The following is a 57,671-nucleotide window of genomic DNA, read 5'->3' on the forward strand; positions in this document are numbered from 1 at the left end:
ACATCGGCGTCGCGATGAGCGACGACACCAGCGCCGGGCTGCTCGGCGCGGACGTGGTCATCGACTTCTCGCGGCCCGAGGCGCTCCCCCGTCTCCTGCACCTCGCGATGCGGGCCAAGGTCGCCGTGGTCAGCGGCACGACGCGCCTCGACGGCACGTGCGAGCGGTTGCTCGACGAGACGGCGCAGCACGTCCCGGTCCTCTGGTCGCCGAACACGAGCATCGGCATCCACGTGCTCGCGGAGATCGCGGCGAGCGCGGCGCGGCGGCTCGGGCCCGGCTACGACGTCGAGATCGTGGAGGTGCACCACCGCGCCAAGGTGGACGCGCCGAGCGGCACGGCCGTGCGGCTCGCCGACGCCGTGCGCGCGGCCCGCGAGCCGACCGCGAAGCTCACCGACGTGCACGGCCGCGAGGGCAACGTCGGCCCGCGAAAGGCGGACGAGCTCGGGATCTTCGCCGTGCGCGGCGGCGACGTCATCGGCGACCACACGGTCCACCTGCTCGGCCCCGGCGAGCGCATCGAGCTCACGCACCGCGCGACCAGCCGTGATCTCTTCGCGCGCGGGGCGCTGCGCGCGGCGTGGCACCTGCACGGGAAGCCGCCCGGCCGATACACGATGGCCGACGTGATCGGCGGCTGACGGCGGCGCTCCAGGGCCAGACGCGGGCGATCCGCGATCCGGCGTGCCGCGGGAGAGCCACAATGTGGTCAGCGGCGGTTCGCCGCACTACGCTGCGGCGCTCGTATGGAGACGCTCGCTGCGAGGATCGCACGCGCCGGTCCGCTGCCGGACAGGGACGCGGTCGGCTGGGTCGTCCGCCTGGCGAAGCGCGTCGAGAGCCTGCACGCGCGCGGGACGGTGCACGGCCGCCTGTCGGCCGCGTGCGTGGTCATGGAGGGCGAGCCGTGCACGTCGACGGGGTGGCTCTCGGACCCGCTCGCCACGCCCGCCTTCGTGGGTTACCGCTCGCCGGAGCGGGCCGCGGGCGAGGGGCCGTCACGCCGGGACGACACGTGGGCGCTCGCGGTCACCCTGTACACGGCGCTCTCGGGAGCGCTCCCGTTCCCTGCCGAGAGCGACCAGGAGCTCCGCCGCAAGCAAGGCGCCGGCGCCGCGCCGCGGATAACGCCGCCCGGCGCGGCGGGCGACGCGCTGTGGCGCGTGCTGGACCAGGCGCTCGCGCGCAGCGCTGAGCAGCGGATCACCGAGGTCGCGGCGCTCCGTCGCGCGCTGGAGGCGGCGCGGCCGGGCGACGGCCTGGAGGAGCTGCCGCCGCTCGATGAGCACGCGCTCGCGGCGCCGGCGAGGACCATTCCAGCGCCGCGCCCGTCGAGCAGCGGGGTGCGGGGGACGTCGAGCTCGCAGCCGCCCCGCAAGAGCGCGCCGCCGCGCGAGGGCACAGGCTCGCAGCCGCCCCGCAAGAGCGCGCCGCCGCGCGAGGGCACAGGCTCGCAGCCGCCCCGCAAGAGCGCGCCGCCGCATGGCCACTCGAGCTCGCAGCCGCCGCCCATCGCGAGCGCCTCGGCCCGCCGGACGCCGTTGCCCCTCCACGGGCTCGCGAGCCTGGGCCTCCGGTCGACGACCGGCGCGCCGACCACCCCGCCGCCGGAAGCGCCAGACCGTCCCTCGAAGGCGCAGACCGCGCTGCCTGCCGCATCGCCGCGGCTCGCCGGCGCAAGGACGGAGGACGGCGCGCGTGCGGGCGCAGTGGCTGCGCCGACCGCGCAGGTGCAGCCACCGCCTGTCGTGCCTGCGGCGACAGCGCAACCGCCCGTCGCCCCCGCTGTGACGGCGCAACCGCCCGTCGCCCCCGCTGTGACGGCGCAGCTGCCCTTTGCGCCCGTAGCGACGGCGCAACCGCCCTTCTCGCCCACCGCGGTGCCCCTCTTCGACGCGGATGCCCCGGCGAGCCCGCGAGCGATCGACGATCTCCCCTGGCTCGGCGAAGACGACAGGCACGAGCCGTCGCACCCCTTCCCGATGGCGCCCGGCGGCGCCGCAACGCGCGTCGGCGCGCCCGAGCTCGGCGCACCGACGCCCCACGTCCCGGCCGTCGATCTGCTCTGGCTCGGCGAAGACGACACGCACGAGCCGTCGCACCCCTTCCCGATGGCGCCCGGCGGCGTCGCCGCGCGCGGCGGCGCGTCCGGGCTCGGCGCGCCGCCGCGCGCGGCGATGCCGCCGCTTCGCGCGCCGGCGCCGGCGCCGGCGCCCGGGGCGAGCCGCGAGACGCCGTCCGCGGCGCGCCGGTGGGTGACGCTGGCCCTGGGGGTCGTGGCCATCGCGGGCGCGGCGGGAGCAGCCTGGTTCTGGCTTCGACACCGCGACGCCGCGCCGCCGTCCCTCCCGGCGCCGCCGTCCGGCTCGGACGCTGCGCCCGCCGCGTGCGCCGCCCCCGCAGAGCCGAGCGCCCCGGCGCCCGGTGACGCGGGCACCGAGGAAACAGGTGCGGCGGCGCCAGCGGACGCAGGCACCGCGAGCACAGCGCCGGATCCTGCGGCCACGGCGGACTTCGCCGCGTGCGCGATGCCCCTCTTTCCCGGCAAGAGCGTCGACGCCGCCACCGCGGGCCAGCTGTTGTCCGTGTGCGCCGAGATCGACCCGATGAAGGGCGTCGCGGCGCTCAAGAGCCACCTCGCCCAGGCAGCTGGGCCCAAGGGCGTCTCGGACGCCACGAAGGAATGGGCCGTTCTCGGCTGGCACGACATGGCGACCCTGGCCACCCTGCGCGCCCGCTGCTGCCACGCCCCGCCCCCCCTCCAGCTGCCCCCCACGCCCGAGGGCTGCGCCCCGCTCGACGAGGCGCTGAACGAGCTCGGCGCGGCCGTCGCGTCGGCGTCTGCTCCGGGCGATCGGACGGTCGCGAAGGCGGCACGGCGGTACATGCGCGCAGCCCAGTGCGTCGCCCGGGTCGGCGCGGCGACCCGTTACGGGCGCAAGGACAAGCCGAACGGAGGCGAGGCGAGCGCCTTCAAGAAGGTGCTCTCGCGCGCGCTCCGGAGCGCGGCACAGGCGCGCTGAGCCGCGCGAACGTCACGTCGCCCGTGGCGCACGCCGGTCGTGCGCGCCGCGCCACGGCGTGACGTGGCGGACGGCGCGGCCGGCTGAACAGCGCGGCTCGATCGCTCGACCACCTCGCCGAACGAGCGGTTCTGGGGTAGCGTCCGCGGTCCCATGTCCAACGAAGCGAGCGATCTCCTGCTCGAAATCGGCGTCGAGGAGCTCCCCTCGTCGTTTGTCGAGGCCGCGCTCCGCGCGCTCCCGGATCTCGCAACGAAGCGCCTCGCGGAGCTCAGGCTCCGCCACGGCGCGGTGCGCGCGCTCGGCACCCCGCGTCGGCTCGCGCTGCTCGTCTCCGGGGTCGCGGCGCGCCAGCCGGACCTCGAGGAGGAGGTCACCGGCCCGCCGGTCAAGGCGGCCTTCAAGGACGGCGCGCCCACGAAGGCGGCCGAGGCGTTCGCGCAGAAGCTCGGCTGTGCCGTCGCGGATCTGCGCCGCGTCGAGGGGCCGAAGGGCGAGTACCTCGCGGGGACCCGCCGCGAGGCCGGCAAGCCCGCGGCCGAGCTCCTCCCCGAGGTCCTGACGTCGCTCGTCGCGGCCATCCCCTTCCGCAAGTCGATGCGCTGGGGGCAGGGAGATTTCGCGTTCGGCCGCCCCATCCAGTGGCTGGTCGCGCTCTCCGGCGGCGAGGTCATCCCCGTCGAGATCGCCGGCATCCGCAGCGGGCGCACGAGCCGCGGCCACCGCTTCCTCGCGCCGGGCGAGATCGCGATCGGCGCCGCGAAGGACTACGTGGAGGCGATGCGCGCGGCGCACGTGCTCGTCGACCCCGAGGCGCGCGCGAAGCTCATGCGCGAGCGCCTGCTCGCCGCGGCGCGGGACGCGGGCGGGGCGCTGATCGAGGACGACTTCCTGATCGGCGAGAACCTCTCCCTCGTGGAGGAGCCGCACGTCATCGTCGGCAGCTTCGAGGAGCGGTTCCTCGAGCTGCCGGAGCGGGTGATCCTCGAGGTCGCGCGCGGTCACCAGCGCTACTTCGGCGTCCGCGACGCGAAGACCGGGGCGCTGCTCCCGAGGTACCTGGCGGTCGTGAACACCGCGGAGGCGCCCGAGAAGATCAAGCGCGGCAACGACAACACGATGCGCTCGCGCCTGTCGGACGCGCAGTTCTTCTACCGGGAGGACGTCAAGATCCCGCTCGCGAACCGCCGCGAGAAGCTCGGCGGGATCGTGTTCCAGAAGCGGCTCGGCAGCGTGCTGGCGAAGGCCGAGCGCGTCGAGCGGCTCGCCCGCGAGCTCGGCCTGCTCCTGATGCTGCCCGAGCAGACGCTGGTGGCGGCGGCCTCGGGGGCGCACCTCGCGAAGTGCGATCTCGTCGCGCTGATGGTGGGCGAGTTCCCCGAGCTCCAGGGCGAGATGGGGCGGGCGTACGCGCTCGCCCAGGGGGTCAGCCCGGAGGTGGCCGACGTCGTACGCGATCACTACCTGCCCAAGGGCGCCGCGGACGCGACGGCGCCGACGCACGCCGGCGCGCTGGTCGCGATGGCCGATCGGCTCGACACGCTGGTCGGCTGCTTCGCGATCGGGCTCGTCCCCACGAGCACCGCCGACCCGTACGGGCTGCGCCGCGCGTGCCTCGGCGTGCTGCGCACGCTCCTGGATCGCGATCTCGACCTGCGCCTCGGCGCCGCGTTCGGCGCCGCCTACGACGGCTACGCCGGGGTGGAGCTCAACGTCTCGCGCGAGGAGCTCGCGACCCGCCTCGGCGAGTTCTTCTCCGAGCGGCTGCGGGGCCTGCTCTCCGACCGGCTCCCGCAGGACGCGGTCCTCGCGTGCCTGCGCGTCGCCGCCGATCGCCCGCTCGATCTCAGGGCCCGCGTGCGCGCGATCGACGCGCTGAGCCCGGAGGTGCGCGCGCGGGTGGGCGAGGTCTTCAAGCGGGCCACGAACATCGCCGACAAGGCGCCTGCCGGCGAGCCGGTGGCGCCGTTCGGACAGGACGTGCACCCGAGCGAGACAGCGCTCTTCGCGGGGTACCTCAAGCTGCGCGAGCAGATCGCGTCGGACGTCCGGAGCGGCTCGTACGACGCCGCGTTCAGGGCGGTGGCGGACTTCGCCCCGCTCTTGCACCAGTACTTCATCGACGTGTTCGTGATGACCGACGACGCGGCCGTGCGGGACAACCGGCTGCGGCTGATGCGCGCCCTGTCGGAGACCTGCGGGAGCCTGGCCAGGCTGGAGCTCCTCGGCGAGGCGCCGCGCGCGGCGTCGTAGCGGAGCCTGTTTTCCCTTCGCGACTCCTGTTGCGCCCATTGCGAGCTTCGCTGAGCTCGCCACGGGCGCAGCCTCGAGCCTGGGGCCGGGGCGCACGTCTTGGATCGACGTCCCTGCTGGCTCGACCGCAGACGGCTCCCCCTGGTGCTGCCGTCCCCGGCGCCGGATCCCGGGAGCGCCGGCACGACGCTTCGGACGGCGCCTAGGCAGGGCGTTGTGCGGCTTCCGGGAAACCGGATCCGGTTACGGCGAGGCTGCGGGCTGCTTCCGGGAAACCGGATCCGGTTACGGCGAGGCTGCGGGCTGCTTCCGGGAAACCGGATCCGGTTGCGGCGAGGCTGCGGGCTGCTTCCGGGAAACCGGATCCGGTTACGGCGAGGCTGCGGGCTGCTTCCGGGAAACCGGATCCGGTTACGGCGAGGCTGCTCGCCGCTTCCCAGAGACCGGATCCGGTTACGGCGAGGCTGCTCGCCGCTTCCCAGAGACCGGATCCGATTGCGGCGAGACTGCTCGCCGCTTCCGAGAGACCGGATCCGGTTGCGGCGAGGCTGATCGCCGCTTCCGAGAGACCGGATCCGGTCGCGGCGAGGCAGCTGGGCCTATCACGCCATCGCGGCATGGCCCAGGCGGCAGCGGCGGCCACAATGAGCGCACCGCGCGCGTCCTGCTCGGCCAGCTTCGCCCGCTCATAGGCATCCCGCTCCTCGGGCGAGAAGGTCGCCGTCCCGGCCACCTCAAGGGCATCACGAAACGGCTTCTCCGAGAGCGCCGGTGAAACCACGTTCAGGTTCTTCGCCTCACGGAAGGAATAAGCCCACTTGTCGATGCGCATCTCTGGATGTATCGCCGGCCGCATATTTGGCAGATCGAGGAAGGCATACTGCACCTACAGCAGCCCCCTCTCTCCGCCGTGCTGCTCCTGCATGCGGTCTTCCCATAGCGGCAGCGGCAGCGACGCGTTCGGGCCCGGTTGCTCGACGCTCGGCCGTGGCCAGCGCCGCCGAGTTCATCGGGCGAGGACGGTTCAGGTGGAGGTCAGGGCTTGGTCGCTCGGAGCGCGCGGAGGATGGCAGGGAGGTCGTCGTGGTTGTGGTAAGGCACGACCTGCACGTTGAGCTCGCGCTGCCAGCGATCTCGATCGTGCGGGTCGTTCATGAGCGCATAGTGCAGGCTGGTCGCCGATCCGAAAGCGCGGATGTTGAGCTCGAAGATGAGATCCAGGTCGAGTGGATCGTTGATGCCATAGCCAACGAGCAGGAACGTGTAGGTCTGGAGCAAGTAGCTCATCGTGCGCTGGTAGGGCTCGTCCCGGGCCGCTGCGTCGTACTCGCTCCGAGTCATCACGACGGTATCCTCGTCGTCGGCGGTGCCGTGGATCTTGTACAAAACCTTGCGCCCCTCGTTGATATCGGAGAGCACACCGTCGGACTTCTTCCACGTATAAGGCTGCCGCGCCGGCTCCGCCTTTTCGACGAGCTGGTCGTAGTTCGTGGTCACGAGGACGCCGAGACCCAACTCGACGAGCGCGCGGTGGACATCGCCGGGCGTCGCGTTCGGCGGACGGAAGATGGCATTGAGCGCTGCCTGATACCGGCGCGCACCACGGAGTGCGTCCTTGGGGAGGTCGAGCAGGCGGAGCATGCCCTCCAGCGAGAGATGGCCGCCCTTCAAGACCGTACGCAAGCCGTCAAGCTGCTGCGGCGCGAGCACCCCATGATTCTGCGCCTGCTCGAAGAGCCGCTCGGGCAGCTCGTTCCACCGCGGGAACTTACCCATGACGTCGCGGGCCATGGACAGGCCCGAGCCGAAGAGCACGGCGAGCTTGTTCTGCCGGTACGCTTCGACGAGGAGGGGCGGGAACGAGAAGCTGGGCGCGGCGGCAGTGGGCGGATGGTCGGGCATGGGCGTGCAGGGGGTGGGGCGGAGATCGATGATCTCGCGCGGAGCGCGGGAGGTCCAGGTTCCCTGAGCAGCGGCTTCCTTTGCACCGTGAATGGACCAGGTGAAGTCGCGGTCGGGGAAGGTCTTCTGGAGTTGCTCGAGCGCCGCGACGGCCTCGATGGTGCCTCGCGATCTCAGCTCGCTGAGAAGCGAATTTCGCAGCTCGGCCACCATATGACGCGGAGTGATTTCATGAATCTCACCCTGTCGATCTTGCGGATCGTTGTCGCTCGGGAAATACCGCTCGATCCAGACATAGATCGCCACGGCATCCGCGATCGACAGGCATTTACTCCAGGCGCTCGAGTGCCGGTCCTCGACCTCGCGGACGAACGTGAGAAACACCTCGTTACCGAAGGCGGGATCCATCTCGATAAGCGGACGAACGATGGGCCAGCCAACCTTGGGGTCAAAGGCCATGAGCGCATGGGCTGCCGCGTGGGCGCGAAGCCGTCCAGGACCACCCTCGGGAACCGGACCCATCAGGATCGACACCGCAGCGTCCATTGCTCCCTCGATTCGATGCAGGATCAGCTCATCCAGCAGCTCACCGAGGAATCGAGGATGTAGATCCGGACGCTGTGCGTAGTCGAGCAAGAAGCGCCCGAGGTCCGCGTCCCAGCACGCTGCCATCTGGTAAAGCCGGAATGGATAACGGTGCTTGCGATGGTCCTCATCGAGCAGAACACGAAGCGTATCCCGCACGCGCGCAGGCTCGGCCCGATACGCGCGTGACACGATCCGTTGGCTCTGTGCGTCCGCGTTAAGCGCAAAGGCCACAGCGATCGCGCTCCAGTTCGCCCAGACGGCGACTGCCTGCTCGTCGAGCCATGCGGGATCGAACGCGTCGATCAGGCAGATGTATCGGTAACCAGCGGCAGCAGGGTGATACAAAACCTCTTTACCAAGCCACTTGCCGGAGTGCTCGTTGGCACGCAAGAGGTATTCGCGACCAACACCGAGAATGCGATTCCGCACCTCTTCGTCAGCGCGTTGCCAGCCGGGAAATTTCGTAATGTCCTCCTCATACAAGTCACCATGCGACTTACCCTCAGGATCTACCGCAAGCAACAACTGCAGTTTCCAGCCAGCGTCGGCATCCCCCTCTCCGAACCGTCGCAAACAATACTGGACACGCCTGCCTATACGCGAAAATTTCCGGGGCACAAGCGGCTTCACCCGAAAACGACCACGAGACTTGCGCTCCTGACGGTATTGGCGTCGCATCCACCGGGACAAGGCCGACCCGAGTTCAACCTCCTTGATGAGCCATGGCATTGCCTGGCGAAGCTCGCTGAGCTCATCCAATGCTTCGAGGATAGGGTCTGCGATCTCGAAAGTCCAATTCAAGCATGCAATTTGGCTCAAGACAGCAGCCCAATGCTCGCGTTCTGCGGATGTCGCCCCAGCGCGGAGCTGCTCGATGGCCCAGGGCACGTCCTGCGGGAGGACAAATCGGTGATGGACGAGCGAACATGTATCGTATGGCCCCCAGGGCAACAAGGCAACCATCGCGGTTGCGAGCAGGCGTCGCCGGCCATCGTCCCGCGCTGGATCGGGAGTCTCCTCGCCGCGGTGGCCGCGACTCTCGAAGATGCCGTCATGGACCGCTAGACGGCGAACCACGGCCTGAGCGAGCAAGGCTCTCACCTCGGCGTTTTCAAGCCGCTCCCATGCCATCTGCAGAATCTTGTCGAGCAAGTCGGCGAACCACAACGGTACATCACGGCGTGCGGGCAACCGGAGGGTCCAACGGAGCGCTTCCGGCAGAGCCGCAGGACGCAGTGTCTCGATCAGTCTGTCCAGGAAATGCCCGTAAGATCCGCCGTGAATCCGCGTTCGCGATGGTGTCAGGCTAGCGAACAGCTCGACGGCGGTGATGTCATCAGGCCAAAGAGCCAGCAGCACATATCCCTTCAGCTCGCCTTCCGGGTCCCTTTCACACTCGCCGCGAAGAAGTGGCAAGAGCCTTCGCTTGGTTTCCCGAGAGCCGATGCGCACAAGCGCGCTCGCGGCCGACGAACGGATCTCGTTGTCTTCACTGGCATCGAGTACCACATTCGCCACCAAGTCTTGGAGCACCACCACCTTGCATGCATCCAACAAGTCCAGAGCCGCCCGCCGAGCCATGATGTAGCGGTCGCGCCCAATGATGTAAGGACGCAACTGTTCGGCGAGCCCGGGGTGGTTGAGACGCGCCAGAAGCTCATTCCGGTGGAGCATGGTCATGACCGACACCTCTCGCCGATCGATCTTCTCCAGCAGAGCTCCAACCAACGCCTCACGCTCCGCGTTCCCCTCCATCGCGGAATCGCTTCCGAGCAGCGGTTCGGGGTCCGCGACGAGCATGTGCTGGAAGAACTCCCTATTCATGCTTGCCAGCCACGCCACCGTCTCGCGCAGCGCTGGAACCACGCGGCCCATGCCCAAATTCAATACCTCTCGCGCGAGGTGGGCCGTTGATAGCCCTCTCTCAAGCAAGAACCGGGCTGCCAGGAACTCGGCATATGTCTGGTGAGCCCACCCGATCTGGTTGCTGCCGCGCGGCGTGAATAAGCCGCTGACGTTGAGCACCTCTTCGAGTGCATCGGTGTCAACCGTCACCTGTCCGAACGCGCTCGGCTCGGTGGCGCCAGCAAGATCTCCGAGCGTGACGGCCTCTAGCGGCACCGTTCCCAGATCCATGCCCGTGTACACGATGCTGCGACGTCCCAGGACGCACACCGCCGCAATCCGGGAGGCGATCGCCAGGCGCTCCGGGCCGCGCAGCTTCCCGGTACGGCGTGCTCCGTGGCGCGATCGGCTCGACTCTTCGCAGAGGATCCTGCACCCCTCCTCATACAGGTCCAAACGCGTGCGCGGCAGCTTCCCGCAACGCCGGTACTCCTTCAGCAGGAACCCCAGCGTTACCGGCCTGCTCGCCAGCGAGCCGGCGTCCACCCGCGCGACCTCGTCGAGGAACCCGGCCGCGTCCTTCCCTGCAGCCAGCGCGATGTCGCTCTGCCGCAGCGGCGCGAGGGCACGGAAGGTCGCCTGCGGTTCCTCTCCCTTCGGCTTCCACAGGAGCCGGAGCTGCTCGTCGAGCACGGCGGGCCATTCCGCCGTGCGGCACGCGATCCGCAACCGCAAGGAGTCGACCGGCCCGCGCCGGATCCGGTCGATGAGCTGCGAAGCGACGTCATACGTCCCCTGCGGGTGCTCGTCGAGGCTGTCGAGGACAAGCGTGAGCGGCGCTCGACCGGCCAGCCACAGCTTGAACGCGTCTGTAACGAAGATCTGCTCGTTCAGGTCGGGGTTCCAGCGACAGTCGGCATCGAGCAACGTCGCAGAGCTATTCCCACGAAGGCCGGCCACGTATGCGCGAACCGCGTACGATTTCCCGCTCCCCGGTTCCCCGAGCAACGCGACGCACGGCTGGTTCTCGAGCTGCTCCAGCGTCCGTGCCTGCGGGTTGATGTCCCCCCCGTACAGCCCCTCGGGATCGGCCAGGTACCCGCGGCCATCGAGCACAGGCGCCGTATGGCGCGGGATCCAGAACCGCGTCCACGGAAGAACGTCGATTTCGCCGAGCACCCCTGCCATCACCCGCCTTCGGACGCGTTCACTCGTCCTCGCCAATGTCGACGAAGGGTTCGTCGTCGAGGAGCGTCCGACGCGCAAGCAACACACCCGAACGATACGCTGAACGTGCGACGCGTGGAAGCGAGCCGTATCGCGAGCGCTACGTCGCGCACGGCGCGGACTCGATGGCCTGAAGCGCCAAGGCCGGCAGCAGCATGCCGCCGGCGCGCGCCACATCTCCCGCCCTGTGCGCTCTACGCGGCCTGCGCCCTGGCCGGGTGCTTCGTGCCCTTCTCGCGGTTCTCGCGCTTCTTCCCCAGCCCGAGCTGCTCCGCGATCACCTTGCGCGCCTCGCGCGCGAGCTTTCGGACCTGCTTCGCCTCTTCCTGGGTGATGACGCCGTCCTTGGCTGCCTTGGCGACCGCCGCCCGCACCTTGGCCTGCACGTCGTCGAGCGCCTTCCGGACCTCGACGCGGCGCGCGGCCGGGACGCCGCGCTTCTCCATCTTGGCCTCGACCTTCGCGCGCTGGTTCGCGATCTTCTCGTCGACCCGCTTGCTGAACTTGGCGGCGTCCTGCGGGAACTGATGCCGGCCCTTGCCGCGGCGATGATGCGCCGCCTCTGTCGGGGTTCCCTCGGCAGCGGCGGCGGCCGGGGCGGCGACCGCGGCGAGGGCGGCGACCGCGGCGAACATCGATGCGATGCGAGCGAGCTTGTTCATGATCTTGCCTCTCGAGCTGACGCAATGCGGTAGCAGTGAATGGGCTACGAAGCGAGCCGCGGTGCTCCGGGGCGTGCGCTCGGCCGGTCTGACGTCGGCCGCGTTGCTGCTATTCCTTCTTCGCCGTGCGTTGCGCACGCATCCCACGCGTCACCTGGGGATCGGCGCGCGGCTCCGCACTCGCCGGGGCAGGAGCAGCGCCGGAGCACGTGTCGAGAGGGCAGCGCCCACCGTCAGGCGATCGCTCTTGCCTCCTCGTCCGACTGCCCGCCTAACATCCCGGCGAAGCTCACAGCGTGGGCCACCCACGTGCTGCCCGAGGCGAACGCCGCTGCGATCGTCGATACCAGGATGTCGCGGTTCTTGATGTGCGCGATCTCGTGCGCCAGCACGCCGCGCAGCTCACGCTCGCTCAGGAGCTGCATGATGGGCGCGTGGGTACGTTGTTGAACCAGCGTCGCTCTTCCAGGGGGATCACATCCACAATCTTCTGTCATCGGAAGCGAGCCTGGCGATTCGCCCTTGTCATTTCCAAATCGTTTCGCCTCGCCTTTTCCCTGCGGTACCGTTCGCCCCCATGCCGGGATCTCAGCCCTATCCGTTCGCGTTCTTCGGGGCAGCGCCGAGCGACTGGTTCGATCTCGAAGGGGACCTGTTCTCCTATGAGCTCTGCTTCGTGGCGCCCCCGGACGCGGCCGCGCGGCGCGCCGCCGGCGAGGCGTGGGAGCGGGCGCTCGACGCGCGCGCGGTGGAGCATTGCGAGCCCTTCCAGTGGGCCGATCGCTGGGCGCTCGTGCGGGTACGGCCGGCCGGGTGGAGCAAGGCCTGCGTCGCCGACATGGCGCGCGCGGTCCAGCGGGCCCTCACCGCGGTGCACGGCGCGCACCCGATCGAGGTGGCCTCCCTGGCCGAGGCGATCGAGGCCGACAGCGACTGGGACGCCTGGTCCGCCGAGCAACGACCCGAGCCCCCGACGGGCCCGAGGTGGCCTGTCGAGCTGCCCCGCTTCGGCGGAGGCCAGCGCTTCGAGGCCGCGTGCTCGGTGGATCCGGCGGTCGAAGCCGCGCGCGAGGCGGCGCGCGCCGCGCCTCCCGAGGAGGAGCGCGCGGCGGGCGACGACGACGACACGGACGACACAGACGAGGCGGAGACCAGCGACGGCGACGACGACGACGACGACAAGCCCAGGGTCATCTCCGGCGGGCTCCGGCTGGAGCGCGTGCCGGGCTACACGGCGCCCGAGCCCTCCGACGAGCAACTGAAGCTCTTCGGGCGGAGCAGCGAGTGGCTGATCGCGCCGAACGGCCTCGTCTTCGGTGTCTCCAAGCCGAAGCGAAAGCCGCCCGTCGCCGCGTGGATCGAGGGCGGCGAGCTCCGCACCGCTCAGGGCGATCCGCTCGCCACCACGCACGGCATATCCCTCGCCGCGCGCGACGACGGCGGCGCGGCGCTGATCGGGGAGGACTCGGAGGCCGTATGGGAGGTCGTGTTTGCGGCGGGCTCCGTGCGACGCCTCCTGGAGCACGGCGAGCCCTTCTCCGACGTCGCCTACGGCCCGGACGACCGGGTGCTGGTCGCGAGCGACACGATCGAGGTCTACCGCCGGGAGGGCTCGGGCGTCGCGCTCGAGGGGCGCTGGGACCTCGACAGCTACGGGATGCGCTCGGTCTTCGGCGGACGCCTGCTCCTCTTGAAGTGCTTCGACGACGAGGACGAGAGCGCCGACGGCGTAACCATCCTCGGCTACGACGGATCCACGGTGCGCCGGCTGGCGCGCGTGCGCATCGCGGTCGGCGAGATCGTGATCGAGGGCGCCCGCGTCGTCGTGATCGACGGCGACGACGGCTACGTGCTGCTCGGCCTGGAGGAGCTCGCCGCGCGCTTCGACGCGCAGCCGGAGTCCTTCCCCGAGCTGAAGAGGCACGAACCCGGCAACGAGGACGAAGACGAGAGCGCGTCCGGCGAGGGCGACGACGAGGGCGAGAGCTCGTCCGGCGAGGGCGACGAAGAAGAGGGCGCCCGGCCAGAGGTGCTGGAGGGCGCGCTCCGCGTGGAGCCGCGGCGGTCGCGCGAGGTGCCCCCGGAGCCCGAGATCGAGCGCGCGCAGCGCGAGCTGTTCGGGTCGACCTCCTGCATCGCGGTGGCGCCCGGCGGCCGCGTCTACGGCATCGCGAAGCTCCGGCGCAAGCCGGTGACGGCCGCCTGGATCGAGGGCGGTGAGCTGAAGCGCGCCGAGGGCGAGGCGCTGCCCAGCCCCCACGGCTACATCGCGGCGCGGGAGGACGGCGGCGCCGTGCTGTACGGGTTCGACTACAAGCTGGTCGCCGAGCTCTCCTTCGCGGACGGCAAGCTGCGCCGCCTCTTCGAGCACGAGGCGTCGATCTCCGACATCGCCTATGGCCCGGAGGACCGCGTCATCCTCTCCACGGGCGAGTCGCTCGACGTCTACCGCCGCGAGGGAGAGGGCGCCGTCCTCGAGCAGCGCTGGGGCGTGGGCGGTTACGGCCTGACCCCCGCCCTCGGCGGCCGGCTGCTCCTCGTCAAGAGCTACGAGGGCGAGGACTCCGAGGACGGGTTGACCATCGTCGGCTTCGACGGGAGCAAGCTGCGCCGCGTGAGCCGCGTGAAGGCCTCCGTGGGTGAGGTCCGGATCGCCGAGGGCCGGGCCTTCATGGATCACATCGGCGACACCTACGAGCTGCTCGGCCTCGACACGCTGCTCGAGCGGCTCGCCACGAACCCCGACGCGTTCCCCGAGGTCGCCGTGTACACGCCGTCCGAGGAGAGCGACGACGACGACGAGGCGCCCGAGTCGGGCCCGAAGAGGGCGCCCGAGGAGTACGCCATCGAGCCCGCCCCGGGCCGCGTCGGCCTGCGTTACCTGGGCAAGCAGCGCCCGCTGCCGGAGGACGAGGAGGACATCCCGAAGGACGCGCGCGCGCGTTTCGGAGCGGGCGCGCGGGAGATCGAGCGCTACCGCCCCGCCGACGTGTACATCGGGTGGAAGAAGGAAGCCCGGCGCTCCTTCGTCTTCGCCGTGCTGAAGGACGGGGAGCTCATCGAGACCGCGGTGAAGGCGAGCTCCCCCTCGTCGACGGGCCTTGTGAACGCGGATCGGAGCGCCGCGCTCGTGGCGACCGACGGCGACGCCAAGCTCTGGTGGGTCGACCTCCCGCACGGAAAGCCGGTCCTCGTGCACGATTTCGGCAAGGAGGACAGCGAGGACGAGGTCTACACGCTCGAGGCGCTCGCCTCCGGGCGGGTGGTCGTGGGCACCTCGTCGGAGACCTGGATCTTCTCGGTCAGCGGCGGCGCGTCCAGGCTGGAGGCGCGCGGCGACCTGGATCTCCGCGTCGTGGAGAGCGCCGCGGGCGGCCGTGTGGCCGTGCTGGAGGTCTCCGAAGGCAAGCCCATCCGGGTCTGGGGCGTCTACGACGACGGCGTCCGCACGCTCGCCGAGCTCGAGCCGGAGCCCCTCAGCTTCGAGCCGAGCGCTGACGGCAAGTTCTTCTTCGAGGCCGTGAATCGCCTTGGCTGGTATGAGCTCGTCAACCTCGAGGACGCCTGGGAGGCCGGGCGCCGTGACACCTCCGGCGAGCACTACCCGCGCGTGGCGCTCGCGCCGAAGCCCCCCGAGCAGGACGAGGACGACGAGGACGGCGCTGGCGACGACGAGGACGGCGAGGACAGCGACAGCGACGACGAAGACCCGCCGTCTGGCGAGTGAAGGCGGTCCCCTTGATGCGTGGGTGAGCGGTCGAGCTAGCGTCGCTCTTCCAACGGCTCCGTGATTGGCAAAGTTGGGCTAACGAGCAAACCGGTAATATGATTCACAGCCGGTGAGTTGACGCTCGGCGCTCGCTTTACTCGCGTGCAATGCCCGATGTAGCCTGCCGGAATGGGGGTCTCTCTGATCCCCGTGGGAGGGCGCCGATGCGGTTCTCGCTGTTTCCGGTCTTGCTCACGTTCTGTATGGGGGGCTGCTCGTGCGGGAGCGACACCGAGGCGGAGGGGATGCCCACGGGCAGCACAGGTGTCGTTCCAGGCAGCACAGGCGGTGCAGATGGCGGAGGTAGCGCAGGTAGCACAGGCAGCGCAGGTGGCGGACACGTAACGTGCGTCCCAGGGCTGCAGTCCATCGCTCTGTCGCCTGACGACTCCACGGTGGAGATCGATGGCCACTCCGCTGCACCGATCACGTTCACGGCCACCGGGGCGCTCTCCGACGGCACCACGAGGGCGCTCGAGCCGGGGGCGCTCCTCTGGTCAGCGACGCGCGGCGACGACACGCCTCCGGGGACGATCGCGGGCGGTGTTCTGGAGCCTTTCGCCTCAGCGGGCGGCACGGTGCGAGTCACTGCGAGCGATGGATGCGTGACGGGAGAGACGACCGTCGTGCTCCACCTGAGCACGGTCCTCGGCACGCCGAGCGATCAAGGCGCCTGGGCGGGGACCCCGGTCACGGGCGCTCCTGCGCCAAGCATCGTTTACCCGAGCGATCAAACGCGCTTTCCGCGGAACGTCTACCGCACGCTGTTCCAGTGGCGGAGCCAGGGGTTCACGGAGTTCCGGCTCGTATTCACGGGCGCGAGCTCCACGGTCACCGTCTTCACGGACGGCGCGCACGGCCTCTGCGAGCAGGCCAACCCCGCCGCCGGGTGCTGGGAGGTGGACGAGACGACATGGAACTACATCGCTGGCTCCAATGCCGGCGGGACCGCGACATGGACGGTCGACGCGCTCGATACCTCGACGACGCCAGCCACCGTGCGCCGCTCCGCCGCCATCGAGATAGGCTTCTCCAGGCAGGACGTGAAAGGCGCGATCTTCTATTGGTCGACGACCTCTGCCGGAGTGCGGCGGGGGAAGATCTCTCGCCAGACTCCGGAGGACTACATCGTGGGCAAGCCCCCGACGACGTACTCCGACGGCGACAAGGTCAAGTGCGTCGCATGCCACGTGGTCTCGCGCGACGGCAAGTACATGGCAGCCCCGGTGTCCGCCAACTCCGGGAACAGCCTGTGGATCCTCGCGGTGACGCCGGACGCGCCGCCCGACCCGCTCGTCAAGAGCGTGAAGGACACGGACGGCCACGTCTTTGCGACGATCTCGCCCGACGACGCGCGGGTCGTCGCCGCGTCGAAGGGAGCCATGTGGATGGTCGAGCGGGAGACCGGCGCCTATGTCAACGATCTCCCGACCGGCGCGCTGAAGGGGACGCATCCGGACTGGTCCCCCCTCGGGACGGAGGTCGTCTTCGCCACGGGCGACGGCGATGCTCCCGGCGGCTCATCGCTCGCGCGTATTCCGTACAGCAACGGCGTCTGGGGGCAGGCATCGGTCCTGCTCGCGCCGCCCGCCAAGAAGAGCGACCTCTTCCCGAGCTTCTCTCCGGACGCGGCATGGATCGCGTTCTCGCGGGGGAAGGGCGGCCACGGCGACGACACGGCCCAGCTCATGGTCCTCAGCGCGAGCGGCGGCCAGCCGGTGGAGCTCCTCAACGCGAACCGCGTCACATCGAACCGGATGACCGACGGGCAGTATCAGAACAGCCAGCCTACCTGGGCGCCGCCAGGCGATCTCAACTGGATCGCGTTCAACACGAAGCGGGAGTACGGCGTCGTGCGCCCCGAGGGGACCCAGCAGATCTGGGTGGCCGCCATCGACGTCCAGAAGGCTGCTGCGGGCCAGGACCCGAGCTACCCGGCGTTCCGCGTGCCGTTCCAGGGTCTCGACGAGAACAACCACCGCGCCTACTGGACCCTCGACATCAACGAGGACAGCGGCGGCGCGGGCGGGAGCGGCGGCACAGGCGGTGCGGGGACGGGGGGCGCGGGGGCGGGGGGCGCGGGGGGAAACCCGACTGAGCCCGTATGCTCGGAGATCCTTGACGTTGATGATCTCTGCGATCCCGTGAACGATTGTTGCCAGACCGGCTCTTACTGCGACACGTCCGATGATGGCGTGACGTACACCTGCATCGCAGCGATCAGGTAGTCGCGCTGCCGCGCATGGGCGCCGAGAGGGCAGCGCCCGCCGTCAGGCCATCGCGCTCGAAAAGCCGCGCGCCGCCCGGCCGCTCGACGCCATCGAGAGCAGCCGGCTCACGCGCTCCTCGGTCGTCGGGTGCGTCGAGAACCACTTCAGCACCGAGCCAGCCCCGGCGAGCGGGTTGACGATGAAGAGGCTGGCCGTCGCCGGGCGCGCCGCCTCGGGGGGCACGAGCGCCACGCCGTGCTCCAGCTTGGACAGCGCGCTGGCGAGCGCCTCCGGGTCGCCGGACAGCTTCGCGCCGAGCTCGTCCGCCATGTACTCGCGCGACCGTGAGATGCCGAGCTGCACGAGGGTCGCCGCGATCGGCGCCACGATCGCGAGGGCCAGCCCGCCGAGCGGGCTCGCGCCCTCCTCGTCATCCGACGATCCGCCGAATATCCCGGCGAAGCTCACGGCGTGGGCCACCCACGTGATGCCCGAGGCGAACGCCGCCGCGATCGTCGACACCAGGATGTCGCGGTTCTTGATGTGCGCGATCTCGTGCGCCATCACGCCGCGCAGCTCACGCTCGCTCAGGAGCTGCATGATGCCCTCGGTCACCGCCACGACGCCGTGCTCCGGGTTGCGCCCCGTGGCGAAGGCGTTCGGCTGCGCGTCCGGGATGACATAGACGCGGGGCTTCGGGATCCCCGCCCGGCTCGAGAGCTCCTCCACCATCCGGTGCAGCCCCGGGGCCTCGATGGGCGAGACCTCGGCGGCCCGGTGCACCGCGAGCACGATGCGGTCGGACATGAAATACGCACCCAGGTTCATCGCGAGCGCGAGCACGCCGAACAAGACGAGGTACCCGGGCCCCAGCGCCCCGCCGATCGACACCAGGATTGCCGACATGACGCCGAGCAACAGGATCGTCTTGATCTGGTTCTTCATGAACTTCGTATCCTCCTCGAAGCGGAGCGCTGCAAAAGCCGCTCCCCGGAGATCGATGTGTCGCGCGCGTCGCATTGCAATACCGCGCGCCCCCCGATCAGCAGGTGGCGGGTCTGCTGGATTCCCCCTTGTGGATTCGCTGCCCTGGCGGACCCGACCCATTTCGCCCCAGCGACCTATTTCGCCCCTGCGGCGGGATGCTCTCGCGGCTCGCCTCAGCCTGCCAGATCGCCAGCAGCTGCACCGCGATCCCCGCCGCGGCGCGTCGTCACGCGCGAGCGCCGCGAGGTGCTCCTGCGGGCCCGAGTTGCGCGAACAGTGGCCCAAGCGCCTGGAAACGTGTAGCATTTCCTCGTGAGCACCGAGGCCGCGCTCCACGAGATTGCAGCCAGGTACGTGTGGTGGCAGCCCCCTGAGGTCACCCTCGCTCGCCGGCATCACTTCCTCTGCCAGGTGATGGCCCTCGGAACGGAGGAAGACGTGACGACCGTGCGGCGCACGATGGGCGATCCAGCGTTGCTGGACGCGCTGGAGCACGCACCTCCGGGCGTGATGGATCCGAAATCCTGGAACTTCTGGCATCTCTTCTTTGGCCGGCGCCCGCCGCCCCTGCCCGAGCGACCGCTGCCGTGACGCACCTTCTGCCGCGACTCGACATCCTTCCTCCCGCCCAGCGAGCCCTCTGGCCAGAGCTCGCTCACGTCCCCAAGCGCTTCGTTCTTTATGGTGGTACGGCCCTGGCATTGCGCCTCGGGCATCGTGAATCGATCGACTTTGATTTCTTCTCGCACGATCCGCTGGACCATCGCATGCTCGAGCGCGAGATCCCGTGGCTACGTGACAGCGATGCATTGCAGGAGGAAGCCAACGCGAGGACGGTGCTCGTGCGGCGTCCAGGCGGGAGCGTGAAGGTGTCGCTCTTCGGCGAGATCAAGTTCGGACGCGTGGGGGAGCCGACGCTGACGGAAGACGGTATCATCCGAGTGGCGTCCCTTCTGGACCTGGCGGGAACCAAGGTGAAGGCACTGCTCCAGCGCGTCGAGTCCAAGGACTATCTCGACGTCGCGGCGCTCATCAGCGCGGGTGTCGCGATCGAGCGAGTCCTGGGGTCAGCGCGCTCGCTCTTCGGCCCCGCGTTCAACCCGCTGATCGCACGGAAGACGCTCGCCTATTTCGAAGGCGGGGATCTCGCGAGCTTGTCGGAAGCCGTGAAGGGGCTGCTCATCGAGCACGCGACACGCGACGTAGAAGTGTTGCCGCTGCCCAAGCTGTCTGAGCGGCTTGATTGAGTGTGCTTGTTCCGTAGCCGAGCGATTGCGCCGCAGCCACCTCAAACAACGCACGGAGGAAGGACGTGAGCTGGGCGAGGGGCGGGCCATGAGCCCCCGCGCGCTCACCCCTGCCCGCCGCCGGCGCGCCTCACGCCTGCCAGATCGCCAGGAGCCACACCGCGACCCCCGCCGCGCACACAGCGAGCCCCGGCACCGCCCGCGGCCACACCCACTGCCCCGTCACCGTGACCGCGCGCCGCACCACCCAGACGGCGCCCGCGACCCACGCCGCGAACGCCCCGACGAGCGCGACGACCCAGCCGACCCGCGGCGCCTCGTCGCGCGCGAGCGCAGCGAGGTGCTGCCGCTCGACCGCCGCGGCAGGCTCGGTCCGGGTGCCCGGCGGGCGCGGCGCGGCCGCCGACAGGCGGGCGATGGCCGCGTTGGCCAGCTCGAGGTCCTCCGCGTGCGGCGTCGTGAGCCACCGCGTCTCCAGGGCGGCCGTGCGCACCGCGCGCCACGCGAAGAGCGCCGTGTCGGCCTGACCGAGGCCCTCCGCGGCCGTCGCGAGCGCGATCAGCCGCTCGTACGCGACGCGGACGTGCGGCGCCCCGGGGGCGTACCAGCCCGCCGCGCGCCGCGCGTGGAGCGCCGCCGCGTGCGCGTCGCCGGCGCGCAGGGCGTCCGTGCTCTCCGCGATCTCCCGCTCGCCCGCGGCCACCACCCGCAGCGACGCCGCGCCGACGAGGAAGCCGGCGACCGCGAGGCCGCGCAGCGCGCCGAGCACGACAGAGAGCCTCACAGAAAGTCGCGTCTCTTGAAGACGAACGCCGCCACCAGAAGGAGAATGAGCGCCCACCCGGCGCACGTGATCGCCGCCCAGCCCAGGTACACGAGGAGGTTCGCGTCCGCGACCTCACCCGCGAGCAACGGGCGCGGCGGCACGTAGATCTGAAGGTTCGGGACCACCTTGGAGAAGGCGTGCGCCGCGGCGCTGATCTGGGGGCCGAAGTACTTCACCGGCAGCCGGGCGAGCGAGTCGGCGTTGCGCCCGATGAGGAAGACGCCCAGCGTGAGCAGCGAGGACAGGAACGGCGTCGAGAACGACGAGAACAGCGTCGCCACCGCGGCGACGATGCCGACCTCGAGGAACGCGAGCGCGCTGCCCGCGAGCACGACGCGCCGCTCCGTCGGCGCGCCGCCCGAGAAGAGCACGCCGAGCACGAGGAAGACCGCCGCCCAGGGGATGAACCCGTACGTGCGCGCCAGCGGCGAGCGCCACGCCACGACCCCGAGCGCCGCGAGCGAGGCGGCCCCGGCGCCCGCCACGAGCGCCAGCGAGCGGCCGGCCAGCACGGCGCTGATCTGCAGCACGAGCCCGGCGTCGGCCAGGATGAACACCGCGAGCGTCAGCAACGTGCCGAGGTACTTGCCGACGAGGTGCTCGCCGCGCCGCACCGGGCGGGCCAGGATCGGGAAGATCGTCTTCTGCTCGAGCTCTCGGTACAGCGACGTCGCGCCGATGATGACCGCGACCGCGATGCTGAAGAGCGAGATCGACGCGACGCCGAGATCGCTGACGACCCGCGCCCCGTTGCGGAGCGTGTAGGCGCCGACGATGATCGAGTAGAACGCGACCGCGAAGGCGACGCCCGCGAGGCCGATGAGGATGCGCGCCCGAAGCGATTCCCGGTAGGTGTTGAGGGCGATCGCAGAGATGCGGCCGAACATCGGGGCGACGTTAGCAAGGGACGGGGGGAGCTTGAAAGGGCCGCGGGTCAGGAGCCGCGGGTCAGGGGCCGGCGCCGTCCCCGGGGTCGACGACCCGCACGTCCAGGAACCACAGGCCTTGCGCGAGCGCGTGGCCGTCGATCTGGAGGTAATAGACGCCGGGATCGAGCACGAGATCGAGGAAGCTCCGCTGGGGGTCCGTACCGATCGTGCAGGAAAGCGGCATTTCGACCCCGGGACAGCCCGGGCCGCGGCGGACCGAGAGCAGCGTCTCGTAGCTCGATCCGGCCATGTCGAGCACGACCCGCCTTCGCCCGGTGAGCGTGAGCCGGAGGAGCTGGTCCCGGGCGCCGCCCTCCTCCGTGCCGGCGCGGTCGCAGCCGGCATTGAAGTCCGCGGCGGCGTTGGCCGTGTTGCCCTGGAAGAAGCCGCCGCTCTCCGGGATCTCCAGCGCCCCCTCGCACGCGTCGGAGAACGGCACCAGCGTCGGCGGCACCGCCGGCCGGACGAACGCCGTCACGCTCACGGGCTGGCCGAGCTGCGCCTCGGCCACGACGCGGTACGACCCCGGCGCGACGTTGCGCCGCGCGCTCCGGAGCGGCGTGACCTCGCCCACGCCGCACGCGAGCCGATCGCCCTCGCCGCCGCACGCCGGCGCGGACAGGGCGATCGCGCCGGAGTCGCCGGCCGACAGCTTCTCGACGAGCAGCACGTCGGACGCGACCGGCAGCTCGAGCGCGTACACCGCGTCCACGGCGGCAGGGCCGCACCCGAGATCGACGTCGTCCTGGTGGCCGAGCAGCGACACGGAGACCGTCCGGTTCGGCGCGAGCTCGGCCGCCCCTTCGCACCGCTCGTCCGGCGGCGGCTCGGTCGGCGGCGAGAGCTCCAGCGTGACGAGCGCCGAGGTCGGCGCCGTCGCGGAGACCGCGACGGCGTACACCCCCGCAGGCAGCGCGCGCCGGAAGAGGTGCGGCGCCGCCGCCGTCTGGCAGGCGAGCTCGTCCTCCGGCAGCGCGCACGCGGCGCTCCGCAGCGAGAGCGAGGGGTCGCCGTCGCCGTCGGTCGAGATCGCGTAGAGGTCGACGTCCTGGGGCTCGGCGAGCTCGAACGTGTACACGAGCTCCCCGAGCCCGGTCTCGCACGCGCTCCCGAGATCCCGGGCGGCGTCGAGGATCGTCGCCAGCGCCGGCGCGCCCGGCGAGAGGGGCGCCGCCGTGCCGCACGTCTCGTTCTCCGGCGCCGGCGTCGGCGGCAGGAACGCCACGTCGACGACGACCGGCGCGCCCACCTTCGTCGTCACGTAGAGCGGCAGCGCCGTGGCCCGCTCGGGATCGCCGAGGCCGCGGGCCCGGAGCTTCGCGAGCTTGCCGCCGTCCGCCGTCTCGTGGGGCCCCCCGCACGCGATCTCGGTCGCGGCGTCGCCGCACTGGCCGGCGAGCGTCACGGCGACGTCCGTGGCCTCCGTCTCCTCGTCGGGGGCCTCCGTCCGCGCGGTCACCTCGACGTCGACCGGCGGCCCCGGCGGCAAGATCACCGCGGCCACGACGTCGTGCGTGCTCGCAGGGCGGGGCAGGCCGCACGAGCTCGCGTAGTGGAAGCCCGCGCCCGCCGTCGTCATCGCGTACGAGCCCGGCGCGGAGATCTCCAGCGCGTCCAGGCACGTGTCGTGCTCCGGAGACACGCAGCCGGCCTCGTCGGCGCGCCCGTCGCAGTCGTCGTCCCGATCGTTGCCGCAGACCTCGGGCTGCGCCGACGACACCGTGGGATCGGCGTCGTCGCAGTCGCCCCCGCCGCAGTGCTCGTCGGGATCGCCGTCGAGATCGGCGTCGCGCGGCGCGCTCTTGCACGCCTTGGTCGCCTCGTCGCAGGCGTCGATCGTGCAGGTGCTCTGATCGTCGCACGCGATCGGCGCGCCGGGCACGCAGCCGAGCCGCGGGTTGCAGCGCTCGACGCCGTCGCAGTAGACGTCGTTCTGGCAGGCGCTGTCGTCCGGCGTGAAACGGCACCGCCCGAGGGCGGTGTCGCACGCATCGAAGGTGCAGGGAAATCCGTCCTCGCACTGATCGTCGTCGACGCACGGGCCGCCCAGCGTCGGGTCCGCTGGAGCCTGCTCGCCGCCGGCGCCGCCTTCACCTCCCTCGCCGCCCGCTCCACCGGCGGCCGACGGGAAGGGGCTCGGGGCGCTCGAGGCGCAGGCGGCGCCGGCGAGCGCCGCCGCAGCGATCGCTCCCCAGAGGAGAGCGAGACGCGTCAAGGAGGAAGGCGTCAAGAAGGAGGAAGCGCGAGTCCGCATCGAACGAGGTGAGCGGCAATGAGCGTAGCAGGGCACCGCCACGTCTGGCATCATGGCGCGCGATTCCGCCGAGCGTCGCGGATAGAGGGAAAAACAGGGTGACCAGCGACAGATTGACCCGACCCGAGCTGACGTGGCTGCTGGCGCAGGAGGCGCGGAGCGCCGCCCAGAAGCTCCGCCAGGGCGTGGGGATGATCGCGACCGAGAGCGCGCCGCCGCCGACGCCGTCGCCGGACGACGGCTCGGGCGGCGTCGAGAGCACGCTCAACCGGCTCGACGAGGCGGTGAGCATGCTCGCCTCGCTCCACGGCCGCCCCATGCCGCGCGGGCGGCGCGGCCGCGTCGACCTGACCGCGCTCCTCTGGGAGGTCGCGCCCGAGGCGCGGGTGCAGATCGAGATGGGCGAAGGGACCACCGTGTTCGGCGACGAGACCGAGCTCCGGCGGATGCTCCAGGTGCTCATCGCGCAGGGCGGCGACCCCACGAGCCTGACCGGGGCGCCCGACGTGAGCATCCACCGCGTCGGCGACGAGGTGAGCGTCCGGGTCAACCTCGGCCCGGAGACGCCCGTGAACTTCGAGACCGAGCGGGTGTGGCTGTCGCGCATGGCGCTGCGCTACGGCGGCCGGCTCGAGCTCGACGGCCAGATGCAGACGCTGACGCTGCCCGCCGAGGTCGATCTCCAGCGCCTCGAGGTCGAGAGCCTCAGGAAGGAGCTCGCCGCTGCGCAGGCGCAGGGTGAGGCCTACGCGCGCGAGCTCGCCGCGGTCTTCTCGCGGGCCGAGGGCGAGCGCGAGCGCGGGTCGCTGTCCGGCGTCCTCTCGCGGCTCGGCGGCAGCGAGCCGGTGTCGCACCTGCCCCCGAGCGGCGACAGCCTCGCGGTGCTCGTCGCCGCGGTGCGCGTGCTCGGGACGCAGCTGCGCGGCATCCTGTCGGCCATCGGCCGCGACATCGCGCCGCTCCGGACCCACGGCGGCGACGCGGGCGAGACGGCCTCGTCGGTGGGGCGCCACGTGACCGCGGCGTCAGAAATCGTCAGTGATCTCGCGAGGTTGGGCGCGTGTCCGCTCCACGAGTTCCCGCGCCACTGCGACGTCGCCGACGTGCTCCGCGACGTCGTGAAGGACGATCTCGCGCGCGCGGCCCGCCACGACGTGCGCGTGGTGGTCGAGGCGCCGGAGACCACGCAGGAGGTGGTGCCGCAGGGCGCGCTGACGGTGCTGCTGCACGCGCTGCTCGATCACGCCATCAGCGCGTCGCCGCCGGGCAGCGAGGTGCTCGTCTCGCTCACCGAGGGCCCGAGCGGGGTCGAGATCACCTTCGACGACGCCGGGCCGCCGCTCCCGGCCGCGGCGCGGAGCGTCGTGCTGAGCCGCGACTTCGAGGCGGTCGCGCAGGGCCGCCCGCCGGCGCTGCCGCTCATCGCGGCGCACGCGATCGCCGCCCATACGAACTACGGTATCGCCATCGAGGACGGGCCGCGGGGGGATACCCGGGTGCGGCTCACGATCCCGCGATCGGGGTAGCGCCTCGTGGCAGAGATGCTGCCACGGCTCTGCCTCGCGAGCGGAGAGAGATTCAACGCAAAGGCGCCAAGAGCGCAAAGTCGCAAAAAGGCATGATATCTGTTCTTCCTTTGCGCCTTTGCGTCTTTGCGTCTTTGCGTTGAAATCTCGCCTGCTATCGCAGGAACGAGCTCGGCGGGAAATCGACGTCGAGGTTGAGCGTGGCGCCGCGCACGATATGGATGTCCTCCACCTGCAGCGTCGTGGTGACGGGGCGGTCGTTGCCACGCTCCACGAGCGTCGCCGTGGCCGTGTAGTCATCGGGCGGGAGATCCACGGTGATGCTGAAGTCGTCGCAGCGCGCGTAGTCTCTCGCCACCTCGCGGCTGCCCCGGTAGATGATCAGCTCGAAATCCGCTCCTCCGCGGCTGTGCTGGGAGCACGCCCGCGCATCCATCCGGTTGGCCACGGTCCACTCCATCGTCAGGCTCCCGACGGCCTGCGTGGGCCGCGGCCGGCGCTGGGCGCTCGGCTCCACGTCGAGTATGCACCCCAGGGCCAGGAAGCTCGATAGCGCGAGGCCGCAGAGGGGAAAGACGCTCTTCTCCTGATTCATCCTCGTACCCGTCCTTTCGCTGCTACCTCGCCGTCAGCGCGGTGTGTAGTAACGGCGCCCCCGCTCGCGCGGATAGCTCAGCTCACGCTCCGGCACGTACCGCGGCGACGTCCGGTACGTCTGCCTGTAGTGCTGGAGCTCCGTGGGCTCCTCCTCGAAGATGACCCAGCCCCGGTTCGTCGGGTAATACCAGCGGCCGTCGACCAGGTACGCATACGTCCCGCGGAAGTAGACGCGCGGATAGGCGGCGATCTCCACCGGGACGATCTCGGCGCGCACCGCCGGAACGCCGGACACGACGAACCCACCCTCGGTCCCGACCGTGCCCATACACCCCATGAGCAGCGAGGCGCCGACCGCGAGCGCAGCCGCGGCGAGCGAGGCCCTCGTCACACAGAGAGATCTGGACCGCCCTCGCACGGGCGGAGTCACGTTGTTGCTCTGGTTCACGTCATTGCTCCTCGGAGCGCGACTCAGCAACGCGAGTGCCAGCGCGGCGCGACTCGAGATCTCCGGATCTCCGCCGGCGCGGCGCTCAGCGGGCCGCGCGGAGCGCGCCGGCGAGCGCGAGCGCGCGCTGGATCTCCGCCGACGTCACCAGGCCGATCACGCGCTCGCCCTCGTCGAGCACCGCGACAACGCTCGCCTCGCCGCTCGCCAGCACGTCGAACGAGCGGGACGCATCGTCGTCCGCGTGCGCCCTCGGCACATCCACGGGCATCGCCGCGCCGACCGTCGCCGGCGCGACGCCGCCCTGCAGCTGGCGCGCGAGATCCCAGACCGTGATGACGCCGATCTCGCGGCGCCCCTCGCCGTCCCGGGGATCGTCGATCACGCGCGCGCCGACCAGGTTGTGGCGCAGGAGCCGCTCGGCCACCGCGCGAGGGCTCTCGTCCGCATACGCCTCGCCGAGCCGATCGGTCATGAGCCGCGCGACCGGGATGCCGCGGAGGAGCTCGTTCGTGCTGGAGCGCGCCTGCTCGGCCGACGCCCCCATGTAAACGAACATCGCGATGAGCACCAGGATCAGGTTCCACGAGAGCAAGCCGAAGAGCCCGAAGGCCACCGCCATCACCTTGCCGGTCGCCGTCGCGATGCGCGTCGCGCGGGCCCGCCCGAGGCGGCGCAGGAGCAGCCCGCGCAGCACCCGGCCGCCGTCCATCGGGAACGCCGGCAGCAGGTTGAACGCGCCGAGGAGCGCGTTCGTGATCGCGAAGGCCACGAGCGCGGCGCCGATCTCCGCCGGCGCCGGGAGCAGCCGATACGCGGCGTAGCTGACGAGCGCGATACCGAAGCTCACGAGCGGCCCGGCGAACGCCATCCACGCCTCGTGCTCGGGATCGTCGCGCTCCATCTGCGAGACGCCGCCCAGCATCATCAGCGTGATCGCGCGCACCCGGATCCCGTTCTTGAGCGCGACGAGCGAGTGGGCCAGCTCGTGCACGAGCACCGCCACGAACAGCCCGACAGCCAGGATCGCCCCCCAGGCGAGCGGCGGCAGGCGCATCTCCTCGCGCGGAATCCCGAGCGACGACGCGATCAACGAGAACTGCGACGACGCCACATACGCCACGTACGGCAGGAAAATCAGCAATGTGATGTGCAGCCGTATCGGGATTCCACGGATCCGCAGGACTGTCAGCCCCTGGTCGAACATGTGCCTCCTGATCCACAGGTACAGATGGGGCCGACAAGCACCTTCGCAAGCCGCCGAGACGGCGCCAATGCGCGGAAGACCAGGGCGCCGCGCAGCGCCGCCACACATTGCAGAGAGGCGCGCGGCGCTGCGAGGGCGCCAGCGCACGTCCGTCCCAGGCGGGAATCACGGCGAGGAGCGCGTTCGGTGACGCGCGGCGCAGCGCGGCGCCCACGCCGCGCGCGGATTGGCGTAGCTTGGTGTGACCGAGGTCGTCATGCGCCAGCGCGTCCCCGATGCATTGATGGCAGCGAGCACGGAAGAGCTGACGAAGGTCGAGCTCGCGGTCCTGGATTCATCGCACTCGGGCGGCGTGCCCAGGGACCTCACGGGCCACGTGTTCGCGATCGGGCCCGTCGGCTCGGTGGACGGCGACCTGCCCAGATCGGACGGCGCGCCGATCCTCAATGGCAATGGCATGATCTACCGGCTCGACTTCGGCCGCGGCGGGGCGGTCCGGCTGACCTCGAAGATCGCGCGCACACCCTGCTATCACGCGGACGCCGCCTCGCGCCCCGGCACGCGCTTCGAGGCGCTGGGCTTCCGTGACGCAGGGCTGCTCCGCTTCTCGCCGCACCTCGGCCTGCGGAACCACCTCAACACCGCGTTCGTGACCCTGCACGCGCCGCGCGCCCCGGCGCGCCTGCTCGTCACGAGCGACACGGGCAGGCCCTACGAGATCGACCCGGCCACGCTGGAGCTCGTCACGCCGGTCGGGCGCAACAGCACGTGGTACCCGGCCGCGCCCGTCGATCACCCCTTTCCGATGACGCTCTCGAGCGCGCATCCATGCTTCGACGCGGAGCGGGGCGAGCTCCTCACCGTCAACTACGGTCGCTCGCTCCTCCCCCTGTTCGTCGCGTCGCTGCCGCGGCTCGACGAGCTCCCGCGCTCCTGGGATCGGCTCGCCGCGGCGGCCGCGTCGATGATCGAGCAGCAGCTCGTCCGCCCGAGGGCGGATCGGATCGAGGCGTTCGCCAAGCGGGCGCTCGAGCTCTTGCCCGCGCGCCTCCGCTCGAGCGCGCCGCCGGGGCCGGGCGACCTGCTCGCGCGGCAAGCGGCGCGCTTCGGCGGCGTCGCGCTCGACGAGCCGGCGGGCGACTTCGTGCACCTCCTGCGATGGGACGGCCACAACGAGCCTGAGCGGCACGCGCTGGTCCTGCCGAGCGGCGCGCCGGTGCGCATCGAGCAGAGCGTGCACCAGATCGGGCTCTCGCGGCGCTGGGTCGTGCTCGCGGACACGGCCTTCAGGATCGGCCTGGAGAGCGTGGCGTTCCGGGGCTCCAAGGAGAGCCCCGGGCTCGAGCGCCTCGTGCGGTCGCTCCTGACGATGCCCCACGAGCCGAGCACGACGTTCTACCTGGTCCGGCGGGACGCGCTGCGGCCGGGCGGCGGGCCGGTCGTGGTGAAGCGGGTCGTCGTCCCGCTGGAGACTCTCCATTTCCTCGTCGACTACGAGGATGCGGGGGACCGCGTCACCGTGCACGCGGCGCACAACTGCGCGACCGATCACGGGGAGTGGCTCCGGCCCTGCGATCGGCACGCCGCCGACAAGACGCCGGCGCCGCCGCGCCTGCGTGGCCTGTTCCCGCTCGGGCAGGCGGACGTGAACCGGATCGGCCGGTATACCCTCGACGCGGCGGCCGAGCGCGTCGTGGATCAGGCGGTGTTCGCCGATGCCGCGCGGGCGCTCGGCGTCGGCCTCTATGCGTACCGGGAGACGGGCGCGTCGTGGATGCCGCCCGATCGCCTCGAGAACGTCTACTGGCGCGGCGGCGGGATATGGGATGAGCTGTCGACCGAGTTCATCGACAGGCTCTACGCCGCGCACCCGCACAGGTCGCTCCCCCTCCCGGCGCTCCGCCGGATGCGCGCGGAGGGCGGCCACCCCGACAGCCTGTTCCGGTTCAACCACCGCGCGATGCGGATCGAGGATCGCTACGAGTTCCCGCGGCGCGACGTGGGGTGCTGGCTCAGCTCGCTGCAGTTCGTCCCGCGGCGCGGCGGCAGCGGGGCCGACACGGACGGGTACGTCGTCGCCATCGTCGCGACGCCGCGCCGCGCGGAGGTCTGGATCTTCGACGCGACGAACCTGGCGCGAGGTCCGCTCTGCAAGCTGGGGCACCCGGCGTTCCGGCCAGGGCTGACCCTCCACACGGCGTGGCTCAACGCGGTCGCGCCGTGGAGGGGCGGATACAGGGTGCCGGTGCGGGAGGATTATGAGGAGTTCGTGGCAGAGGCCCCCGGGGACCAGGTGAAGGCGCTGTTCGAGGAAGAGGTCTATCCGCGGTTCGCGTGAGCCGCGACGCGGGAAGGCCGCGAGCTGCGAGGCGGGGGCGCCTCGGCGCAGCGCGGGGGGACCTCGGCCCCGAGGCCGTCGACCCGCTCGAGCAGCACGCCCGTGGCGCCGTCTCCCAGGATCTCCGAGATCTGGTGGTTGCCCCACGGCTGCCCTGCGCGCAGGCGCCGCGACCGCACGTCGCTCGCCACGATGAGCACGCGCCGACACCCCCTGTCGAGGTGCCGATTCGCCAGCTCGACGGCCGCGGAAAAACCGCCCTGAGCGGGCGTGAGATCGATCGTCAGCGCGGGAACGAGGCCGGCCATGCACGCGGCGAAGGCCGCCTCGCCGGCGTCCCCTCCCCCGCCGTCGTCGGTCGTCATGATGAGGACATCGACGAAGGGATCGCGGAGCCGCCCCACCTCGATGAGCTCCCGCAGCACCGCCGCGGCCATGGAAAGCGTGGTCTCCGCGGCGCCGGCGAAGCGCCGCTCCGCGACGCCCGTCGTCTCGTGCAGCCAGTCCGCAGAGTGAGGGAGACCGTAGCTGGTGATGAGCTCCTGGTTCGTGACGACGCGCTCCGGCAGATAGGCGGCGACAGCCGCGATGCGACGCTGGAACATGTTTCTGCTCTGTTACGACGCCGCGACCGACGCGCGCCGCTCCTGCAAACCTTGGCCAGGGCAGCTCGATCCGGCGCTCCACCACCGCCGTTCGGCCAGCGCCGAGCGCGCTGGACAGCCAGCGTCCCGGACGACATGAGACAACCCGCCACCGGGTCCTTGAGAGCCGTGGGGCAAACTACACAATCGGATGCTCCCTCCCCGTCACCGACATCCTCCACTGGACCATTTACAGAACGTCCTGCGCAAGTGGGAATAACAGCCGATTCGGCCCCGTCCGCCGCCGGAGCAGGAAAGCGGCGCAGCGGGAGGGGCCTGTTGCGACGCGGGCGGCATCGTCGCCGGCGCGCGCCGCATCGCGTCGCGCGCCGGCGACCAATTCCGACCAGGAGCGACAATTCCGCTCTCACAGGCGAAGGGATGCACAAACGTGTCGGAACGCGAGGCGCTGAGCAGGCAGGGCGCAGGGCGCGTGTCTCGCCTGGACGGCGCCATCGAAGTCACCGGATCACGCCCCTTTGTGTCCAATCACATCCATCTGCGTCCGATCACGTCCGATCACGTCCGTTTGGGTTCGATCACGTCCGTTTGCGTCTTGTGGTGTCGACGCTTCGTGAGGCCGCTCTTTTCTGGATCCGGAGGGAGGTTTTACCTGTTCGAGGACACCTCCGCTCGCCACGACCACCGCGCGATCCACGCCGCGGGGAACCGCCTTCGCGTCTTCCTTGTTCCCGCGCGGCCCCGCGGCGCGCGGCGGGACACCTTCTATCCTATCCATCGTAATCGCGACGCCGCTCCAGCGCGCGCCGCGCTCGCCCGGATCCACCACGATTGAATCGCGGAGAAATCCCAGGGGAGCGCAGATGCGAGGAGCGCCTGATTCGAGGCCGCCATCCCGCGAATCCATGCTGCTCGAAGCGGCAGCCTCTGCACAGAAGAGCGAGGCACACAGCCTGCTCTGGGGTGCACCAAGGTGTTCGGGGGCCGCAAGGCTCATCAGGGACACCGGGGAGGACCAATGATCTCGATTCACAAGACGATGGGCTTTGCGATGATGCTGGCGCTCGGTGCCGGGTGCGCGGTCGGCGCGGACGACGACTTCAACACGGATGACGAGAGCGTCGACTCCGCGAACAGCGCGCTGGAGGCGGACGAGCGCGGCGGGTACGCGACCCAGTCGCAGGCTCAGGCTCAGGTTGGCCAGATGGGGCCCAGCAAGCTCGGTCTGCCCCCCAGCAAGGGTCTGCCCTCGAAGGGCATTCCGATGCTGCCCAGCAAGGGCGGGCTCCTTCCCAGCAAGGGTGAGTTTCCGACCAAGGGCCTCCCGAGCAAGGGCGGCTACCCGACCAAGGGCGGATACGCGCAGCAAGGCCCGGCGCAGATCGGCCAGGCGCAGCTCGGCCAGGCGCAGCTCGGCCAGGCGGGCGAGCTCTCGCAGGCTCAGCTCGGCCAGGCGCAGATCGGACAGGCGGGCCCGGCGCAGATCGGACAGGCCGGCCTCGGGCAGACGGGCGTGGTCGGGCAGGAGACCGGGCAGCGTGAGGGCGAGCGCTGCTTCGGCGGCTTCGGCGGCTTCGGCTGGGGCGGCTTCGGCTGGGGCGGCTTCGGCGGCCTCGGCTGCGGCTTCGGCGGCGGCGCCCTCGTCTCGTCGTTCACGAGCTGCACGACGGCCTTCGTCCCGATCGGGATCGGCGGCTTCGGCGGCTGCGGCGGCTTCGGCGGCTTCGGGTGGTGATCTGACCCCATCGTGCTGGCCGGCGCCAGGGACTCCGCGTCGCAGGATCCCTCGGCGCCGCGCCAGCCCCCTCCTTCTACACACCTGCACGACACACCTACAGAGCTCGTGAGCGCCGGCCGCCTGGGGTTGGATATCCCGGGCTGCCGGTAGCCGCCTCTCCCTTCCACCGATCGCGCACGAGCCACACCCCGCCGCTCGCCGGCGGGGAGCGCGCGAGGACCCGGATCCGACTTCAGCCGCCCTGACCGAGCGCGCGATCCAGGTAGAACGCCGCGCTGACCAGGCCGAGGTGGGTGAACGCCTGGGGGAAGTTGCCGAGCAGCTCTCCGCTCGGCCCGATCTGCTCGGAGTAGAGCCCGAGGTGGTTGGCGTACGTCAGCATCTTCTCGAAGATGAAGCGCGCGTCGTCGAGGCGGCCAGCGCGCGCGAGGGCCTCGACGAGCCAGAAGGTGCAGATGCTGAACGTGCCCTCCCTGCCGGTCAGGCCGTCGCCCGCGCCCTTGCCGAGCTCGTAGCGGTGGACGAGCGTGTCGCTCGCGAGCTCCTCGAGCGTGCGGTCGAGCGTGCCGAGGATACGCGGATCGGTGGGGGAGATGAAGCGCATGAGCGACATGAGCAGGTTGCTCGCGTCGAGCGCGGCCCCGCCGAAGGCCTGCACGAACGTCCTCCGCTGCGCGTCCCAGCCGCGCGCCATGATCGCCTCGTAGATGTCGTCGCGCGCGCACGCGACGCGCTGCCGGTCGAGCGGCAGAGAGCGCTTGCTGCTGAGCCGCAGCGTCCGGTCGAGCGCGACCCAGCACTGGAGCTTCGAGTAGACGAACTGCTGCTTGCCGCCGCGCACCTCCCAGATGCTCTCGTCTTCCTGCTCCCAGCTCTGACACACCCAGTAGGCCATGCGCCGGAGCTCGCGCCAGAAATCATAAGAGATGGGAGATCCGTATTTGTCGAAGAGATATACCGAGTCGATGAGCTCGCCGTAGATGTCGAGCTGGAGCTGCGTCGTCGCCCCGTTGCCGACGCGGACCGGCCGGGACCCGCGGTAGCCGTCGAGGTGGGTGAGCGCGACCTCGGGGAGCTCGTGGCGTCCGTCGATACCGTACATGAGCTGCAGCGGCCCGGTGGGGCCGTCCTCCTCGGAGACGCGGGCGCTCAGCCATTCCATGAAGCGCGCGGCCTCCTCCGTGTAGCCGAGCCGGAGGAAGCCGTAGAGCGTGAACGCGGCGTCGCGCACCCAGACGTAGCGATAGTCCCAGTTGCGGACCCCGCCGATCTCCTCGGGCAGGCTGGTCGTCGCCGCGGCGACGATCGCGCCGGTCGGCTCGAACGTGAGCAGCTTGAGGACGAGCGCCGAGCGGTCGACCATCTCGCGCCAGCGCCCCTTGTAGCGCGAGCGGGCGAGCCACGACCGCCAGAAGGCGACCGTGCGCCGGAGCGCGTCCTCGCCGTTGATCGGCGTGGCGAGCAGATCGGCGCTGGCCGTCCAGTCCTCGACCTGGCGCAGCGAGAACGTGGCCGACTCGCCCGGCTGGAGCACGAAGTCGGCGGTGACGCCGCCGGCGCCGTCGCTCGACAGGGGGACCGGGCTGATGAGCGCCAGGTCGAGGCCATCGGAGTCGAAGACGGCGCCGCGCGGGTCGTCGAGGATCAGGCGGTGGGGGCGGCGGGCGAAGTCGATCGCGGGGCGGCAGGCGAGCCGGAAGCGCACCGCGCCGCGGACGGCCCGCGCGACGCGGACGATCTGGTGCATCCCGCGGCGGTAAGCGCCGTACGTGTCCCGGTGGATCGGCATGAAATCGCAGACCTCGCCGACGCCTTGCACGTCGAGGAACCGCGTGAGCAGGACGTTGGTGTCGGGCATGTACATCTGCTTGTTGCTCGACGTGCCGTTCGCCGCGGAGAGCGCGAAGCGGCCGCCGCGCTCGTCGTCCAGGATGGCCGCGAACACGCTCGGCGAGTCGAAATGGGGGAGGCAGCACCAGTCGATGGATCCATCCATCCCGACCAGCGCCACGGAGTGCATGTCGCCGATGACGCCGTAGGACTCGATGGGTTTGTAGGGCATGGCCTCTCCATAGGGCTCGCTCGACCGAGCGGAACCCGCCTCTCGTGGACGCTCCCCTCTACCCCCTCACGCCCCTCACGATCTCGGCGGCAGGCGCGAGAGCTTCCGCTGGAGCGAGCGGCGGTGCATCCTGAGCTTGCGCGCCGCCTCCGAGATGTTCCCCTCGCAGTCCGCGAGCACGCGCTGGAGGTACTCCCACTCCACCCGCTCGAGCGACGGCAGGTCCTCGTCGTCGGCGCCGCGCGCGGCCGGGGCGACGCCGAGCAGCGACCGCGCGCACCGGGCCGCGTCCACCGGCTTGGTCAGGTAATCGACCGCCCCGGCCCGGATCGCCGCCACCGCGTTCGCGATCGTGCCGTATCCGGTGAACACCACGATACGGATGCCGTCATCCATGCTCCGCAGCGTCCCCACGAGGTCGATCCCGCTCTGCCCCGGCATCCGGACGTCGACGAGCGCGTACTCGAACACGTGCCCTCGCGCCATCGCCGCGGCCTCCTCGGCGCTGGCGGCGAGGGACACCGCGAACCCGCTCTTGCCGAGCGCCTGCCCGAGCGCGGTCCGGAAGGTCGCGTCGTCATCGACGATGAGCAGCGTCGGCTCGCCGGCGGCCTCGGAGCTCATGAGTCCACCGGCGCGAGGCGCAGGGCGACGCGCGTGCCGCGCTCGCCAGACCCCTGCCTCGGCGACACCGTGAGGCAGCCGCCGACCTGCTCGATGAGCGTCCGCACGAGGTAGAGCCCGAGGCCCATGCCCTCGCCGGGCGCCTTGGTGGTCACGAACGGCTCGCCGAGCCGCCCTTCCAGGCCCGGCGCGACGCCCGCGCCGCCGTCCTCGACGCTGATCACGGGCGCGCCGCCCTCGTCCCCGACGGTGACCACGATCGGCTCCGCGACCGCGGGGCTCGGCCCGAGCGCCTCGAGCGCGTTGTCGAGCAGCGCGAACAGCGCCGCCTCGACGTCGGCCGCGTCGAGCGGCACCGTGCGGCGCGGCGCGAGATCGCCGCGCACCTCGACCGCGACGCCGGGGTGCGCCGCCTGCCAGGCCTGCACGCCGCGCCGGGCCGCCTCGCCGACCTCGACCCCGGCGCGCAGGTCGCTCGCCCGGACGTCCGCCCGCATGCGCGCGATCACCACGCGGCAGCGCTCGACCTGCTCCGCGATCGTCCGGGCGCGGCGCTGCGCGGCGTCGCTCGATCCGGGGTCGCTAAGGCTCTCCCCGGCGAGCACCGCGATCGTGCCGAGCGGGGTGCCGAGCTCGTGGGCGGTGCCGGCCGCGAGCGCGCCGAGCGCCTGGAAGCGGGACGCCTCCTCCGCGCGCCGGCGCAGCGCCGCGTTCTCGGCCGCGCTCTCGTCGAGCGCGCGGCGGATCTTCAGGAGGACGTGGGCGACGAGCGCCGCGCTCAGCACGAAGGCGAGGAGCATCCCGTAGAGGTGGGTGGAGAACGCGCCGTGCTCCGGGTGGCTCGGGCAGCACGCGCCGGCGGGGAGCGCGAAGAGCGCCGCGAAGAGGCAGGCCGCGAGCGCGGCGAGCGCGAAGGTCGTGCGCGGCGGCAGGAGCGCCGCGGCGAGGGCGACGTGCACGAAGAAGAGGGCGCTGAACGGGTTGCCTGCGCCGCCCGACGCGGCGAGGACCCCAGCGATCGCGACGAGATCGAGCGCCACGACGCCGGCGACGACGGCGCTCTCCGCGCCCCGATCCGACCGCACCCGCCGGTCGAGGGCGAGGTTGAGCCCGGCGGCCAGCACCAGGATGGGCACGGCGACGGCGTACCGGACGTGATAGCCGAACAGCGCCTCGTCGACGGCCAGGGTCGCCGCGAGCAGCGCGAACACCGCCCAGCGCAGTCCGACGAGCCACCGGAGGACGATCCTGCCCGCCGGCGCCCGCTCCAGGGAAGCTTCGTGCGTCACGGCGGGAGCATAGCGCGAACGCCGAGGGGGCCGAGCCCACCGCGGCAGAGCCGCGGAGGACAGGAAGGCCGATGGACGCGGCGGGGACACGGCACGAACACGGACGATCCCTCCCGTGCGACGGCGCGCCGTCACGCCCGCGCCGGTCCACGCCGAGCGGCAGGATTGCGATGCCGAGCCCCGCGTCATCGTATAGGAAAGGGAGCCCATGGCGACGTGTCCCCACCTCCGACGCGCGCGCGCGGCCGCGCTGCCGGCGCTCCTTGGCCTCAGCCTGCTCCCCGCGGCCGCCGCGGCGCAGCCGACGGCGGCCGGAGAGACGCCGGCCGCCGATCCGCTGTTCGCGCCCAGATCGGCCGCGCGGCGCAGCGGGCTCGCCGCGGGCATCGCCGGAGGCCTGGCGCTCGGGAGCGCCGCCGGCTTCCCGAACGACGTCCAGAAGATCGGATTCGAGCGCCATTACACGGAGACCGGCGTGGGGATCGGCGCCGGAGGCTACGTCTGGATCGGCGGCGCGCTCGCGGACTGGCTCACGTTCGGCGCTGGCTTCGGCGGACACGGCCTGAGCGCCGCGGACCACGCCTCCCTCGCCGGGGGGTTCATGCTCCACACCGAGGTCTTCCCGCTCTTCTCGCTCGCGGATCGGTGGAGGGACGTCGGCGTCGCCTTCGACGCCGGCACGGGCGTCGCGTACACGACCTCCGACGCCGACGGCGCGGAGGTCATCGACGGCGCCCTGCCGGCCCGCATCGGAGGCGGCGTGTTCTACGAGGGGATCCGGCTCTGGAAGGTGGCGATGGGCCCGTGGCTCTACGCCGACTACACCTGGAGCACGTCCGTCCGCCAGCCAGGGTTCTACCTGGGGTGGCGCACCGCCCTCTACACCGGGCCCTGACCGGACGGCCTCCTGGTCCCCGGCGCCGCGGCGCTGAGCTCGAGCGGGCCCCGCCGCGCCTGCGCGTCCCGATCCGGCAGCGCCAGCGTGAGCCGGACGCCGCGCCGGATGAGCTGCATCGCCACGAACGACGCCATGCCCACCAGGATCCTCCGGCCGATCTCGCGGGACACGCTCGGCTTGCCGCGCGGCGCCACCCGCTCCGGGTGCCGCCAGAAGCGCACGAGCGCGCGGAGGCGCTCGCCGCCCGGCCGCTCGTTGCGCGCGCGCACTTCCTTGATCAGCGCGATCGCCGCCGCGCCGCCCGCGATCGCGAGCAGCAGCCCTCCGGCGAGCACCTCGGGGCCGTGCCGGCGCACCCGCGACCGCACATCGACGAGCACGTGGCGCCGCCGATCGAGCGCCTCGATCGTGTGCATCAGCCGGTCGCGCAGCTCGTCCGCCCTCCGCTCGAAGTCCGCGCGTTGACCGTTCAGCCCCTTCATACGAGCTCCCGGACCAGCCGGACGTCCGCCCCGAGGCGGCCCCGGGTCCTCTCGAGCGGCCTTCTCGGCGCGCTCTTGTAGCCGACCACGCCCACCACGATCGCCAGCGCGATGAACGCGAGCCCTATCAGCAGCGCCGGCAGCGGCTCCGGCGCGATGGCCAGCGCGATCGCGACGAGCACCAGCGCGACCCCGAGCAGCGCCGCGGCCGCCGCCGCGCCGAGCGCGACGCACGACGCCTTCGCCCGCGAGATCTCCTGGTTCATCTCGTCGCGCGCCAGCGCGACCTCGACCTGCATCAGCTCCCTGGCCTCGGCGATCGCCTCCTTCACGAGATCTGCTGTCGAGCTCTCCGGCCTGGGATCCAGCTGCCTCATGGGACACCTCTCCGCCTCGCGGCGTGAACACGCTCGGGGGCGGCGCAGGCAGCCGGCGGCGCGCGGGTCGCCCCGAGCCCCCGCCACCGACTGCGCCACGCCCCCCTCGCCGTGCGTCGCTGTGCATACAGCGCGCCAGCCCCATCCTCGCGGTCGCGGAGGCGCGCGCGCTGCGCGGCCGCGGCGGCCCCGCCCTCCCGGGCGGCGGGCGATCAGGGCAGGGCGCCGGAGACGACGCGCTCGTGCCCGCCGTAGTCGAGGTGCCTCGAGACGCCGCCGAACCCCGCCGCGGCGAAGAGCTCGGCCACCGCGCCCGCCTTGCCGGCCTCGACCTCCACCGCCAGCACGCCGCCGGCGGAGAGCAAGGCCGGCGCGCCCGCGACGATCCGGCGCGTGAAGACGAGGCCGTCCGGGCCCCCCGCGAGCGCGAGGTGGGGCTCGTAGCCGCGGATGTCGATCTGCAGCGCGGCGACGTCCTCGTCCGGAATGTACGGTGGGTTCGCGGTGATCAGGTCGAAGCGAAGGCCGGACGGCACGCCGGCGAAGAGGTCCGAGCGCACGAACCCCGCGTTGACCGCGCCGAGGCGGAGCGCGTTCTCGCGGGCGACGGCGAGCGCGCCGTCCGAGATGTCGACGCCGAGGACGCGGCTGGTCGGCCGCTCGCACGCGAGGCTGACGGCGACGCAGCCGGACCCGGTGCACAGGTCGAGCACGCGCGCGGAGAGCGCGAGGTGCCTCGTCCGGGCGAGGCCGACCTCGACGAGGATCTCGGTGTCGGGGCGGGGGATGAGCACGCGCGGATCGACGCGGAACGGGCGGCCGTAGAACTCCCGCACACCGAGGAGATAGGCGACCGGCTCGCCGGCGCGGCGGCGCTGGTGCAGCTCGCGGTAGGCGGCGAGCTCGGCCCGATCGAGCGGCCGCTCGGCGTCGATGAGCAGCCCGACGCGATCGAGGCGCAGCACCTTGCCGAGCAGGAGCTCGGCGTCGAGGCGCGCCGAGGACGCGCCGCGCTTCTTCAGGTCGCCCGTGGCCCAGGTGATCACGCGCCGGATCGTCCAGGCCTCGCTCTGCTGCTCGCCTTCGGACATGGTCACGGGAGCGGGGCGGCGGCGACGGCGTCGCGGACGGCGGCGGAGACGACGGCCTCGACCTGGGCGCGGGCCGCGTCGCGGTCCGTGACGGACCGCCCCTCGAACCGCAGCACCAGGATCGGGCCGGTGTTGGAGGCGCGGCAGAGGCCCCACGCCCCGCCGCCGAAGTCGATGCGCGCGCCGTCGATGTCCACGACCGGACGGACGCGGCGGAAGTGCTCGGTCACGCGGCGGACGACCTCGAACTTCACGGCGTCCGGGCAGTCGACGCGGATCTCGGGGGTGGCGAAGGTCTCCGGCACGTCGGCGAGCAGCTCGCCGAGGGGCCGCCGCGCCCGGGCGACGATCTCGAGCAGGCGGACCGTCGCGTAGATCGCGTCGTCGAACCCGAACCACCGATCGGCGAAGAACATGTGTCCGCTCATCTCGCCGGCGAGCAGCGCGCCCTCCTCTTTCATCTTGGTCTTGATGAGCGAGTGGCCCGTCTTCCAGAGGATGGGGCGCCCGCCGCGCGCGGCAATGTCGGCGTAGAGCGTCTCGGAGCACTTCACCTCCCCGATCACGGCCGAGCCTGGGCGCTCCGCGAGGAGCGACCGCGCGAACAGGAGCAGCAGCTTGTCCCCCCAGAGCACCTCGCCGCGCTCGTCGACAACGCCGATCCGATCGCCGTCGCCGTCCCACGCGACGCCGAGCGCGGCGCCGGTCGCGAGCACGCGGGCGCGGAGCGCCTCGAGGTTCTCGGGGACGGTCGGGTCCGGGTGGTGGTTCGGGAAGAGGCCGTCGATGTCGCAGAAGAGCGCGTCCGGCGTGAAGCCGAGCGCCGCGAGCGTGCGGACGCCGAGCGGACCGGCCGCGCCGTTGCCGGCGTCGATCACGAAGCGGACGTCGGCGCCGGACAGGCGGGACGCGGCGCGCACCGCCGCGATGTAGTCGCCCGAGAGGTCGACCTCGGTGAGATCGCCCCGCGCCCCCGCGGCGCTACGGCCGCCGCTGCCGCCCTCCTCGATGAGGTCGGCGAGCGCCTGGATGTCCTTGCCGAAGAACGAGGCCTTGCCGCGCATGAGCTTGAACCCGTTGTCCGGCGCCGGGTTGTGGCTCGCCGTGATCATGATCGCGCCGTCGGAGTCGAGGTGGTGCGCCGCGAAGTAGAGCAGCGGCGTCGGCCCGACCCCCGCGGAGATCACGTCGGCGCCGCCCGCGAGCAGGCCGTCCGTGAGGGCCGAGAACAGCCGGTCGCTCGAGAGGCGGCCGTCCCGGCAGACCGCCACCTTCGGCCGAGCTCGGCGAGGAGGCGCCCCCGCGGCGAGCTCGCGGCCGAGGAGCAGGGCGAACGCGGCGCCGAGCTCGCGAGCGAGCTCGCTCGTCAGGTCGCGCTCGGCGGCGCCGCGGATGTCGTACTCGCGGAAGATGTGTCGGGGGACCTTCATGGACCAGGAGAGTAGCGCGCGTCGCCCGCGCTGCGGAGCGGGGCGGGCCGGGGCCTAGGACGCTCTGACACGGCGCAATCGTGGACGGAACGAAAAACGCCGCGCGCGCAGCGTGGGCTCGCCGGCGTCGTCATCGCGATCGCGCCGCCGCGCCGCCTCACCGCGTCGACATCGCGATCGCGCCGCCGCGCCGCCTCACCGGCTCACGGATTGCGTTCCTGGCCGCCGGACGGGTAACTTGGGCGCGTGGAGCCCAGGACCACATGATGACGTGCGCACAGAGGACCGGTCTCGCTGCCGTGGTGGCCCTCCTCGCCTGCAGCAACGCCGCCCAGGCGGCGGAGCCGTCGCCCACCGCCCTGCCGATCACCGTCGTCGTCCTCCGGACGGACGACGCCTACGACCAGGCCGGCGCGCTGACCCAGGCGCTCCGCTCCGCCATCAAGGAGGCGCCGGGGTGGTCGGTCAGCGAGGAGGATTTCTCACTCGAGGTCCTGACGCTCTCCCTCCAGTGCGACGATCGGCCCGACGCGGCCTGCCAGGCCCGCATCGCCGACCAGATCAAGAGCGACCGCTACATCTGGGGCATGCTCCGCAAGAGCGACACCGAGGTCGAGGGGGAGCTGCACCTCTGGACCCGCGGGAAGCCGGAATCGAGCGTGCCGGTGAAGTACAGCGCGAACCTCACCGAGGCCAACGACGAGCCGCTCCGCAAGATCGCCGCGGAGGCGATCGCGAGGCTGACCGGCGGGCCGCCGAGCGGGGCTCTCCGCGTGAGGACTGGCGCCGCGCAGGCGAGCGTCTTCATCGACGGAAAGCCCGTCGGCAACGTGCACAACGGCGAGGCGACCTTCACGGTCACGGCCGGGCCGCACAACGTGCGCGTCAAGTCGGCCGGCTTCCTCGACTCCCAGGCGTCGGTCGTGGCCCTGCCCGTCGCCACGACCGACGTCGCGCTCAGCCAGATGCCGGCCGAATCGACGCAGACCAACTGGAAGCGCATGGGCGGGTTCATCGGCCTCGGCGCGGGGGCGGTCTTCGGGTCCGTCGCCGTCATCAGCTCCGTCCAGGTCGCGAGCATCCAGAGCGACGCGCGGTACACGGCCTACCGAGGGCTGTTCACGGAGAACGTCGATGACGTCTGCGCGCTGGAGAACCGCAAGGCCATCCAGGACGACTTCACTGCCGACGCGAAGACGGCCCGTAAGGGCATTGAGCTCTGCGAGAAGGCCGACACGTTCATGGCGCTCCAGTACGTCTTCTACCCGCTGGCGGTGGTGTCCGCGGGCGTCGGCGCGTACCTGCTCGTGACGAACAACAGCCAGACCGCGGAGCGCACCGGCTGGAGCGTGCAGCCCAGCGTCGGCCTCGGCGCAGGCGGCGTCGACGTGACGTACCGCTGGTGAGCTCTGCCTCTCTGCCCGCGACGACGGGGGGACGACCGTGCGGGTGATCGCCGGCCGGCTCGGCGGGCGAAGGCTCGCCGCGCCGCGCGGGGAGGGCACGCGGCCGACCGCGGACCGCGTGCGCGAGGCGCTCTTCTCGTCGCTCGGCGACGTCACCGGCGCGCTCGTCTGCGACCTGTACGCCGGCACCGGCGCGCTCGGCATCGAGGCGCTCTCGCGCGGCGCGCGGCGCGCCGTCTTCGTCGAGAGCGGCCGCCCCGCGCTCGCCGTGCTCCGCGAGAACCTCGCCGCGCTCGGCCTCGACGAGGCGGCGCGGGTCGTCCCGCTCCCCGTCGAGCGCGCGCTCGATCTGCTCCGCGACGAGGGCCCCTTCGACCTCGCCCTGCTCGATCCGCCCTACGCCGTCCTGGCCAAGGCCGCCGCCGCGGCCGCGCGCCTCGTCGGGCCGCTCGGCTTGCTCGCCCCGGAAGGGCGCCTCGTCCTCGAGCACGCGCGACGCGATCCCTCCCCGGAGATCGCCGGGCTCACCTGCGCTGCGAGCCGCGCCTACGGTGACACCGCGGTGTCGTTCTACACGCGCTGAGCCGCCAGCACGCGCCAGCCGCGCGCGCTGGGCCCCGCCTGCACGCGCCAGCCGCGCGCGCTGGGCCCCGCCTGCACGCGCCAGCCGCGCGCGCTGGGCCCCGCCTGCACGCGCCAGCCGCGCGCGCTGGGCCCCGCCTGCACGCGCCAGACAGCCGCCCGCGTCCACGCGACGCACGGCCGCCCGCCGCTGCGCCGAGCAGCCCTCCGCGCAACGCTGTCGTGTTCATCCGGGGCGCATCCAGTTTCCTGGCGCGCTTCCCTGCCCGCCCTTGTAGACTCGCCCCCGCCGGACGCGCCCGCGTCTCGGCTCCGGCGCACGATGGTCCCACCGAAGCGGCCGGACCTCGCGCGTCTCTCCGGGAGGACTTCTCAACGTGTCCGCATCGATGCCTCCGTCGTCCCAGCAGATCCCGGGAAAATCCGGCGGCCCTGGGCCTTACATCGCAGGAATGGTCGTCCTTGCTGCGCTCATGGCGGGCCTGCTCTACTGGAAGCTGCGCCCGGAGCCGGCCGCGCCGCCCGTGGCGCCGACCGCCGCTGTCCCCGCCGAGACGAAGCCCGCGGAGCCTCCGCCGCTCTTCGCGCCCCCGCCGCCGCCGCCGGTCGACGAGGTCGAGGACGCCGGCGTGGACGCCGGCAAGGTCGCGTCGGGGCAGGGCCCGGCCACCACCGGCAAGTCGCCTTGCTCCGGCAAGTGCGGCGACGGCGCGACCTCGCCCGCGCTCGACTCCGCCGTCCTGGGGCTCGCTCGCTCGGCGCAGGGTTGTTATAACCGCGCGCTGCGCACCTCGGAGGTCTCCGGCAAGCTGACGGTGAGCGTGCAGGTCGCCTCCAACGGCGCGGTGTGCAGCGCCTCGATCCTCAACGACACGGTGGGCTCGGGCGAGATTGCGTCTTGCGTCTTGGGACGTTTCCGCGGCAAATCACTGCCTCCGCCGCAGAGCGGATGCGTCGTGGTGAACGTTCCGATCAACTTCACCATCAAGCAATAGGAAGCAGCCGATGCGAACGCTCCCCCCCCGGATGGCCAGCTTGCTCCTCCTCGCGCTCGCGCCGCTCGTCCTGCAGAGCGCCGCGTGCCACGTCGATGAAGGGACCACGGCGCTCTGCAACAACAACCTCGACGGCGACCAGGGAATCGAGAACGACCCGGCCGGTTGCTATCAGCTCCCGTCCTGCGTGGTGAATGGCCAGCTGTCGGCCCCTGAGGAGTGCTGCAAGAACGCGGAGGGCCTCGTCAACCCGGAGTGCGTCAAGGGATATGCGTCGCGGACCTCGTCGGCCAGCTCGGGCGGCGACGGCGGCTCGGGCGGAGACGGGGGAAGCGGCGGCTCGGGCGGTGCCGGCGGCTCGGGCGGTGCCGGCGGCGCGGGCGGCTCGGGCGGCGGGGGGAGCGGCGGCTAGGCCGCGCGCCTCGATCGCGCCGTGGCGAGGAGCACCGCTTCGAGCCGGGGGATCCTGCTCTCGGTCGCCTACGACGGGCGCCCGTTCGCGGGCTTCGCCCGCCAGCGCGACCAGCGCACGGTCTCGGGAGAGCTGCTCGGCGCGCTGCGCGTCATCGATCCCGGCATCCGCGAGATCCGCGGCGCGAGCCGCACCGACGCGGGCGTCCACGCGCGCGACCAGCGCGTCGCCTTCGACACGACCGCGCCGCTGCCGCCGCGCGGCTGGGTCCTCGCGACCGCGCGCCACCTCCCGGAAGAGATCGTGATCCGGCGCGCGGCCGTGGTGCGCCTCGGGTTCTCGCCGCGCTTCGAGAGCCTCCGCAAGCGCTACCGCTACCTGGTCCTCCGGGATCTGGTCCGCGACCCGTTCCTCAGCCGTCGCGCCTGGCGGGTCGAGGGCATCACGGACGAGGCGATCGAGCGGGCGCGCGCCGAGGCGCTCGCCGCGAAGGGCACCCACGACTTCGCCGCGTTCCGGACGAGCGCGGACGAGCGGACGACCACGGTGCGGACGCTCTACGGCGTCGAGCTGTCGCTCGATCCCGCGGACCCGCGCGTCGTACGGATCGACGTCGAGGGCAACGCGTTCCTGCACAACATGGTGCGCATCCTGGTCGGCACCTTGATGGACGTGGCGCGCGGCCACCTCGCGCCCGGCGCGATCGCGCGCGCGCTCTCGTCGCTGGATCGGCGCGACGCAGGGATCACGGCGCCGCCGGACGGGCTCTACCTCGAGCGCATCCACCTGCGTGACGATGGGCAGGATGCCTGGCCGACGGGGCCTTCGGACGGATGCTCGACGGATGACGCCGCGCCGACGGACCTCGGCGCGCCCGCGGAGGGCGCCCCCGAGGAGTGACGCCGCCCGTCGCCGCACGCGCGTCACACAGAATCCAACGCGGACGCATGGACGGCCCGCGCTCGCCTTGGTAGCACAGCGACGTGCACGTCGGACTGGACCGCCTCCCGGATCTTCCGCAGCTCCAGCGCCTCCGTTCGACTCGCCTGGGGGTCCTTGCGCACCCGGCGAGCGTCGATCGCGAGCTGACCCATATCGCCTTCGTCCTCGAGCGCCTCGGCCTGCGCCCGCGCCTCTTCTTCGGCCCCGAGCACGGCTACGGCGGCGAGGCGCAGGACATGGCGACGGTGATGAGCAGCGTCGACGCGCGCTCCGGCGCGGGCATCGTCAGCCTGTACGGCGAAAGCTTCGAGGATCTCTCGCCTTCCGCGGCGGATCTCGCGAAGATCGACGTGCTGCTCATCGATCTCGCCGACGTCGGCGCGCGGTACTACACGTTCGTCTGGACGGCGCTCCTCGCGCTGCGGGCGGCTCACGCGGCGGGCGTGCACGTCGTGCTGCTCGATCGCCCGAACCCCCTCGGGGGCGCGGCGGAGAGCGTCGAGGGCGCGACGCAGGCGCCGGGGTTCCTGTCGTTCGTGGGCCTGGAGCCGGTGCCCGTCCGCCACTCGCTCACGGTGGGCGAGCTGGTCGCGCTCTTCGCGCGGCGCGAGGGCATCCCGCTCGGCGACGTCGCCTGCGGGCTGCAGGTCGTGGCGGTCGAGGGTCATCGCCGGGAGGCGCTCGCGTCCGGGTGGGATCGCCCGTTCGTCCTCCCGTCGCCCAACATGCCGACGGCGGACACCGCGCTCGTCTACCCGGGCGGCTGCCTGCTGGAGGGGACGAACCTGTCGGAGGGCCGCGGCACGACGCGCCCGTTCGAGATCGTGGGCGCCCCCTGGCTCGACGGCCGCGACCTCGCCGCGCGCCTCGCGTCCACCGCGCTGCCGGGCTTCGTCGCGCGGCCGCTCACCTTCCGGCCCACCTTCCAGAAGCACGCCGGCAAGATCTGCGGCGGCGTCCAGATCCACGTCACCGATCCGCGCGCCTTCCGCCCGGTCGCGACGTACGTCGCGCTCATCGCGTTCGCCTTCAGGCAGCAGCCCGAGCAGTTCCGCTTCCGCACCGAGCGGTACGAGTACGTCGACACGATCCCGGCCTTCGATCTGCTCACCGGCTCCGCTGCCGCGCGCCTCGCCATCGCGGCCGGCGAGGATCCGCTGGCGATCGCCCTGGAGGTGTCGCGCGCGGATCCGACCTGGCCCGAGGTGATGCGCGAGGCTCAGGCGGCCGTCTCCGCCTGCTGAGCGCCGCCCGCGCGGCTCAGCGATCGTAGCGGTCGTAGCGCTCCTGCCGGGAGGCGGCGCCGGTCGCGTACCTCGTGCCGAGGGCGACGAGCACCAGCGCGAGCCCGGTGACCACGAAGAAGGTCCGCGCCGGGAGCTCGGCGGAGAACCCGAACAGCCAGGGCGACGCGAGGAGCGCGGCGGCGAGGGATGTCTCCAGCGCGCCGTGCACCGAAAACGGGATCTTCCTGGCGGCGCCGAGCGGCTGATCGGACAGCAGCGTCGCGACGAGGTGCGCCACGGCGGCGACGTAGCAGACCGCCGTGGGCACCGGATCGAGGCGGAGCGCGAGCGGCGCGAGCGCGAGCACGACGACGACCGCGTAATCGATGTATCCATGGTGGCGAGGAGAAAGGAGCTTCATCGGTGCCTCCTTGGAGGAGCTCCCCTCGCGCCGGTGCATCGCATGTGCCGGTGAGCGCCTGTCGATGCGCGCGCCCCGGCCGCTCCGGAACGCAGCGCCGCCCGGGATCAGCGTGGTTGTCGCGCGCCCGGGACGGGCAGGAGGGGTGCTCGTCGTGCTCACAGGAAGGGAGCGGAGGGCCCGAGTGAGCCCGATCCGGCACGGAGCGGGGCAGTGTGGCTCACGGGAGCTCTGGTCCCTTCACGCTGGCTCTCGCCGATCGCGCATCCCCGAGAGGGCCACTCCGGAATCCAGCGCGCGCCGCCCTCGCCTCGTTCACGTTCGAGACACAACGTGTCTCCGAGGCCTCGGTCTTCTGGATCTCCCGCGGGCGGAGCTCCGCTCGCCGCCGACGCTCCGGAGCGCGTCGTCGAGCCCCCGCAGATCCGGCGCTCAGTCCGTCGACAGGAGCTCGTCGAGCACGGCCCCGTACTCGTCGAGCAGCGGGTGCGGCGGCAGGCCGCGGCACATCGCGCGCAGCTCTTCGAACCTCGCGATCTGCATGTCCCGACCGCGCTTGAACATCGACCACGGATCGCCGTGCTCGCGCGCGCAGACGATGATCGACTGGAAGTTGTCTATCTTGTCGGCCAGCGTGATCGCCTGCGCCTCCCAGGGCTTCTTCGGGAACGCCTCGAGATAGAGGCGCTTGCGGTCTTCCCAGGGCAGCGCCCTGTCCTGCTCGGTCACGTGGCGGACGAGCGTGGCGACGCGATCGCCGAAGCGCTGGCTCAGCTCGTCGAACGTGACGCCCTGGTCCTCCATGGCGTCGTGCAGCGCGCCGGCCGCGACGACCTCGTCGTCGAAGCCGTGGCGCGCGAGCAGGACCGCCACGCCGGCGAGGTGGCTGATGTAGGGGACGTCGGCGTTCGGATACTTGCGCTTCTGGGCTCGATGCCAGACCGCCGCCTGGTCGAGCGCACGCTTGAGGAGGGTGCCCATCGCGATGTCCCGCCAACCATAGCCGCTCGGCGTCCGGAGCGCAGGCGCCCGAGCGCCCCCTGTCCCGTCCGGCAGGTCCTCCGTCCCGATCCGACCCTGCGCCGTTCGAAGCGCGCCCTCGAGGGCCGCGGCGGTTCGCGCGCCCAGCGCACCAGGAGCTCGGTGTGCGGCGTGCGCCGAGCGCGCTCGGCGTGCGCCGGGCAGGCGCCACGAGGGATGCGCCGGGCGAGGTGTGCGACGCGCCGCCGCGCCGCGGGCGACCCCGGGCTGTCGGCCCAGGCGCCCGCCTCGCGCCGGGGCCGCCGCGACGAGAGGGGCTCTCCCGGCCCTCTCGTCGACTCGACGGTCCCTCTCTTCCTCCAGTCGTCCGGCGGGCAGCGCGGGATAAGCGCTCTTCGCCGAGGTCGACTGGCCTGATTTCCTGTCTTGTTGTGCCACGCGGGCAGAGGCCCGCGGCGAGCGCGGCCGCGCTGCAGCGGCACGGCCCGCTCGCCGCGGCGTCGCTGCGATGGAGCGCGCGCCGCCCGCGCGCGATAGCCTCTCGTTCGTTCAGCGGATCGGGGATTGCGCTGGGGGTGGCGCGGAATGGTCGGGGAATGGTCCGGGGAGGTGCGCGCAAGTCCTACGAACATGCCGTCGACGTCGCTCGTTGCTCAAGACTCCGCACTTGCCGACCTGTATACTCGTCCGCGACAGCGTCTTATATCGTCATGCGAAACCCGCCGATGCAGGGTGCCACCTCATGAGACTTTGGGCTCTCCGTTCGCTTGCCGCCGCGCTGGCCGCTCTCGTCGTCGCCCTCCTCCTCCTCCCCGCGCCTGCGCGCGCGCAGGACGCGCCGGTCAACCCCGGGGGCATGGCCCTGAGCCGCTTCGTGCCGGCGCCGGCCGGGGACCGCATGTTCAGCGTGCCGTCGCCGTTCGCGGCAGGGCACCTCACGCCGCATGTAATGCTGCTCGCCGATTACGCGAGCAACCCGCTGGTCCTGCGGCGCGAGCGCGACGGCGCGGAGATCGGCGCGGTCGTCAGCGATCAGCTCACGTTCCGCCTGGGCGCGTCGCTCCCGCTCTGGAACAAGGTGAGCTTCGACCTCGATGCGCCGCTCACCGCGGTGCAGTCGGGCGAGAGCCCGAGCGGCGGCGGCCAGCAGTTCCCGTCGCCGAGCGGCGCGGCGCTCGGCGACGTGCGGCTCGGCGCGCGCGTGCAGCTCCATGGTACGTACCATGACCCGTTCCAGCTCGCCGTCGGCGCGTACCTCTGGTTGCCGACCGGCGCGGACGACTCGTTCGTGAGCGACGGGAGCGTCCGGGCGATGCCGTATGTCGCGGTGGGCGGCCGCATGGAGCGGCTCGTCTGGTCGACCGCGCTGGGCACGGAGGTCCGGCGCTCCCAGTCGTTCGGCGGCGTGGCGCAGGGGACGATGCTCACGCTGGGCGGCGGCGTCGGGTTCCTCGCCGCGGACGGCCGGCTCCAGGTGGGGCCGGAGCTCAGCGCCGCGATGGTGCTGGAGGACCTCAGCAGCCGCTCGACCAACGCGGAGCTCCTCCTCGACGCGAGGTATCGATTCCTGCCCTTCATGGAGGCGGGCATCGGCGTCGGTCCGGGGATCACCTCGGGGATCGGGACGCCGGACGTGCGCGCCGTCGCGATGGCCGCCTTCACGCCGGAGCAGCCGATGGACCAGGACAGGGACGGCATCGGCGACCCCGAAGACGCGTGCCCGAGCGTGCCGGGCGTGCGCAGCGGCGACCCGAAGAAGAACGGCTGCCCGCCGCCGCCGGACCGCGACGCCGACGGCATCGTCGACGCCGAGGACGCCTGCCCCGCCATCGCCGGCGTGCGCAGCGACGACCCGAAGAAGAACGGCTGCCCGCCGCCGCCGGACCGCGACGCCGACGGCATCGTCGACGCCGAGGACGCCTGCCCCGCCGTCGCCGGCGTGCGCAGCGACGACCCGAAGAAGAACGGCTGCCCGCCGGACCAGGACGACGACGGCGTGGCCGACGCCGAGGACGCGTGCCCCGACATCAAGGGGTTCCGCTCGAAGAACCCGGAGAAGAACGGCTGCCCGCGCGACACGGACGGCGACTCGTTCCGCGACGACAAGGACGCCTGCCCGAGGGAGAAGGGCTTCGCGGATCCTGACCCCGAGAAGAACGGCTGCCCGAAGGCGGTGCGGGTGACCGAGAAGCACGTCGTGATCCTCCAGCAGGTGCAGTTCGACACGGACAAGGCCTCCATCAAGCCGGTGAGCGATCCGCTGCTCGACGAGGTCGCCGAGGTGCTGAAGGAGCACCCGGAGATCGAGCTCATCGAGATCCAGGGTCACACCGACAACCGGGGCACCGTGGAGCACAACAGGGTCCTGTCGCAGAACCGCGCCAACTCCGTCATGGCGGCGCTGGTCCGCCGGGGCATCGACTCGACGCGGCTGACGGCCCAGGGCTACGGCCGGGACCAGCCCATCGACGACAACGCAACGGAGGCCGGGAGGCAGCGGAACCGACGAGTCCAGTTCAACATCATCAAGCAGGCCGCGTACAAGCCGCAGGCCGAGACCGGAGAGGATCGATGAGAAGGCAGTTGAGCATCACGGGGCTCGCGTCCCTCACGCTGATCGGGCTCACGACCGCCAGCGCGACGGCCGAGCCCAAGCTGCGCGTACAGGTCGATCAGCAGGGCGACTTCGCCCTCATCGGGAGCTCGCTCGGGCAGGAGTGCCGCTCCGCGACGCCGAGGCCCACGGAGGGCACGGTGGGCGCATGCGGCCAGTCGACCGTCGAGTCGGGGCCCGATCTCTTCTGGCGGTCCGACTCGCCTGCGGACGGCAGGGCGGAGGCGAGCCTCGATATCACCCCGGAGATGGCGCGCACGACCGCTGTGCTGACGCTGCCCGAGGGGGCGACGGTGACGCACGCGTTCCTGTACTGGGCCGCGCGCAACACCGCCGGCGCCGATCCGGACGCGGAGCTCCACCACGAGGGCGGCTACGACGGCACGGTGACCGCCATCGACTCGGTCGAGACGGTGATCAACCAGGGGAAACCCAACGAGTCGCACAACTACCAGTCCGTCGCCGACATCACCTCGATCGTGAAGGAGAGCGGCGCCGGGGCCTACCGGGTAGGCGGCGTGGACGTCGTCGACGTGAGGGACAGCGACGACGACGTGGTCTTCGTCGCGTGGTGGATGGTGGTGTTTTACGAGGCGCCGAGATCGCCGATGCGCAACCTCGCGCTGTTCGACGGGCTCGACCGGGTCTCCGACGTGGGATGGCAGCAGGTCGAGCTCTCGGGCTTCAAGGTGCCCGACGCCGGCTTCGTCGCGAAGCTGGGCATCGTCGCGTTCGAGGGCGACAACTCGAACACCGGCGACAGCGTGTTCTTCAACCCGAAGAACCCGGGGAAGCCCGACCTGGCCGAGGCGCTGAGCGACGAGCTGAACCCCGCGGACAACTTCTTCAACAGCACCCGTTCGGCGCTCGGAAAGGCGGTGTCGGTGGAGGGCGATCTCCCGAGGATCCCGGGCACGCCTCAGAGCATGTCGGGGGTCGACATCGACATCGTCGATGTCAGCGCGAAGCTCAAGCCGGGGGACGATCGGGCCACGCTCGTCGCCACGAGCAAGGACGAGCTCTATTTCCTCGCGGGGTGGGTGACGTCGATCTCCAACTACGGGCCTGATTTCAGCAAATCGAGCAAGGTGGCCACGGATCTCGGCGGGCTGCCGACCTACCGCGGAGACGCCATCGAATACCGCATCACGGCGACGAACACGGGCAATGACGAGGCCGTGGGCGCGGTGCTGACGGACGCGCTGCCTGCCGGGGTGACGTTCGTCCCTGGCTCGCTGTCGATCGTCGACGGGCCGAACGCCGGTCCCCAGACGGACGCGCCTGGCGACGACCTCGGGCAGTACGATCCCGCGACGCGGACCGTCACGTTCTGGCTCGGGGATGGGGCGGACAGCGCGCGAGGCGGGAGCATCCCTGTCGACGGCAGCGTCACGGTGCGCTTCGAGGTGACGGTCGACGCGGACGCGCCGGACCTCATCAAGAACCAGGCGAAGATCGCCGCGGCGGGCGCGTTCGGCGCGCCGGTCAGCGACGATCCGACGGACGGCAACGGCGACGCCCCGGGCGCGCCGCCGACCGAGGTGGCCGTGGTGCCGGAGGCTTTCTATGCGGCCGGCAGCGGCATGCTCGGCCCCTGCGCGGCGAGCCCGCGAGGCCGGGATGGGAGCGCCGGCTGGCTCGCCGGGCTCGCGCTGGCGGGTCTGCTCTGCCGGCGGCGGAGGGCATAGCCGCGCGGCGAGGGGGTCGTCGCGGGCGTAGCGCGCGGCGAGGGGGTCGTCGCGTGGCGCACGGCCGTGTGTGTCACTCCGACGCGACGGAAGCGGCCGCGCACGGGCTCGGGTCGGCGACGTACTCCGGCTCGGCAGAGGAGGTGTCTCCGGCCTGGACCTTCGCGAGCAGGTCCTTGACGTAGACGCGCTCCTCGCACACGTCGATGGGGAAGGCCAGCGGACCGAAGCGGCAGATCGGGTAGACGCGGGCGGCGCACAGATCGGCCCCCGTGAAGTCGATGTGCTCGCGGGTGAAGACGTAGCCGGCGTCCTTGTCCTCGATGGCGCGGAGCGTGGCGAGTCGACTCCCGCCGGCGACGCGATGGAGCATCGCCGATCCGTCTTCTGCAGCGGACACGAGCACGTTGCCATCCGGCGAGAACGCCAGTGCCGTCACCCGGCTTGTGTGCCCCTCCAGAATCTCGAGCAGCGCGCCCGTGCTCGCTTCCCACAGCCGCACGGTAGCGTCCAGATCTCCCGAGGCGAGCCGCTTGCCGTCGGGAGAGAACGCCACCGCTGTCACCCCGCGGCCGTGCCCCTCCAGCGTCTTGAGCAGCGCGCCCGTGCTCGCTTCCCACAGCCGCACGGTAGCGTCCAGATCTCCCGAGGCGAGCCGCTTGCCGTCCGGCGAAAACGCCACCGCTGTCACCCCGTCGGCGTGCCCCTCCAGCGTCTTGAGCAGCGCGCCCGTGCTCGCTTCCCACAGCCGCACGATCTTGTCCCAGGACCCCGCGGCGAGCCGCTTGCCGTCCGGCGAGAACGCCACCGCTGTCACCCCGCCGGCGTGCCCCTCCAGCGTCTTGAGCAGCGCGCCCGTGCTCGCTTCCCGCAGCTGCACGGTCGCATCCCAGGACCCCGCGGCGAGCCGCGCGCCATCCGGCGACAGCGCCACCGTGCTCACCAGGCTGGTGTGCCCCTTCAGGTCCTTGAGAAGAGCGCCCGTGCTCACGTCCCACAGCCGCACGGTATTGTCCAAGGCTCCCGATGTGAGCCGCTTGCCATCCGGCGACAACGTCACCGCCGTCACTCCATCTGTGTGCCCCTTCAGCATCTTGAGCAGCGCGCCCGTGCTCCCTTCCCACAGCCGCACCGTCCCATCATGAGATCCCGAGACGAGCCGCTTGCCATCCGGCGAAAGCATCATCGCCGTCACAGGGCTTGTGTGTCCCCTCAGGGTGGTGAGCAGAACTCCCGTGCTCCCTTCCCACAGCCGCACGCTCTTGTCCCCGGACCCCGAGGCGAGCCGCTTGCCGTCCGGCGAGAACGCCACCGCTGTCACCCCATCGGTGTGCCCCTCCAGCGTCTTGAGCAGCGCGCCCGTGCTCGCTTCCCACAGCCGCACGGTCTTGTCCGTGGCCCCCGAGGCGAGCCGCTTGCCGTCCGGCGAAAACGCCACCGTGAGCAGCCGGCGGGGGTGCCCGCTCAACGTGGCGAGCAGCGCGCCCGTGCTCGCTTCCCGCAGCCGCACGGTATTGTCCGTAGCCCCGGAGGCGAGCCGCTTGCCGTCCGGCGAGAACGCCACCGCTATCACCCCACCGGTGTGCCCCTCCAGCGTCTTGAGCAGCGCTCCTCTGCTCCCTTCCCACAGCTGCACGACCCCGCTGCTGGACCCCGACGCGAGCCGCTTGCCGTCCGGCGAGAACGCCACCGCTGTCACCCCACGCCCCTGCAGGGTCTTGAGCAGCGCTCCCGTGCGCCCTTCCCACAGCCGCACCGTCCCATCGTCAGACGCCGAGGCGAGCCGCTTGCCGTCCGGCGAGAACGCCACCGCTGTCACCCCGCCGGTGTGCCCCTCCAGGGTCTTGAGCAGCGCTCCCGTGCTCCCTTCCCACAGCTGCACGACCCCGCTCCTGGCCCCCGAGGCGAGCTGCTTGCCGTCCGGAGAAAACGCCACCGCATTCACCAGCATGGAGTGCGCCCGCAGGCGAGCTCGCTCCCTCCGAGTCGTGGTATCGACGATCGAAATCTCACCTCCGTGAGCAACGGCCAGACGCGTCCCATCGGGCGACCAGGCAACCGAGGCGACAGGACCTGAGAATCCATCGGGCACTTCCAGCGAAAGCGCCTCCCCCGTCGCCTTCTCCAGGTCCACCATCGCCCGATCGAACAGCCGCTGCGCCATGGGCCGATCCCCTACCCTCTTCGCGCACTCCCCCGCGGCAACCAGCGCCTGCCCGTTGGGTCGCCACGCCTCCCACGCGGCGACGAACTTCTCCATCGCGCCTCGCAGCGACGCCTCATCGCCCTTCGCGTACAGCCGGTCGGCCTCCCCGTACAGCCGGCGCATCGCCGCGTTGGCCTCGTCCGTATCCGCAAAGCTCCTGTCCAGCCGCGCGCTCTTCTCCATCGCCGCCGTCGCCGCCTTCCTGGCGTCCTCCGGCGCCGACCTCGCCGCCTCGATCTCCTGCGCCACCCGCCGCGCCTCGGCGTAACGTCCCAGCTCCGCCAGCGTCTCGACCTCCGCTGCCCACGTCGCCGCGGCCGTCGCAGGGCACAGCCGGTTCGCCTTTCCGATGACACGTACCGTCCGATCCAGCCGGCCCTTGCCGAGCAGCGTGGGCACGAGCTTGCGCAGCTCCCCGGCTGACTGGCATGGATCTGGCGGCATCGGTGGTGGCGGACGCTGCGCCGTCCCGGCCGCGGACGGCTCTACCGGCTGCGGCGGTGCAGATCCGGAGCAGGCGAGGAGCAGCACCAGCAGGCTGCAAAAGAAAAAGAACCAGAAGGTCGCACCCAGCGGACGCCGCATCGCGCGAGGCTACCACTGCGGTGTCAGCCTCACTGCGCCGCTTCGCTCCGGCGAATTGCACGGCGGCGGCCAGCCGGCGGTTCTCCCTGCCGCGCCGGGCCACGTCCCGCGGAGCGCGGCATACCCCGCCCCTCTCCCGCGGGCCTCCTTCCCCTCTGGCGCCGTGGCCGGTATCCTACATGCAGCATGCCGGAGCCGGGGGTAGACGCCGAGAAGCGGCGGGTTGTCGGAGGCTCACCGTCGTACCGGCGGTGCTCGGGGGGTGCTCGATGCTCGACGCGTGCAAAGGCCTTCCGGGGTTCCAGCAGTCCATGAGCCCCGCTGATCGCGACCGGCGCAAGCCGCTCGAGAAGCTGCTCGATCGGGCGAATCCAGGCCGCATCGGCCCGTTCCAGCTCGTGAGGGAGCTGGGCAAGGGCGGGTTCGCGCCCGTGGCGCTCGCGCGGGAGCTCTACCGCGACCGCGATATCGAGGTCGAGATCCGCCGGGTGGCGATCAAGCTGTTCGTGCCCGATGAGGCGCGCCAGCCGCGGGCGCAGGTGATCGAGGAGGCGCGGCTCCTGTGCCAGGTGGAGCACCCCAACATCGTGCGGTTCCATCGCCTTGTCGAGGATCCGGAGCACCCGACGGTGATGGGCCTCGTGATGGAGCTCGTCGAGGAGGACTCGCTCGCGAAGCGCATCCGGAAGCGCGAAGCGATCCCTCTCGCCAAGGTGCTGTCGATCGGCGCCGCCGTGGCGTCGGCGCTGTCGGCCGTGCACCGGGCCGGCCTCGTGCACCGGGACGTCAAGCCCGACAACATCCTCGAGGCGCACGGCCATGTGAAGCTCATCGATTTCGGCATCGCCTTCGGGAGCGCGCGCAGGAGGAGCGGCAAGGAGCGGAGCGGCGTGCGCGTGAGGCTCGGCCACCTGCCGCCCGACGCGCTCGGCACCGACATGTCGACGCTGACGATGGCCACGATCGAGGGCGGCGAGGAGGTCAGAGGGAGCAGCGGCGGGCTCTTCCCGAGCGGGACCGTCGGGTACATCGATCCGGCGTGTGTGGGCGAGGGATTGCCCGCGACGCCGGCCAGCGATCTGTATGCGCTCGGGGCGACGCTCTTCGAGTGCATCACCGGCAAGCTGCCGGCGGTCATTGCGACGGGAGAACGGGGCGGCCTGCGCGGGGAGGTGCTGGACGGCAGCGAAGCGGCGCCGCGCCTCGGCGACGTCGCGCCGGAGGTGCCGCCGGGGGTCGCGAAGCTTGTGGATGCGCTGCTGTCGCCTACCCGCGACAAGCGCCCGCGATCTGCGGAGGTCGTCGCGATCGCGCTCGAGCGGCTGCGCGGCGAGATCGGGGGCCGGGTGCGCAGCCTACCTGCGGAGGAGTGGGGACCTTTCCGCGGTCTCGGGCGCTTCGAGCGGGAGGATCGCGACGTGTTCTTCGGCCGGTCCGCGGAGATCGCCGCGACCGTGGAGATGCTGCGAAGCCGGGGGCTCGTGGCCGTCGTGGGGCCTTCGGGCAGCGGCAAGAGCAGCCTCGCGCGCGCGGGCGTGGGGCCTGTCGCGGCGGACGGCGGGCTCGGCGGGTGGATGAAAGCGTGGGATGTGCGGATCGCGTCGCCCGGCGTGGATCCGCGCGCCGCGATCGCGGCGGCGCTGAGCGACGTTGTCCCCGACGCGGCGGAGCGCTCGCCTGAGCAGACGGCGGCGGCCCTCGCTGCGCGCGCCGAGACGGAGTCGCGCGGGACGCTGCTCGTCGTGGATCAGCTCGAGGAGCTCGTCACGGTGAGCGCCGGGGACTCGGCCGCGTGGGCCTCGCGCCTGCTCGCGGCGATCGCGGAGCCGCCCGTGCCGGGGGTGCGCGCGCTGGTGGCCGCGCGGCGGGATCTGCTCGATCCGCTGCTCGCGCTTCCGGAGCTCGGGCGGGTGTTGCCGCGAGGGCTGCTCCAGATCGCGCCGGTCGGCGACAAGGCGTGGGGGGAGATCATCGAGCAGGCGCTCGATGCGTACGGGGTTGGATTCGAGGATGAGGCGCTGCGCGAGGAGGTATCGCGGCAGCTCCGGGAGGCACGCGCGGCGATGCCGCTCGTGCAGTTCGCGCTGACGGAGCTGTGGAAGAAGCGCGACCGGGAGAGGAAGAAGATCACGCGCGCAGGTTTGCTGGAGATCGGCGGGGTCGGGGGCGCGCTGGAGCGGCATGCGGACGCGACCGTGCGTGCGCTCTCGGGGAGGGTGCCTGCAGAGCGTGTGCGCGCCGTGCTGCTCGCGATGACCACGGTCCAGGGAACGCGCGCGGAGCGGAGGCTGGAGGCGCTGCTGCGCGAGGTGGGGCCGGAGGCACGGGACGTCGTCGGCGCGCTGGAGGAGGCGAGGATCCTGGTGCGCGAGGAGTCGGGGCTGACGCTCGCCCACGAGACGCTCCTGTCGCAATGGGGCACGTTGCGGCGATGGCTGGACGAGGCGCGGGGGGATCGCTCGCTGGCCGAGGAGCTGGAGCAGGCGGCGGAGCGGCATGAGGCGGAGCGGGACGACTCGCTGCTCTGGAAGAAGCGGCGGCTCATCGCGGCGGAAGACCTCGCGCGCTCGGGGCGGGTCACGCTGTCGGAGCGGGCGCAGGCGTTCGTGCACCGGGGGCGCGTCGTCGAGCTGCGGGGCAAGATGGTGACGGGGGCGGCGGGGCTTGTCGTCGTGGCGCTCGCGCTGGCGGGGGGGTGGAAGTACGCGCAGGACATCAAGGCCAAGGAGGCGGAGGCGAACGCGCAGGCCACGCTGGCCAGGAAGAACGAGAGCAGGGCCAAGGACACCGAGGCCAGGGCCAAGGACAGCGAGGCCAGGGCCAAGGACAGCGAGGCCAAGGCGCTGGAGGCGGAGCGTGACGCAGCGAAGGCGCGGGATCAGTTCAAGAAGGACCTCAATGAGCTCGAGGTGAAACTGAAAGGCGCGAAGACCAAGGCGGAGTTCGAGGCCATCCAGGAGAGCATCCGCAACAAGCGGAACGAGCGCGGGGACCCGAGTTCCCGGCCGAACCGATCTTTGACGGCGACACCGGCGGTGGGTACGGTTGCTGGGGATCCGCCGTGAGCCTGCTCTACCTGCGTGCTCTGGCCGGGCTCCCACGGCTGGCGCCTGCTGTACGGGTGCCGCATTGACCCAGGCCATCGCGTGGCGCACGGGTTCCGCCGGCGTCACTGC

At 71.7% G+C, this 57,671-nt stretch carries 43 protein-coding genes (2 of these 43 cut by a window edge); 20 read left to right on the forward strand and 23 right to left on the reverse strand.

Annotated features, from left to right (window positions below; all coding sequences use genetic code 11):
• The 3 genes from dapB to glyS form a co-directional block, all read left to right on the forward strand.
• On the forward strand, positions 1 to 644 hold the 3' portion of the coding sequence (gene dapB / locus WMF29_RS42650) for a 4-hydroxy-tetrahydrodipicolinate reductase (protein ID WP_437331227.1). 154 nt of this gene lie to the left of the window's left edge; 644 of the gene's 798 nt are visible here — the last part of the coding sequence; the start codon falls outside the window, past its left edge; the stop codon is at positions 642 to 644.
• 105 nt (positions 645 to 749) lie between these two features.
• Positions 750 to 3,026, forward strand: coding sequence for a hypothetical protein (locus WMF29_RS42655; RefSeq protein ID WP_437325781.1), 2,277 nt, complete (start codon positions 750 to 752; stop codon positions 3,024 to 3,026).
• 153 nt (positions 3,027 to 3,179) lie between these two features.
• Complete coding sequence (gene glyS, locus WMF29_RS42660) at positions 3,180 to 5,279, forward strand: glycine--tRNA ligase subunit beta (protein ID WP_437325782.1); 2,100 nt, start codon at positions 3,180 to 3,182, stop codon at positions 5,277 to 5,279.
• 202 nt (positions 5,280 to 5,481) lie between these two features.
• Here the strand turns inward: glyS and WMF29_RS42665 are convergent, their stop codons facing one another.
• From WMF29_RS42665 to WMF29_RS42680, 4 genes are all read right to left on the reverse strand, one after another.
• Complete coding sequence (locus WMF29_RS42665) at positions 5,482 to 6,111, reverse strand: hypothetical protein (RefSeq protein ID WP_437325783.1); 630 nt, start codon at positions 6,109 to 6,111, stop codon at positions 5,482 to 5,484.
• 203 nt (positions 6,112 to 6,314) lie between these two features.
• Positions 6,315 to 10,802 (reverse strand): SIR2 family protein, encoded by a 4,488-nt coding sequence (locus WMF29_RS42670; RefSeq protein WP_437325784.1) that lies wholly within the window; start codon positions 10,800 to 10,802, stop codon positions 6,315 to 6,317.
• A 233-nt stretch (positions 10,803 to 11,035) separates the two neighbouring features.
• Positions 11,036 to 11,503, reverse strand: coding sequence for a hypothetical protein (locus tag WMF29_RS42675; RefSeq protein ID WP_437325785.1), 468 nt, complete (start codon positions 11,501 to 11,503; stop codon positions 11,036 to 11,038).
• Between the two features lie 233 nt (positions 11,504 to 11,736).
• Entirely contained in the window at positions 11,737 to 11,928 is a 192-nt protein-coding gene (locus WMF29_RS42680) for a M48 family metalloprotease (RefSeq protein ID WP_437325786.1), read from the reverse strand.
• Positions 11,929 to 12,080: 152 nt separating this feature from the next.
• Between WMF29_RS42680 and WMF29_RS42685 the strand changes: the two genes are divergently transcribed.
• On the forward strand, positions 12,081 to 15,230 hold the full coding sequence (locus tag WMF29_RS42685; RefSeq protein ID WP_437325787.1) for a hypothetical protein: 3,150 nt from the start codon (positions 12,081 to 12,083) through the stop codon (positions 15,228 to 15,230).
• 437 nt (positions 15,231 to 15,667) lie between these two features.
• Complete coding sequence (locus WMF29_RS42690) at positions 15,668 to 17,500, forward strand: TolB family protein (RefSeq protein WP_437325788.1); 1,833 nt, start codon at positions 15,668 to 15,670, stop codon at positions 17,498 to 17,500.
• A gap of 42 nt (positions 17,501 to 17,542) precedes the next feature.
• Here WMF29_RS42690 and WMF29_RS42695 read toward each other — a convergent pair whose 3' ends face one another.
• The gene (locus WMF29_RS42695) at positions 17,543 to 18,427 is read right to left on the reverse strand and encodes a zinc metalloprotease HtpX (protein ID WP_437325789.1); all 885 of its coding nucleotides are present in this window, start codon (positions 18,425 to 18,427) and stop codon (positions 17,543 to 17,545) included.
• A gap of 354 nt (positions 18,428 to 18,781) precedes the next feature.
• On the opposite strand from WMF29_RS42695, the gene WMF29_RS42700 reads away from it, so the two are divergent.
• Together WMF29_RS42700 and WMF29_RS42705 are read left to right on the forward strand one after the other, a co-directional pair.
• A complete protein-coding gene (locus WMF29_RS42700; RefSeq protein WP_437325790.1) occupies positions 18,782 to 19,060 on the forward strand; it encodes a hypothetical protein in 279 nt (92 codons plus the stop codon).
• On the forward strand, positions 19,057 to 19,716 hold the full coding sequence (locus tag WMF29_RS42705) for a nucleotidyl transferase AbiEii/AbiGii toxin family protein (protein ID WP_437325791.1): 660 nt from the start codon (positions 19,057 to 19,059) through the stop codon (positions 19,714 to 19,716). Before WMF29_RS42700 ends, WMF29_RS42705 begins: the two co-directional genes overlap by 4 nt.
• A gap of 130 nt (positions 19,717 to 19,846) precedes the next feature.
• Here the strand turns inward: WMF29_RS42705 and WMF29_RS42710 are convergent, their stop codons facing one another.
• The 3 genes from WMF29_RS42710 to WMF29_RS42720 all read right to left on the reverse strand — a co-directional run bounded on the left by WMF29_RS42710 (position 19,847) and on the right by WMF29_RS42720 (position 23,686).
• Complete coding sequence (locus WMF29_RS42710) at positions 19,847 to 20,500, reverse strand: hypothetical protein (RefSeq protein ID WP_437325792.1); 654 nt, start codon at positions 20,498 to 20,500, stop codon at positions 19,847 to 19,849.
• On the reverse strand, positions 20,497 to 21,429 hold the full coding sequence (locus WMF29_RS42715; protein WP_437325793.1) for an ABC transporter permease: 933 nt from the start codon (positions 21,427 to 21,429) through the stop codon (positions 20,497 to 20,499). Before WMF29_RS42715 ends, WMF29_RS42710 begins: the two co-directional genes overlap by 4 nt.
• Positions 21,430 to 21,490: 61 nt before the next feature.
• Positions 21,491 to 23,686 (reverse strand): MopE-related protein, encoded by a 2,196-nt coding sequence (locus WMF29_RS42720; RefSeq protein WP_437325794.1) that lies wholly within the window; start codon positions 23,684 to 23,686, stop codon positions 21,491 to 21,493.
• 137 nt (positions 23,687 to 23,823) lie between these two features.
• On the opposite strand from WMF29_RS42720, the gene WMF29_RS42725 reads away from it, so the two are divergent.
• Positions 23,824 to 25,251 carry a sensor histidine kinase gene (locus WMF29_RS42725; RefSeq protein WP_437325795.1) on the forward strand — a complete coding sequence of 476 codons (1,428 nt, stop codon included), beginning with the start codon at positions 23,824 to 23,826 and terminating at the stop codon, positions 25,249 to 25,251.
• Between the two features lie 154 nt (positions 25,252 to 25,405).
• Here the strand turns inward: WMF29_RS42725 and WMF29_RS42730 are convergent, their stop codons facing one another.
• From WMF29_RS42730 to WMF29_RS42740, 3 genes are all read right to left on the reverse strand, one after another.
• Positions 25,406 to 25,846, reverse strand: a complete 441-nt coding sequence (locus tag WMF29_RS42730) for a hypothetical protein (RefSeq protein WP_437325796.1) — start codon at positions 25,844 to 25,846, stop codon at positions 25,406 to 25,408.
• 33 nt (positions 25,847 to 25,879) lie between these two features.
• Entirely contained in the window at positions 25,880 to 26,296 is a 417-nt protein-coding gene (locus tag WMF29_RS42735; RefSeq protein WP_437325797.1) for a hypothetical protein, read from the reverse strand.
• 85 nt (positions 26,297 to 26,381) lie between these two features.
• A complete protein-coding gene (locus tag WMF29_RS42740) occupies positions 26,382 to 27,503 on the reverse strand; it encodes a site-2 protease family protein (RefSeq protein ID WP_437325798.1) in 1,122 nt (373 codons plus the stop codon).
• 256 nt (positions 27,504 to 27,759) lie between these two features.
• Here WMF29_RS42740 and WMF29_RS42745 point away from each other — a divergent pair, with 256 nt between their 5' ends.
• Complete coding sequence (locus WMF29_RS42745; protein WP_437325799.1) at positions 27,760 to 29,841, forward strand: carotenoid oxygenase family protein; 2,082 nt, start codon at positions 27,760 to 27,762, stop codon at positions 29,839 to 29,841.
• Here the strand turns inward: WMF29_RS42745 and WMF29_RS42750 are convergent.
• Positions 29,823 to 30,446 (reverse strand): hypothetical protein, encoded by a 624-nt coding sequence (locus tag WMF29_RS42750; RefSeq protein ID WP_437325800.1) that lies wholly within the window; start codon positions 30,444 to 30,446, stop codon positions 29,823 to 29,825. The genes WMF29_RS42745 and WMF29_RS42750 overlap by 19 nt on opposite strands.
• A 1,018-nt stretch (positions 30,447 to 31,464) precedes the next feature.
• On the opposite strand from WMF29_RS42750, the gene WMF29_RS42755 reads away from it, so the two are divergent.
• Entirely contained in the window at positions 31,465 to 32,181 is a 717-nt protein-coding gene (locus tag WMF29_RS42755) for a hypothetical protein (protein WP_437325801.1), read from the forward strand.
• A gap of 235 nt (positions 32,182 to 32,416) precedes the next feature.
• Here WMF29_RS42755 and WMF29_RS42760 read toward each other — a convergent pair whose 3' ends face one another.
• The 3 genes from WMF29_RS42760 to WMF29_RS42770 form a co-directional block, all read right to left on the reverse strand.
• Positions 32,417 to 34,246 (reverse strand): glycoside hydrolase family 15 protein, encoded by a 1,830-nt coding sequence (locus WMF29_RS42760; protein WP_437325802.1) that lies wholly within the window; start codon positions 34,244 to 34,246, stop codon positions 32,417 to 32,419.
• A gap of 75 nt (positions 34,247 to 34,321) precedes the next feature.
• The gene (locus WMF29_RS42765) at positions 34,322 to 34,870 is read right to left on the reverse strand and encodes a response regulator transcription factor (RefSeq protein WP_437325803.1); all 549 of its coding nucleotides are present in this window, start codon (positions 34,868 to 34,870) and stop codon (positions 34,322 to 34,324) included.
• Complete coding sequence (locus WMF29_RS42770) at positions 34,867 to 36,159, reverse strand: ATP-binding protein (protein WP_437325804.1); 1,293 nt, start codon at positions 36,157 to 36,159, stop codon at positions 34,867 to 34,869. Before WMF29_RS42770 ends, WMF29_RS42765 begins: the two co-directional genes overlap by 4 nt.
• Before the next feature lie 208 nt (positions 36,160 to 36,367).
• On the opposite strand from WMF29_RS42770, the gene WMF29_RS42775 reads away from it, so the two are divergent.
• Complete coding sequence (locus WMF29_RS42775; RefSeq protein ID WP_437325805.1) at positions 36,368 to 37,054, forward strand: hypothetical protein; 687 nt, start codon at positions 36,368 to 36,370, stop codon at positions 37,052 to 37,054.
• Here WMF29_RS42775 and WMF29_RS42780 read toward each other — a convergent pair.
• From WMF29_RS42780 to WMF29_RS42795, 4 genes are all read right to left on the reverse strand, one after another.
• On the reverse strand, positions 37,039 to 37,539 hold the full coding sequence (locus WMF29_RS42780; protein ID WP_437325806.1) for a hypothetical protein: 501 nt from the start codon (positions 37,537 to 37,539) through the stop codon (positions 37,039 to 37,041). The two genes, WMF29_RS42775 and WMF29_RS42780, sit on opposite strands and share 16 nt — an antisense overlap.
• Positions 37,536 to 37,916, reverse strand: a complete 381-nt coding sequence (locus WMF29_RS42785; protein ID WP_437325807.1) for a phage holin family protein — start codon at positions 37,914 to 37,916, stop codon at positions 37,536 to 37,538. Before WMF29_RS42785 ends, WMF29_RS42780 begins: the two co-directional genes overlap by 4 nt.
• A 212-nt stretch (positions 37,917 to 38,128) precedes the next feature.
• Positions 38,129 to 39,007 carry a peptide chain release factor N(5)-glutamine methyltransferase gene (gene prmC, locus WMF29_RS42790; protein WP_437325808.1) on the reverse strand — a complete coding sequence of 293 codons (879 nt, stop codon included), beginning with the start codon at positions 39,005 to 39,007 and terminating at the stop codon, positions 38,129 to 38,131.
• 2 nt (positions 39,008 to 39,009) lie between these two features.
• Positions 39,010 to 40,437 (reverse strand): phosphomannomutase/phosphoglucomutase, encoded by a 1,428-nt coding sequence (locus tag WMF29_RS42795; protein ID WP_437325809.1) that lies wholly within the window; start codon positions 40,435 to 40,437, stop codon positions 39,010 to 39,012.
• Positions 40,438 to 40,736: 299 nt separating this feature from the next.
• Between WMF29_RS42795 and WMF29_RS42800 the strand changes: the two genes are divergently transcribed.
• The 6 genes from WMF29_RS42800 to WMF29_RS42825 all read left to right on the forward strand — a co-directional run bounded on the left by WMF29_RS42800 (position 40,737) and on the right by WMF29_RS42825 (position 46,018).
• Entirely contained in the window at positions 40,737 to 41,843 is a 1,107-nt protein-coding gene (locus WMF29_RS42800) for a PEGA domain-containing protein (RefSeq protein WP_437325810.1), read from the forward strand.
• A gap of 37 nt (positions 41,844 to 41,880) precedes the next feature.
• A complete protein-coding gene (gene rsmD, locus WMF29_RS42805) occupies positions 41,881 to 42,426 on the forward strand; it encodes a 16S rRNA (guanine(966)-N(2))-methyltransferase RsmD (RefSeq protein ID WP_437325811.1) in 546 nt (181 codons plus the stop codon).
• Positions 42,427 to 42,877: 451 nt separating this feature from the next.
• Positions 42,878 to 43,420 (forward strand): AgmX/PglI C-terminal domain-containing protein, encoded by a 543-nt coding sequence (locus WMF29_RS42810; protein WP_437325812.1) that lies wholly within the window; start codon positions 42,878 to 42,880, stop codon positions 43,418 to 43,420.
• Between the two features lie 10 nt (positions 43,421 to 43,430).
• Positions 43,431 to 43,832, forward strand: a complete 402-nt coding sequence (locus WMF29_RS42815; RefSeq protein WP_437325813.1) for a hypothetical protein — start codon at positions 43,431 to 43,433, stop codon at positions 43,830 to 43,832.
• 21 nt (positions 43,833 to 43,853) lie between these two features.
• Positions 43,854 to 44,732 (forward strand): tRNA pseudouridine(38-40) synthase TruA, encoded by an 879-nt coding sequence (truA, locus tag WMF29_RS42820; protein WP_437325814.1) that lies wholly within the window; start codon positions 43,854 to 43,856, stop codon positions 44,730 to 44,732.
• Between the two features lie 83 nt (positions 44,733 to 44,815).
• A complete protein-coding gene (locus WMF29_RS42825; protein ID WP_437325815.1) occupies positions 44,816 to 46,018 on the forward strand; it encodes an exo-beta-N-acetylmuramidase NamZ family protein in 1,203 nt (400 codons plus the stop codon).
• Between the two features lie 16 nt (positions 46,019 to 46,034).
• Here WMF29_RS42825 and WMF29_RS42830 read toward each other — a convergent pair whose 3' ends face one another.
• Together WMF29_RS42830 and WMF29_RS42835 are read right to left on the reverse strand one after the other, a co-directional pair.
• Positions 46,035 to 46,421: an SPW repeat protein gene (locus WMF29_RS42830; protein WP_437325816.1), complete on the reverse strand. Its 387-nt coding sequence runs from the start codon at positions 46,419 to 46,421 to the stop codon at positions 46,035 to 46,037.
• 432 nt (positions 46,422 to 46,853) lie between these two features.
• Positions 46,854 to 47,402: an HD domain-containing protein gene (locus tag WMF29_RS42835; RefSeq protein WP_437325817.1), complete on the reverse strand. Its 549-nt coding sequence runs from the start codon at positions 47,400 to 47,402 to the stop codon at positions 46,854 to 46,856.
• A gap of 742 nt (positions 47,403 to 48,144) precedes the next feature.
• On the opposite strand from WMF29_RS42835, the gene WMF29_RS42840 reads away from it, so the two are divergent.
• Positions 48,145 to 49,977 (forward strand): OmpA family protein, encoded by a 1,833-nt coding sequence (locus tag WMF29_RS42840; protein ID WP_437325818.1) that lies wholly within the window; start codon positions 48,145 to 48,147, stop codon positions 49,975 to 49,977.
• Positions 49,974 to 51,704 carry a DUF3344 domain-containing protein gene (locus WMF29_RS42845; RefSeq protein WP_437325819.1) on the forward strand — a complete coding sequence of 577 codons (1,731 nt, stop codon included), beginning with the start codon at positions 49,974 to 49,976 and terminating at the stop codon, positions 51,702 to 51,704. The genes WMF29_RS42840 and WMF29_RS42845 overlap by 4 nt, the downstream gene beginning before the upstream one ends.
• A gap of 73 nt (positions 51,705 to 51,777) precedes the next feature.
• Here WMF29_RS42845 and WMF29_RS42850 read toward each other — a convergent pair whose 3' ends face one another.
• Positions 51,778 to 54,495, reverse strand: coding sequence for a hypothetical protein (locus WMF29_RS42850; protein WP_437325820.1), 2,718 nt, complete (start codon positions 54,493 to 54,495; stop codon positions 51,778 to 51,780).
• Between the two features lie 311 nt (positions 54,496 to 54,806).
• On the opposite strand from WMF29_RS42850, the gene WMF29_RS42855 reads away from it, so the two are divergent.
• A complete protein-coding gene (locus WMF29_RS42855; RefSeq protein ID WP_437325821.1) occupies positions 54,807 to 57,560 on the forward strand; it encodes an nSTAND1 domain-containing NTPase in 2,754 nt (917 codons plus the stop codon).
• 104 nt (positions 57,561 to 57,664) lie between these two features.
• Here WMF29_RS42855 and WMF29_RS42860 read toward each other — a convergent pair whose 3' ends face one another.
• On the reverse strand, positions 57,665 to 57,671 hold the end of the coding sequence (locus WMF29_RS42860) for a WD40 repeat domain-containing protein (RefSeq protein ID WP_437325822.1). Its footprint extends 2,699 nt past the window's final position; only the last 7 of its 2,706 coding nucleotides appear in the window; its start codon lies off the right edge, out of view — the gene reads right to left on this strand; its stop codon occupies positions 57,665 to 57,667.

Source organism: Sorangium sp. So ce381, assembly GCF_051473845.1.
Taxonomy (GTDB): domain Bacteria; phylum Myxococcota_A; class Polyangia; order Polyangiales; family Polyangiaceae; genus Sorangium; species Sorangium atrum.

What these genes read in the sequence shown, in the direction of transcription:
- WMF29_RS42655 (WP_437325781.1), top strand. Translation starts at nt 750, where the DNA reads ATGGAGACGCTCGCTGCGAGGATCGCACGCGCCGGTCCGCTGCCGGAC.
- glyS (WP_437325782.1), top strand. Translation starts at nt 3,180, where the DNA reads ATGTCCAACGAAGCGAGCGATCTCCTGCTCGAAATCGGCGTCGAGGAG.
- WMF29_RS42665 (WP_437325783.1), bottom strand. Translation starts at nt 6,111, where the DNA reads ATGCGCATCGACAAGTGGGCTTATTCCTTCCGTGAGGCGAAGAACCTG.
- WMF29_RS42670 (WP_437325784.1), bottom strand. Translation starts at nt 10,802, where the DNA reads ATGGCAGGGGTGCTCGGCGAAATCGACGTTCTTCCGTGGACGCGGTTC.
- WMF29_RS42675 (WP_437325785.1), bottom strand. Translation starts at nt 11,503, where the DNA reads ATGAACAAGCTCGCTCGCATCGCATCGATGTTCGCCGCGGTCGCCGCC.
- WMF29_RS42680 (WP_437325786.1), bottom strand. Translation starts at nt 11,928, where the DNA reads ATGCAGCTCCTGAGCGAGCGTGAGCTGCGCGGCGTGCTGGCGCACGAG.
- WMF29_RS42685 (WP_437325787.1), top strand. Translation starts at nt 12,081, where the DNA reads ATGCCGGGATCTCAGCCCTATCCGTTCGCGTTCTTCGGGGCAGCGCCG.
- WMF29_RS42695 (WP_437325789.1), bottom strand. Translation starts at nt 18,427, where the DNA reads ATGAAGAACCAGATCAAGACGATCCTGTTGCTCGGCGTCATGTCGGCA.
- WMF29_RS42715 (WP_437325793.1), bottom strand. Translation starts at nt 21,429, where the DNA reads ATGTTCGGCCGCATCTCTGCGATCGCCCTCAACACCTACCGGGAATCG.
- WMF29_RS42730 (WP_437325796.1), bottom strand. Translation starts at nt 25,846, where the DNA reads ATGAATCAGGAGAAGAGCGTCTTTCCCCTCTGCGGCCTCGCGCTATCG.
- WMF29_RS42740 (WP_437325798.1), bottom strand. Translation starts at nt 27,503, where the DNA reads ATGTTCGACCAGGGGCTGACAGTCCTGCGGATCCGTGGAATCCCGATA.
- WMF29_RS42745 (WP_437325799.1), top strand. Translation starts at nt 27,760, where the DNA reads ATGCGCCAGCGCGTCCCCGATGCATTGATGGCAGCGAGCACGGAAGAG.
- WMF29_RS42750 (WP_437325800.1), bottom strand. Translation starts at nt 30,446, where the DNA reads ATGTTCCAGCGTCGCATCGCGGCTGTCGCCGCCTATCTGCCGGAGCGC.
- WMF29_RS42755 (WP_437325801.1), top strand. Translation starts at nt 31,465, where the DNA reads ATGATCTCGATTCACAAGACGATGGGCTTTGCGATGATGCTGGCGCTC.
- WMF29_RS42760 (WP_437325802.1), bottom strand. Translation starts at nt 34,246, where the DNA reads ATGCCCTACAAACCCATCGAGTCCTACGGCGTCATCGGCGACATGCAC.
- WMF29_RS42765 (WP_437325803.1), bottom strand. Translation starts at nt 34,870, where the DNA reads ATGAGCTCCGAGGCCGCCGGCGAGCCGACGCTGCTCATCGTCGATGAC.
- WMF29_RS42775 (WP_437325805.1), top strand. Translation starts at nt 36,368, where the DNA reads ATGGCGACGTGTCCCCACCTCCGACGCGCGCGCGCGGCCGCGCTGCCG.
- WMF29_RS42780 (WP_437325806.1), bottom strand. Translation starts at nt 37,539, where the DNA reads ATGAAGGGGCTGAACGGTCAACGCGCGGACTTCGAGCGGAGGGCGGAC.
- WMF29_RS42785 (WP_437325807.1), bottom strand. Translation starts at nt 37,916, where the DNA reads ATGAGGCAGCTGGATCCCAGGCCGGAGAGCTCGACAGCAGATCTCGTG.
- prmC (WP_437325808.1), bottom strand. Translation starts at nt 39,007, where the DNA reads ATGTCCGAAGGCGAGCAGCAGAGCGAGGCCTGGACGATCCGGCGCGTG.
- WMF29_RS42795 (WP_437325809.1), bottom strand. Translation starts at nt 40,437, where the DNA reads ATGAAGGTCCCCCGACACATCTTCCGCGAGTACGACATCCGCGGCGCC.
- WMF29_RS42810 (WP_437325812.1), top strand. Translation starts at nt 42,878, where the DNA reads ATGGTCGTCCTTGCTGCGCTCATGGCGGGCCTGCTCTACTGGAAGCTG.
- WMF29_RS42815 (WP_437325813.1), top strand. Translation starts at nt 43,431, where the DNA reads ATGCGAACGCTCCCCCCCCGGATGGCCAGCTTGCTCCTCCTCGCGCTC.
- WMF29_RS42830 (WP_437325816.1), bottom strand. Translation starts at nt 46,421, where the DNA reads ATGAAGCTCCTTTCTCCTCGCCACCATGGATACATCGATTACGCGGTC.
- WMF29_RS42835 (WP_437325817.1), bottom strand. Translation starts at nt 47,402, where the DNA reads ATGGGCACCCTCCTCAAGCGTGCGCTCGACCAGGCGGCGGTCTGGCAT.
- WMF29_RS42840 (WP_437325818.1), top strand. Translation starts at nt 48,145, where the DNA reads ATGAGACTTTGGGCTCTCCGTTCGCTTGCCGCCGCGCTGGCCGCTCTC.
- WMF29_RS42845 (WP_437325819.1), top strand. Translation starts at nt 49,974, where the DNA reads ATGAGAAGGCAGTTGAGCATCACGGGGCTCGCGTCCCTCACGCTGATC.
- WMF29_RS42850 (WP_437325820.1), bottom strand. Translation starts at nt 54,495, where the DNA reads ATGCGGCGTCCGCTGGGTGCGACCTTCTGGTTCTTTTTCTTTTGCAGC.
- WMF29_RS42855 (WP_437325821.1), top strand. Translation starts at nt 54,807, where the DNA reads ATGAGCCCCGCTGATCGCGACCGGCGCAAGCCGCTCGAGAAGCTGCTC.